The following is a 55,673-nucleotide window of genomic DNA, read 5'->3' on the forward strand; positions in this document are numbered from 1 at the left end:
CGGCAGCGCTCTGGCCTGCGTCGGGCGTGCCGGCACCCCTGCGGCAGCTGTTGGGCGCCCTGGTGCAGCAGCTCACCCAGGCGGGCTCTCCGCAGCGCGTCGTGGCCGCACAACCGTGGCAGGCCGGCATGCAGGGGGTGATCGACGGGACCGACCCCGGCCAGACGCTGCCGGCGCTGCAGACCTGGCTGGTGGGCCACGGCGCGGTGCGCACGGCCGAAGGCGAGCGCGGCCTGTCGCTGGCACTGCTGGTGCCTGCGGCCTGGGCCAAGGCCCTGCCGCCCGACGGTGCCGCGCCCGGGGCGCAGGGGCCATCAGCTGCCGCGCCTTTGTCCGCACCGTTCGGGGGCCGGCCCCAGGCGCTGGCGTCGGGCCTGTTCGCGCTGGTGCTGCAGCCGCGGGACCCGGCGGGCGCCCGCACCAGCGCGTTGCTGGCGCTGGACATGGCGCCGTGGGTGGGCTCCGCTGCCGCGGCAGCCTACGGCCGCGATCTGGCGCAGCTGCGCAATGACCCCTGGCTGCACATGACCCTGCAGCAGGCCAGCGGCCAGTGGCGCGAGGACGAGGAAGCGGCCCTGCGGCGCGGCGGCTCCGAACCCTGCCATACCGTCGGCTGCCCCTACGCTGGCCGCGCGCCTTGCGAGCAGCCCTTCTGCATGGCCTTGCGCACCCAGCCCTCGCAGGGGGCATCGGCCTCTTGAAGGCAACCCTGCGCGTGCCGCGCGATGCCGTGCGCGGTCGGGCCGGGCTGGCGCAGAATCGACCGGGGACGCACCCGCTTGCCGGTGGCAGAACCCTCGCACAGCCACGCAATGCAATGCAGTGCACGCAACAGGGCGCAGATCCTGTACTTCCCTTCACCCATGATTCCCCCGACCGGAGCCTCCGCATGGCCGTCAGCGTTTTCGACCTGTTCAAGATCGGCATCGGGCCGTCCAGCTCCCACACCGTGGGGCCCATGCGCGCCGCGCGGCTGTTCGTGCAGCGGCTGGCGCGTGATGGCCACCTGCCTGCGGTGGCGCGCGTGCGCAGCGCGCTCTACGGCTCGCTCGGCGCCACAGGGCGCGGGCATGCCAGCGACATCGCCGTGCTGCTGGGGCTGGCCGGCCATGCGCCCGACACGGTGGACGTGAACGCCGTGCCCGCCATCCTGCAGGACATCCGCAGCCGCCAGCGCCTGCCGCTGGCCGGCGGGCCCGCCGTGCCCTTCGACGAAACGGCGGACCTGCTGCTGGTGCCCGGCACCACGCTGCCGCTGCACGCCAACGGCATGCGCTTCGAGGCCTTCGATGCGAGCGGCGCGCTGCTGGACGCGCAGGTGTACTACTCGGTCGGCGGCGGCTTCATCGTGAGCGAGGAGGCGGCCGCCGACGCAGCGCGCCAGCAGGCCATCGCGCCGGACACCACCGTGCTGCCGCTGCCTTTCCATAGCGGCGAGCAGCTGCTGGCGCAGGCGCATGCCATCGGCGGGCCGGCCGCTGGAGCGCTGGCCCGGGTGATGCGCACCAACGAGCGGCACTGGCGCACCGATGCCGAGATCGATGCCGGCCTGCTCGCCATCTGGCGCGCCATGCAGGACTGCGTGGCGCGGGGCTGCGAAACGGGTGGCGTTCTGCCGGGCGGCTTCAAGGTGCGCCGCCGTGCGCCGGCCCTGCACCAGGCGCTGCTGGCGGGCCCCGACACGTCGGCGGACCCGCTGCAGGTGATCGACTGGGTGAACCTGTTCGCCCTGGCGGTGAACGAGGAGAACGCGGCCGGTGGACGCGTGGTGACGGCGCCCACCAACGGCGCTGCGGGCATCGTGCCGGCCGTGCTGCACTACTACTGGCGCTTCATCGCCGGAGCGAACGAGGCCGGCGTGGTCGACTTCCTGCTCAGCGCAGGCGCCATCGGCATCCTCTATAAGGAGAACGCGTCCATCTCCGGCGCCGAGGTCGGCTGCCAGGGGGAGGTGGGCGTGGCCTGCTCCATGGCCGCGGCCGGGCTGTGCGCCGTGCTGGGCGGCACGCCCGAACAGGTGGAGAACGCGGCCGAGATCGGCATGGAGCACCACCTGGGCCTGACCTGTGACCCGGTGGGCGGGCTGGTGCAGATTCCGTGCATCGAACGCAACGCGCTGGCCGCGGTGAAGGCCATCAACGCCGCCCGCATGGCGCTGCGCGGTGACGGCACGCACCACGTGAGCCTGGACCAGGTCATCAAGACCATGCGCGAGACGGGCGCGGACATGATGACCAAATACAAGGAAACGTCCCAGGGCGGATTGGCCGTGAACATCGTGGAGTGTTAGTGACATCCCCCTGAGGCGCTGCGCGCCTTCCCCCTTCTCTCGGCTCGCTGCGCGATCCGGGAAGGGGGACGACGCCGGTGGCCGGGCTAAGCCCGTTCCACGGCGTCTGCTGGCATGACCTGCTCCGCGGCCTTCTGACTCATGTGTGGCTGAGAGCGCTGACGACTGTGACGCCCCCTGAAGGGCTGTTCGCCTTCCTTCGCTTCTAGCACGCGAGGTGCGATGACGCCGGTGGCCGGGCACAGCCGTGTTCCACGGCGTTGCCGGTGTCGTCGGTGAGGGAGATTCCGTTGCGCGCGGGACATCGCTTTAGCGCTGAATCCACCATGGAAAAAGCCACCGGGCCGGTAGCGGCGCGGTGGCTTTCGTTGGGGCGAAACGGCCGGGCCGGCGCGAGGCCGGCCAGGGCTTCAGGGGTACAGGCCGCGCATTTCGCGGGCGTGCAGGATGCGCTGGCAGGCCACGATGAAGGTGGCGGTGCGCAGCGTCACCTTGTGCTCCTGCGCCACATGCCAGATGCCGGCGAAGGCCTCTTGCATGATGCGCACCAGGCGGGCGTTGATCTCGTCCTCGCTCCAGAAGAAGCTGGAGAAGTCCTGCACCCATTCGAAGTAGCTCACCGTCACGCCGCCGGCGTTGGCGATCACGTCGGGCAGCACCAGCACGCCCTTGTCGGCCAGGATGTCGTCGGCCTCGGTGGTGGTGGGGCCGTTGGCGCCTTCGATCACCAGCTTGGCCTTGATCTGGCCGGCGTTGTCCTTGGTGATCTGGCCTTCCAGCGCAGCGGGGATGAGGATCTCGCAATCCACGCCCCAGAAGTCGTCCTTGGCCATGGCCTCGGCGCCGGTGAAGCCGCCCACGCCGCCGGTCTTCTTCACGTGCTCCAGCAGCGCGGGCACGTCCAGGCCGCCCGTGTTCAGGATGGTGCCGGTGTGGTCCTGCACGGCCACCACCTTGGCGCCCGCCTCGGCGAACAGCTTGCCGGCGATGCCGCCCACGTTGCCGAAGCCCTGCACGGCCACGCGCGCACCTTCCAGCGGCAGGCCGGTCAGCTTGGCGGCTTCCACGCCCACGGTGAACACGCCGCGGCCCGTGGCCTCGACGCGGCCCAGCGAGCCGCCCAGGTCCACTGGCTTGCCGGTGACGACGCCGGTGGCGGTGGCGCCCACGTTCATGGAGTACGTGTCCATCATCCAGGCCATGACCTGGCCGTTGGTGTTCACGTCAGGCGCGGGAATGTCCTTGGAGGGGCCGATCAGCAGGCCGATCTCGCTGGTGTAGCGGCGCGTCAGGCGCTCCAGCTCACCGCGCGACAGCTTCTTGGGATCCACGCGGATGCCGCCCTTGGCACCGCCGTAGGGCACGTTCACGGCAGCGTTCTTCACCGACATCCAGGCCGACAGGGCCATCACTTCGGACAGCGTGACGTCCTGGTGGAAGCGCACGCCGCCCTTGCCGGGGCCGCGGCTCAGGTTGTGCTGCACGCGGTAGCCCTCGTAGTGGGCGATGGTGCCGTTGTCCAGTTCGATGGGCACATCCACGACCAGGATGCGCTTGGGGCGCTTGAGCGTTTCCACCCAGCGCGCGAGGCTGCCGAGGTACGGCGTGACGCGGTCCACCTGCTGCAGGTAGTTGCCCCAGGGGCCGAGGTGGTCGGCTTGCAGATAGGACGGGACGGCGTGCTGAACGAGGGTGTCGTTGGTGTTCGACATGCGATGTTTCCTTGGAGGAAGAGGAGGTCTGATCAGGCTGCAAACTGTATGCCTGCCGTTCCTGCCCGTCCAAGGCCGGAGTGTTACAGGGTTATGCGTTTGGTGCATAACCAGGGCTGGGCGCCCTGCACACCGTAGTGACGCCCTGCGCCGCTGCTATTCGACCGTGAAGCGCTCCAGTGCCGGGTCACCCGGCGGGTAGCGCAGGTCCAGGCGCTGCAGCACGGCGCGCAGCACCGTGGCCACCATCAGGTTGCGGTGGGTCTTGGAGTCGGCGGGCACGATGGTCCACGGCGCCCAGGCGGTGTGCGTGGCGGGCAGCAGGGCCTCGTAGGCGCGCTGGTAGTCGTCCCACTGCTTGCGCGCGGCGATGTCGCTCAGGTCGAACTTCCAATGCTTGGCCGGGTCGTCCAGCCGCTCCTGCAAGCGCTTGCGCTGCTCGTCCTTGCTGATGTGCAGCATGAACTTCACGATCACCGTGCCGGTCTCGGTGAGCATGCGTTCGAAGTCGTTGATGTGCGCCAGGCGCTGCCGGTGGTCTTCCGGTGTGATCCAGCCGTTGACGACAGGCACCAGCACGTCCTCGTAATGGCTGCGGTTGAACACCGCCACTTCGCCCGCCGCTGGCACCTGTTGGTGGATGCGCCACAGGTAGTCGTGCGCGCGCTCGGTCTCGGACGGCGCGCGCCAGCCCACCACGCGCACGCCCAGTGCGCTCATGCGCCCGAACACCCCGCGCACCGTGCCGTCCTTGCCGGAGGTATCCATGCCTTGCAGGATCACCAGCAGCTTGTAGCGCTTGTCGGCGTAGAACAGGTTCTGCAACGCGTCGAGTTCGCCCGCCAGCACGTCGACGGCCGCCTTGGACGCCGCCTTGTCGCCCACCGAAAAAGGCTTGGCGGCCGGGTCGAAGTCCCGCAGCGAGAACGCCTTCGACCCGCCGCCCTTGCCCGGCGATGCCGGTGGTTGCCAGGGCCTCAGCGCAGCCGCCAGGGCCGGGTCGTCGGGATACGAGGGGGCATGGGAGGGAGCATTGCGGGCCATGGCGCCTTTCCGTCAGAAGGGGAAGACGCCATTGTGGCCGAGCCCGATCGTGCAGCCCGGCGCGCCGCGGAAACGCCATTTGCTATTGAATCAATAGCTGCATGCGCTTGATGAGCAAGCGCTGCAGGCCATTTTGACTCAAATGCCGGCCGTCAGAACGCCACCTGCACGCCAGCCGTCACCTGGCGGCCCAGGCCGGGCAGCACGGTCAACCCGCCCCACGACGCCACGTAGTAGGTCTTGTCGAACAGGTTGTTCACGTCCAGTGTCAGGCGCGTGCGCTTGTCCAGCTGCCAGTAGCCCGTGAGGCGGGCGGTGGTATAGGCCGGCAGGCGGTAGGTATCGGTGGCGGTGCCCGTGCGCTCGCCCACATGCACCAGGCCGCCGCCCACACCGTAGCGGCTGCCGTTGGCCAGCACGTCTTCGCGGATGGCGAACAGGCCGGCGCTCACGCGCGGAATACCCTGCAGGCGCTTGCCCACCAGCGCGGGGGTGTTGTCGCGCGTGACTTCCGTGTCGGTGAAGGCGAAGTTGGCCGACAGGCGCCAGTGCGCGTCCAGCTGGCCGGCAACGTCCGCTTCCAGGCCGCGGCTGCGCACTTCGCCGGCAGCTACATTGAAGTTGGCATTGGTCGGGCTGGGCGTGAGCACGTTGGTCTTGCGGATGTCGAACACCGCCGCGGAGGCCGTCAGGCGCTGGTTCTCCGATTGCCACTTGGCGCCCAGCTCCACGGCCTGGCCCTTGGTGGGGTCGAACGCGGTGCCGGCCTCGTCGGCCCCGGTGTTGGGGCGGAAGGAGCGGCTGTACGACACGTAGACCGAGCTGTGCGGCGTGACCATGTAGGTCAGGCCCATGCGCGGCGAGGCGGCCGTATGGGATTGCACCGTGCGGGTTGAGGCGACCACGTCCGTGAAGTCCTGGTGGACCCGGTCGATGCGCAGGCCGGCCAGCAGCTTCCAGCGCTCGGTCAGATCGACCTGGTCCTGCACGAACAGGCCGGTGGCGCGCTGGTAGTCCTGGCTGTCGAAGTACGGCGTCCTCGGCGCCGTGCGGGGCAGGTTGTAGGTGGGCTGGTAGATATCGGTGGCGTACTGGCTGGAGCCACGGGCCGAGGCCTCGCCGTACTGGCCCACGAACAGGCGCGAGGACTCCAGGCCCAGCAGCAGCGTGTGGCGCAGGCTGCCGGTGGTGACCTTGCCCTCCACCTCCGCCTGCACCGAGGCGTCGCGCGAGGGCAGGCTGCGCCAGGTGTCGCTGCGGGACAGCGTGCGGCCGTCGGCTTGCAGCAGGCCCAGCCGTGGGTTGCCGAAGTCCATGGCGTCGCCGTAGTAGGCCGTCTCGCGGTACGACGCGCCCACGCGGGTGCGCCAGCCACGCCCCAGGTCGTGGTCCAGCGTGAGCTGGTGCGTGTCGCCGTTCACGTGCAGGTTGTCGCGCGCGGGCTCGCCCAGGTAGCGGTCGCGCGGCAGCACGCCGGGATTGCCGTTGATCTGCACGAGGCCGCGGTCCAGCGGCGTGCGGATGCGGATGAACTCGGCCTCGTACTGCAGCACCGTGTCGGCGCTGAGGTTCCAGGTGATCGCGGGGGCGACCACGTACTTCTTGTTGTCCACCAGGCCGGTGCGGCTGGCGCCGTCCTCGGCTGCCACGTTCAGGCGGTAGGCGATGTCCTGGGTGAGCGGGCCCGTGGTGTCGAGCGTGGCACGGCGCATGCCGCGCGTGCCCACCTGCAGACCGGCGGTGTGAGCGGGCGTGAACTGGGGCTTCTTGGTCACCACGTTCAGCGTGCCGCCGGGTTCGCCGCTGCCGTACAGCGCCGCCGCGGGGCCCTTGAGGAATTCCACGCGCTCGACCGAGGCCACGTCGCGCTGCGGGCCGTAGCCCCGGCCGGAGGCGAAGCCGTTGAGCAGCGAGCCGCCGTCGGTGTTGCTGAAGCCGCGGATGGCGTAGTTGTCCCAGGTGCCGCCGAAGTCGTTCAGGCGCGAGATGCCGCTCACGAAGTCCACGGTGTCCGACAGGCGCGTGGCACCCAGGTCGTCGATGAACTGGCGGGGCACCACGCGCACGGCCTGGGCGGTTTCGATCAGCGGCGTGTCGGTGCGGGTGGCGGCGGTGTTGCGCTGTGCGCCCTGGTAGCCGGTGGCATCGGTGGCCTCCTGCACGCGCACCTCCTGCAGCGTGGCGGTGGGCGCCGCGGTCTGGGCGTGGAGGGCGGGGGCAAGAAGGCAGGCGCAGGCGGCACACGCGGCCAGGGCGAGCGGGGACCGGCGCGCGGTCAGAAGGCGGGAAGGCATGGAAGGCGAAAGAGCAAAAAGGGAGTTGGACGGAACGAACACCGTCCCCTGGCGGTGGCGCGGGGGCCGAAGACGCATGCCCGCATGCGGGGTACGCCTGCGGGTGGGGGCGGATGATAGGTCAAATGCGATGCATTCGCATTTAACAGCAATCACGCTGTGGCAAGACCGCCACGCCGCCGGCCCCGTATCGGCACCGATTCCGCCGGTCGGCCGCGCTGCGGGCCCGGCGCCGGCCGCGCCCCTGCGTCAGCCGCCCTGGTTCTGCCGCACCATCAGTTCCACGAAGCGCCGCGCCCCCAGGCCCAGGGGCCGCTCCTTGGACCACACCAGGTCCACCCACAGCGCCGCGCCGTTGCTGAGGTTCTGGAAGTCCATCTCCACCAGCGTGCCCGCCTGGATGCGCGGCTCCACCAGGGCGCGCGGCTGCCAGCCCCAGCCCAGGCCGGCCTCGATCAGGCCCAGGGCGGCCAGGTGGTTGTCGGTGCGCCAGTGGTGCCGCGCGAAGACGAAGCGGGGGTCGGTCTGTGCCCAGTCGCGGCTGGCCACCACGATCTGGCGGGTGGTGGTCAGGTGCACTTCGCTCAGCCGGGGCGCGCTGCGCAGCACCGGGTGGCCGGGGGCGATCACCGCCACCAGGGTCTCGCTGCCCACTTCCTCGAAGCCCTCGCGGCCGTCGATGCTGGGGCGCTCGAACACCATCGCCAGCTGGGCGCGCCCGGCGTGCAGCATGGCCACCGCGTCGGCCTGCGGGGCGGCCAGTACCTCCACCTGCAGCAGCGGATGCTCGTCGGCCAGGGCGGCCAGCGGGCCGCTCCAGTGCGCGGCCAGCAGCTCGGGTGCGATGGCAATGGTCAGCCGCTCCTCCAGCCCCTGGGTGAGCGACAGCGCATGGGCATTGAGCTGGCGCAGCTGCAGCGCCAGCAGGCGCGCCTGCGGCTCCAGCGCGCGGGCCGCCGGGGTGGGGCGCGGCTCGCGGCCCGAGCGGTCGAACAGCTGCACGTCCAGCTCGGCCTCCAGGTGGGCGATGGTCATGCTGATGGCGGAGGGCACGCGCGACAGGGCCCGTGCCGCGGCCGAGAACGACCCGTGATCGAGCGCGGCGAGGAACACCTGCACGCTGTCGGAAGAAAAAGCCATGGGGCGGTAGCGGGAAGCGAGTGGAACGTGAATTATCAGAAAAACTGAAACAAGCTGACTTTTTATATCAGCGCAACTTACATAAAGTGCCTCCATGTCTTCTCAGCACCCCTCTCCGCGCGGCCTCCAGGGCGTCAAGCGCCGCGTGATCTACGTGACCCTGTATGAACTCATCGCCATCGCCGTGGCGACTGTCGGGCTGGCTTTCTTCACCGGCCAGAGCGCCGGCCATTCGAGCGTGGTGGCCGTGGCCGCCTCGGGCATCGCCATCGTCTGGAACATCGTCTTCAACTGGGCGTTCGAGCGCTGGGAGGCCCGCCAGCCCACCCGGGGGCGCAGCGTGGGCCGGCGCGTGGCGCACGCCATCGGCTTCGAGGGCGGCCTGATCTTCACCCTGGTGCCGCTGTTCGCGTGGTGGTTCGGCGTCAGCCTGTGGCAGGCCTTCGTGATGGACCTGGGGCTGGTGGTCTTCTTCCTCTGCTACACCTTCGTCTTCAACTGGGTGTTCGACCATTTCTTCGGCCTGCCGGCCTCGGCCCAGGTCCCCGCGGGCGCCGGCCTGCAGGGCTGACCCGGCGACAGCGGCGGGCGCGCCCGGCCGCCGCACGCGGCGAATCCACGCCACCCCCCCAAGTCCACCAGCCGCCCACCGGGTGGCTTTTTTTTGATGGTGCGCCCCGCTCAGGGCCGGGCTGGCGCGGCCGGTACGGGCGGGAGGGCGGGCGTCTGCGTCACCAGCCAGATGCCCCAGCACACCAGCACCAGGGCCACGGCGTTGCGCCATTCCAGAATGCTCTCGTGCAGGAACAGCGCCGACAGCAGCGTGCCGAAGACCGGCACCATGAAGTTGAACGCGGTCACCAGGCTCACCCGGTTGTGCTTGAGCAGCAGGCTCCAGATCGAGATGGCCAGCGCCGACAGTGCGATCAGGTAGCCCAGCAGCGCGCCCGACGCGGCCGTGAGCTCACCCAGGTGCCCGCCCAGCCCATAGCCCGCCGCCAGCAGCACTGCGCCGCCCACGGCCAGTTGCCAGCCGGTCATGACGATCGGGTCCGTGTGCTGGGAGATGCGCTTGCCGTAGATGCCGCCCACGGCCAGCACCAGGGCGGCGATCACGACGAAGCCCTCGCCCAGCAGCGTGAACTCCAGCCCGGGCACCGCGCCCGCCGCACCGCCGCCCAGGTTCACCACCATCACGCCGGCAAAACCCACGCAGCAGCCCAGCGCCTTGCGGTAGCTGAGCCGGTCGTTGTGGTAGATCCAGTGCGCCAGCAGCACGCTGAAGAAGGTGCCCGTGGCGTTCATGATCGAGCCCTTCACGCCGGTGGTGTGCGCCACGCCGATGTAGAAGAACACGTACTGCAGCGTGGTCTGCACCAGCCCCAGCACCGCCAGCTGGCCCCACACGCGCGGCGGCCAGCCTGCCAGCCGCTTGCCGGTGGCCGCGGCGTAGGCGAGCAGCGCCACGCCCGCCAGCGCGAAGCGCCAGCCCGCAAAGACCAGCTTGGACGGGATGTCCGCCGCAGCGATGCCCAGCAGCGCGTAGCCGCTCTTGATCGCCGGGTACGAACTGCCCCACAGCAGACAGCACAGCAGGGCCAACAGGAAGACGGTGCTGCGCTGGGTCAGCGGATGGGAAGGGGCCGGGGCGGCAGAGGGGGGCACGGCGGAAGCTCTCCAAGCACGGGGAGCGCCGGCGGCGCCCCAAAACGGTGCATTCTAGGAGGTTGTCTGACAACTTGCAGAGCCTGGATCGGCTTGCCGCAGTGCGCGGCGCGGGCGCCTGCCTCTCGCTGATTTGCGCTGTTAGTGCTATTAACAATATAGCTGTATGCGCTTGCCCCATAAGCGCTGGAAGCCAATTAAAGCCTATCCGCTTTTGGGGCCACGCCGCACCACCCGCCCTGTTACGCGCAGACACGGTGGCGTTGCCGGCCGTGTTTAGACTGGATTCCTTCTAACGAGGAGAAATCATGGACCGAAACCAAGATAAACAATCGGCCGCAGATACGCAGGGCCGGGGCGGCTTCTGGTACCACCTGTTCCGGGCCGAGATGCTCATGCAGATCGTGTGGGCCATCGTGATCGGTGCGGTGGCCATCACGGCGATCATCGTGTTCGGCACGCGCTAGCCCGCGGCCGCCCCGTTCCCCGCACGCCTTCCGCCCGCCGCGGGCCTCACGGCCCCAAGGGGGCTCGGAGCGCCGTGCAGGGCCACAGAGAAAAGACAAAGGGCCCGTCGGGCCCTTTGTCGTTGGCGGGTGCTCCCCGGCGCGGGCCGCCACCCGCAGCTGGCTCCCCACGGCTCAGCGCAGCGCCAGCCCGGCCGTCTTGATCGCCTGCGCGTAGCGCGGCTGTTCCGCCCGCAGGCTGGCCGCCAGGTCGCCAGGCGAGCCGCCCGCCACCTTGAAGCCCTGTGCCTCCAGCTGGGCACGCACCTCGGGTGCCTGCAGCACGGTCTGGATGTCGCGGTTGATCTTGGCCACGATGGCCGGCGGCGTGCCCGCCGGGGCGAAGTAGCCCTGCCAGCTTTCCACCGAGAAGCCCGCCGGGCCGCCCGCCTCGGCCACGGTGGGCACGTCCGGCAGGGCGGGGGACCGGTAGCTGGTGGTGACGGCCAGTGCGCGCAGCTTGCCGGCGCGCACGTAGTCGGTCACGGCCGCCAGGGTGATCAGCGTGGCGTTGGTGTGGCCGGCCAGCACGTCCACCGTGGCGGGGCCGCCGCCAGGGTAGGGGATGTAGTTGACCTTGGCGCCCGTCTCCTGCGACAGGATCTCGTGTGCCACATGGGCGATGCCGCCGTTGCCGGGCAGGCCCAGGCTGATGCTCTCGGGCTGCGCCCTGGCGCGGGCTACGTAGTCGCCGAGCGTCTGGATGCCCGTGCCGGGATGCACCACCAGGATCTGCGGATTCACCACCGCCTTGATGACGGGCACGAAGCTCTTTTGCGTGTCGTACGGCAGTTCGCGGAAGAGGATGCCGTTGAGCGTGATGCCCTCGCCCTGCTGCAGCAGCGTATAGCCGTCGGGCGCGGCCTTGGCCACGCGCCCCGCGCCGATGGTGCCGCTGGCCCCGGCGATGTTCTCCACGATCACGCTCTGGCCCCACAGCGCCCCCAGCTTGTCGGCCAGCGTGCGTGTGAGCTTGTCGGCGCTGCCGCCGGGCGCCACCGGCACCACGATGCGCACGGGCTTGGTGGGGAACTGCGCGGCCGCGTCCGGCGCGGCATGCACGCTGGCGGTGTGGAGCGTGGCGGCGGCCAAGGCCGTCAGGGCGAGGGCGGCCGTGGTGGCCTGGAGCAGGGTGCGGCGTGGCAGGGGCATGGTGTCGGTTCGCTCGCCCGGAGAGTGGGCGCGGGAGAAGAGGAGAAAAAGACGCTCCAAGCCTAGGCAGCGCCCTCTGCCGCGTGAACGAAGGAATGCGGATATCCATAGGCGGATTGCGCACGAGGGGCGGGTGCCGCCGGGCATATGCATAGCCGGTTTCCTTCGTTGCCGCCGCTGCGTTCGCTGCGTACGGTGGTCCCTGCTTTCCGGAGACCACCCCATGACCCAGACCCACCTTTCCCTCGACTTCAGCGGCAGCGACATCGCCAGCCGCCGCACCGCCGCCGTCACCGGCTTCCTCGCCACGGCCCGCCGCCTGGTGCCGGATCCCGAGCACTCCACCCCTGAACAACTGCGCGCCGTGGCCGCGGCGCTGGAGCAGCTGGGCCTGCAGCGCGCGCTGTTTCCGAATGCCCACTTCGCTGTGTCTGCCGACAACCCCGCGCAGGTCTATCGGCTGAGCGAAGACCCGGGCGGCCGCTATGCGCTCTACGTGTCGGCCGGCTCGCCGGGCAAGGCCCAGCCGCCGCACGACCACACCACGTGGGCGATGATCGCCGGCGTGGCGGGCAACGAGCGCAACGTGTTCTACCGCCGTGACACGACGGCCGACGCCGCGCGCGACGCGCTGACCGCGGAGCGCACGGTGGACGTGGTGGCCGGCGTGTCGGTGGTGCTCTCGCCCACCGATGTGCACACCATCGAGCTGGTGGGCGACGAGCCCGGCCTGCACCTGCACTTCTACGGCCGTGGGCTGGACCGCATGCCCGAGCGCGTGGTGTTCGAAAGCAAGGCCGGCGGCACCTACCGCACCTTCGCCCCGCCCAAATCCATCCGCCACCCGCTGGTCACGCCGCAGGACCTGAAGGCCGCGCTGCACGACGGCGAGGAGATCGCCGTGCTGGACGTGCGCGAGACCGGCGTGTTCGCCCACCGCCACATCCTGTTCGCGGCATCGGCCCCGCTGTGGCGGCTGGAGCTGCTCATCGACCGCCTGGTGCCCCGGCGCAGCACGCGCATCGTGCTGGTCGATGGCGACGAGACGCTGTCGCACGAGGCGGCCGCCAAGCTGGTGCGCCTGGGCTGGCGCAACGTCTCGGTGCTGGCCGGCGGCACCGACGGCTGGGCCGCCGCCGGGCTGGAGGTTTTCGAAGGCACCAACGTGCCGAGCAAGGCCTTCGGCGAGGTCATCGAGCATGAAAAGCACACGCCCTGGATCACGTCGGACGAGCTGCAGGCGCGCGTGGAGCGCGGCGACAACATCGTGGTGGTGGACAGCCGCACGCCCGAGGAGTTCGCCGCGTTCAGCCTGCCGTTCGCGCACAGCCTGCCAGGGGCCGAGCTGGTCTACCGCATCGGCGAGCTGGCGCCCGACCCCGAGACCTTCGTGGTGGTGAACTGCGCGGGCCGCACACGCAGCATCGTGGGCGCGCAGACGCTCATCGACGCCGGCATTCCCAACCGCGTGGCCTCCTTGCGCAACGGCACCATGGACTGGCTGCTCACCGGCCGCACGCTGTCCCACGGCCGGGGCACGGCGCTGCCCGAGCCGGCCCCCGCCACGCTGGCCGCTGCGCGGGCGCGCGCCGCCGCCGTGGCCGAGCGTGCCGGTGTGCAGCGCATCGACGCCGCTGAGCTGGCCCGGTTCGAGTCCGAGGCGCAGGAGCGCACGCTGTACCGCTTCGACGTGCGCACCCGCGAGGAATACGAGGCCGGCCACCTGGAAGGCTGGCGCTGGGCGCCCGGCGGCCAGCTGGTGCAGGCCACCGACGAATACGCGGCCGCCCGCGGCGCCCGCATCGTGCTGGCCGACTGGGACGGCGTGCGCGCCCTGACCACCGGCGCCTGGCTCGCGCAGCTGGGCGGCTACGAGGTCTTCCTGTACGCCCCGCCCGCGCTGCCTGCGCTGGCCACCGGGCCCGAGCCCGTGCGCGTGCTGGCGTCTCACGCGCCGGCACCGCTGGTGTCGCCGCAGCAGGCCGATGCGCTGGTGCGCGCCGGCAGCGCCGTGGTGTTTGACGTGGACCGCCGCGCTGCGTTCGAGAAGCAGCACATCCACGGCGCGCGCTTCGCCGTGCCCGACCGGCTGGCGACCTTCGTGGCCGACCTGCCCGCCGGCCACTCCATCGTGCTGACCTCGCCCGACGGGGTGCTGGCCCGCACGGCTGCGGCCGAGCTGGCCGCGCGCACCGGCCGCGACGTGCGCGCCCTCTCCGGCGGCACGTCCGCCTGGGTGGCGGCAGGCCTGCCCGTGGCGCAGGGCGATGCCGGCGTGCTGACGGGCGACGACGACCACTGGTACAGCCCCTATGCCCACCGCGATCTGCAGTTGCGCGACGCGGGCTTCCACGATTACCTGGACTGGGAGCTGGGCCTGGTGGCGCAGCTGGAGCGCGAAGGCACCACCGGCATCCGCCTGCTGCCTGCCGCAGCTGCCGCCGCTGGCGCTGCCGCATGAGCGGCGTGAACGCAATGCCTCTGGCGCTGCGCTCGGTGGACGCGTCGCGCCGCAACGCGCTGCGCACGGGCCTGGCCCTGGCGGCGCTGGCCGGCACCGCCACCGCCCGTGCCGCGCTCGGCCCGGCGCCGGACGCCCGCACCGTGCGCCTGGTGCTGCCGCTGGCGCCCGGCGGCGCCATGGACGTGCTGGGCCGCGGCCTGGCCGCCGAGCTGGGCCAGCGCCTGGACACCAGCGTCGTCGTGGAGAACCGCGCCGGCGCGGGCGGCAACCTGGCACACGAGCTGGTCGCCGGCGAGCGGCCCGACGGCCACACCCTGCTGCTGACCAGCAACGCGCTGGTGGCCAACGTCACGCTCTTCGAGGGCCGCGTGCGCTACGACCCGCAGCGCAGCTTCGTGCCCGTGAGCATCGTTGCCAGCTCGCCCACCGTGGTCGTGGTGCGCAGCGATGCCCCGGCGCGCACCATGGGCGCCCTGGCCGCACAGGCGCGCCGCAGCGCCGGCATCAGCGTGGGCACGCCGGGCTTCGGCAACGGCAACCACCTGGCGCTGGTCAAGCTGCACCGCTCACAGGGCGGCGACTGGCGGCACATTCCGTACAAGGGCGCCGGCCCCGCGCTGGTGGGGCTGCTGGGCGGCGAGACCGATGCGGCCATCGTCGCGCTGCCCGCCGCGCAGGCGCACCTCCAGGCCGGCCGCCTGCGCGCGCTGGCCGTGGTGCAGGAGCGGCGTAGCAGCCTGGCCCCCGAGGTGCCCACGCTGGCCGAGGCGGGCATCACCATCGCGCTGGACAGCGGCTGGTTCGGCCTGCTGGCTCCCGCGGGCACGCCGCAGGCCGTGGTGGAGCGCGTGCACGGCGCCGTCACCGCTGCGCTGGCCGACGAGGGCTTTCGCACGCAGCTGGCACGCCAGGGCTTCGAGCCCGTGGGCAGCACATCGCAGGCGTTCGCGCAGCAACTGGCGCGCGACGTGGCCGCCTTTCCGCCGCTGCTGCAGAGCATCGGCGCGCGCGTGGAGTAGTCGCCATGCCCACCCTGCCACTCGGCGCGCAGATCCACTACGAAACCTACGGCCCCGGCCCGGAGGCCCCGCCGCGCCTGCCCGTGCTGCTGCTGGCGCCGGGCGGCCTGCGCTCGCGCATCGGCCTGTGGCGGCACACGCACGACGGCCGGGCGCGCGACTGGCCCGACCCGACGGTGGAGCTGGCCCGCGCGCGCCGCGTGGTGGCCGTGGACCAGCGCAACGCAGGCCAGTCGTTCGCGCCCGTGGGCCCGCACGACGGCTGGGACAGCTTCGCCGCCGACCACCTGGGCGTGCTCGACGCGCTGGGCATCGGGCGCTTCCATGTGCTGGGCGCGTGCATCGGCGCCTCGTTCGCGCTGCGCCTGGCCGAGCTGGCCCCGCACCGCGTGGCCTCGGCCGTGCTGCAGCAGCCCATCGGCTGGACGCCGCGCAACGCGCCGCTGCGCAAGGAGAACTTCCAGGTCTGGGTGGACAGTGCCAAGGACCGGCTGGCGGCCGTACCGCCCACGCACCTGCAGGCGCTGGAGCACAACCTCTTCGGCGGCGAGGACTTCGTCTTCAGCGTGTCGCGCGAGTTCGTGCGGCGCAGCGCCACCCCGCTGCTCATCCTGGCGGGCGACGATGTGCACCACCCGCTGGAGACCTCGCGCGAACTGGCGGCGCTGGCACCCCGCGCACAGCTCATCGAGGCCTGGCGCGGCGAGGCGCACCGCGGCACCTACCTGCGCAGCGTGCTCGGCTTTCTGGACGGGGCGGAGCAGTCGCCCCAGGTGGGTGGCTGACGGCCGGAACGCACGGCGATGTCGGTGTGTTTTGCTATATAAATAATAGCTATAGACGCATATGGATAAAGCGCTGTGGGCGGATTGGATTCACAACCCAACCGGCGGCTGCGGCGCCGCCTGCACGGCCTGGAACGCCCGCTTGAAGTCGCAGCACGACTGCGCCAGCATGATGACCGAGGCCACCAGCGCGCTGCGGTGGCTGCCCTGCACCATCGCCACGTAGGGCACGGGCGGCAGGGGCGGCTGCACGTCGATCTCGGCCAGCTGCCCGGTGGCGACCAGGGGCGCCAGGCACTGGCGCGGCAAATAGCTCACGCCCAGGCCCGAGATGGTCAGGCCGATGAGGGCCACTAGGTTGCTCACCACCAGGGAATCGGCCGGCTCCACGCCGCGTTCGCGCAGCCAGGCGTCGTACAGGCGGCCGGTGCCCGATGCGTTGCCCTGCACCAGCAGACGCTGGCCGGCCAGTTCGTGCAGGCGCACGCTGCCGGCGGGCAGGGTGCCGGGGCGGCACATCCAGGCGCTGTCCACCTGGCCGACCACGGTGGCCGGCAGGCGGGTGTCGGCAAAGGCGTCGGGCACGATGATCAGGTCCAGCCCGTCGGCCAGCAGCTTGTCGCGCAGGGGCAGGCTGCCGTCCACGTCGGGCTCCAGCGTCACCTTGGGGTAGTGCTCGCGCACCAGGGCCACCAGGCGCGGCAGCCAGGTCATGGCGGTGAGCTCGGTCACGCCGATGCGCAGGCGCCGCTCGATCACCTCGGGCTTGCCGAACTGCTCCACGGCGGCATCGCGCTCGCGCAGGAGCTTGCGCGCCAGCATGAACATCTCCTCGCCCTTTTCCGTGAGGCGGGCGGTGCGCTGTGTGCGGTCGAACAGGGGCGTGTCGAAGAGCTGCTCCAGCTCATGCACGCGCTTGGACACCGCCGACTGCGAGGTGTGCAGCTTGCGCGCCGCCTGCGCGAAGCCGCCCAGCTGGCCGATCCAGTACAGCGCTTCCAGTTGCTTGAAGGTCATCATCGCCCGCGGTCCATTCATCACTTTTGTTCATTCGATTCGAGCACAAAAAATCGCTTTTTGAAACGTAACGCGACTTTCACAATGGCCTGCATCCCCGTGCGATCCCTGTGGCGCACGGCCCGCACCTTTGAAAGGACCGCCCGCCATGACCTCTCGCCGCCTGTCGCTGAACACCCTCGCCGCCGCCTTAATGGGCGCCTGCCTGCTCGGGCCCGCCGCCGCGCAGGCGCAGGAGATCGACACGCTCGCCCGCATCAAGCAGACCGGCGTGATCCACATCGGCAGCCGGGACAGCTCGATCCCCTTCTCCTACACCCCCAAGGGCAGCGGCGACCCGGTGGGCTTTTCCAATGACATCTGCCTGAAGATCGTCGATGCGGTGAAGGCCAGGCTCGGCCTGCCCGCGCTGCGGGTGCAGTACACGCTGCTCACCTCGCTCAACCGCATTCCGCTGATGCAGAACGGCACGGTCGATCTGGACTGCGCCACCACCACCAATTCGGTGGTGCGCCAGCAGCAGGTGGCGTTTGCGCCCAGCCATTTCGTGGCGGGCATCACCGTGGCGGTGAAGAAGGACTCGGGCATCAACTCCCTGGCCGACCTGAAGGGCAAGACCGTGGCCACGGTGGCCGGCAGCACCTCGGTGCAGCTGCTGCGCACCTACAAGCGCGCCGAGGCCGTGGACGTGCGCGAGATCTCCGGCAAGGACACGGCGGACGCCTTCCTGCTGATGGCCAGTGGCCGCGCCGACGCCTACGTGCTCGACGACGTGCAGCTGGCCGGCCTGATCGCCACGTCGCCCAACCCGGGCGACTACCGCATGCTGCGCGACGTGGTGCTGCGCGAGGAGCCCTACGGCATCATGTTCCGCAAGAACGACGCGGCCTTCGAGGCCCTGGTGGACGAGACCGTCACGGGGCTGATGAAGAGCGGCGAGATCGAGCGGCTGTACGCCCGCTGGTTCACCCAGCCGATCCCGCCCAGCAATGTGAACCTGAACTTCCCCATGACGGACGCCGTGCGCGAGGCCTACCGCAACCCCAGCAAGAAGGGCGTGTGATGCGGGACGACACCGATCTGCTTGCCGCCCGCTATCCGCAGGGCCTGCTGTTTCCCGAGGCGCTGATGCACGAGGTGCGGGGCCGTTTCCTGCAGGTGGACCACGACCACGCGGGCCGCCCGCGCCTGTACTTCGACAACGCGGGGGGCTCCTTCCGTCTCAAGGCCGCGGTGGAACGCTTCGCGCAGATCGACGCCGTGCCCGACAACACCGAGCGCATCCACGCCGTGGCGCGTGAACTGCAGGACATCCAGGCCGCCGGCGTGGCCGACGTGCGCATGGCGCTGAACGCGCAGGGCGGCAGCGTCTATGCCGCGCTCACCGCATCGGGCGCCATGTTCGAGATGGTGCGCGCCGTGGCGCAGAACGTGCCGGGCACCAACCTGGTCACCACCGTGCTGGAGCACCCCTCGTCCTTCGACGCGATGGAGCGCTATGCCCGCGAGACCGGCCGCGCACTGCGCGTGGCGCCCAGCAACCCGGTGACGGGCGGCGTGGACGTGGACGCCATCGTGCGCCTGGTGGATGCCGACACCGTGCTGCTCAACGTGATCTACGCGAGCAACATCTCGGGCGCCAAGCTGGACCTGGAACGCATCGTGGCGGAGGCCCGGGCGATCAAGCCCGACCTGTACATCCTCGTGGACGCCGTGCAGCACGCGCCGCACGGCCTGATCGACCTGCAGAAGACGCCGGTGGACGGCATCAACCTGGCGCCCTACAAGTTCTTCGGCTGCCGCGGCTCGGGCCTGGCCTGGCTGTCGGACCGCGCGGCCGTGCTGCCGCACCACAAGCTGTCGGGCAAGAAGGCCGACTTCTGGGACCTGGGCAGCTCCGCGCCCTGGCAGTTCGCGGTGTTCACCGAGATCGCCGACTACGTGTGCTGGCTGGGTGCGCAGGCGCTCGGGGAAGGGCTGCTGCCCGACGCTGCCCCGCCGCCGGCGGACCGCCGCGCCCTGTTTGCCGCCGGCATCGGCCGCATCGCCCTGCACGAGCGAGCGCTGCTGGCGCGGCTGCTGCAGGGCAGCGCGGCCCAGCCCGGCCTGCGCAGCCTGCCGGGCGTGCAGGTCTATCTGGACCACGACGACCTGGCGCGGCGCGACCTGATCATCGCCATCGGCATCGACGGGCTGGACTGCACCCAGGCCGTGCACGAGTACGGCCTGCGCGGCGTGACGGTGTACGAGCGCAGCGTGGCCAGCATCTACTCGCGCCGCATGCTGGAATCGTTCGGCCTGCAGGGCGCTGTGCGCGTCTCACCGCTGCACTGCCACACGGCCGGGGATGTGGACCAGTTCCTGCGCGTCACGCACGAGCTGGCCCAGGCGCATGCGCCGGGGGCCGCCGTGCCCGCGTAAATGAAACGATTTTGGACCCTGAAGGCCGTCCGGCTTTGCCGGATAAGCGCAATGCGCTCTTCCATTGGTAGCACAAGAGGGGCCTGCCTGTCCCGACTTGCCAAGGCACTTCTTCGTCGCTACACATGCCAGGGCGGGACTCGCTCACCGGTGAACGCCGTCGTGCGTGGAGATCGCCTCCTCGGCGCTACTTCCCTAGCAACAGCTTTGCGCCGAAGAAAGATAGCAACCCACCCGTCACCCGGTCGATCACTGGTTTGGCGGCACCATACCGTCGCTGTGCCATGCCTGCCGAGAATACGCTCGCAATGAGCACGTTCAAGGTGAGCGAGATGGCCGCAACCGCCAGCACGGCTGCAGCCTTGGCCCACAGGGCCAGATCCGGTGTGAACAAGGTCGCAAAAGCGCTGCTGAAGAAGACCAGCGTCTTGGGGTTCGTGACGTTGGTCGCTAGGCCGTAGCGGTAGGCCTGCCATCGGGTTCGCACGGGGAGCTCCTGCCCACGCCGTACCACGGTACGATCCGCCGCAAGAAACGTCCTGATGCCGATGTAGATCAGGTAGACGCCGCCCACTACCCGCAAAATCTGCTGGGCCCATTGATACTGTCCGACCAACACGCCTAGGCCAAGCGCCGCCAAGCTGGCCCACAACACGCTCGCGGTTGAAACACCGAGACCGACGTAGACCGCATGGAGGCGCGACTGGCTGATCGCGGTCGCAGTGATCACCAGAAAGTTGGGACCGGGACTGATTGCCAGCATCAGATAAAGGCTTGCAATGCTCCCTAGGAAGATGAGTTCACTGCTCACCGTTAAGGTCCTCAAGTTGTACGCCGCATATTGATGGGCTGAGTTTCAGGATGGGCTGCATTCGGGGCTGAGTCATTGGTGGTGTGGACCCGGTCCTTTCCGCTGCTGGTCGCTGCCTCGTCAACGACGGCACGTCCATGCATGTTGCCAGATGATGTCCCCGGGGGGCGCCACCGGAGCAAGATGGCACGCCCAAGCCGGCGACCACGGCGGCCTCAATCCCTGCGCATTCCGTACTGCCTTATCTGAGGCCTGACATTGTTCAGCGGCCCGGCGTGCAGACCTCGCGCAGCGCCTGCGCAAACATCGCGTCGGCCTCTCGCAGCGATTCCTCCGCGCGCCGGAACAGCGTGATAGGTGGCAGCGTCCAGCCAAAGCGATGGGCCACCACGCCCACCCCGGTGAGGCGTGCCAATTCGTCGGCAATGTCTGCGGGCACGATGGACACCGCCCTTTCGTTGGCGGCGATCAGCTCTCCGATCACCTTGGCCGATAGGCTCTCCACGAAGGGCGCGGGCGGGGCGACGCCGGCGCGCAGGAAGAAGTCGGTGATCTGCTCGCGCATGGGCGTGTTGCGCTGGCCGAGCACCCAGTCCAGCTGCGCCAGTTCGGGCCACGACAGCGGCTTGCGGCCCAGGCGCGCCGCTAGGCGCCGGTGCGCGATCAGGCGCGGCTCCTGCTCATAGAGCACTTCATGCACCAGGCCCTCCATCGCCAGCACGGCAGAGGTGCGCCCGATGACGCAGTCCAGTTCATGGCGGCGTAGCCGCGCCAGCAGGTGGTCGCTCGTGCCTTCGTGGATCGTCACGGTAAGGCCCCGGTCCTGCGGCCGCGTGCGGCCGATGGCGGTGGCCAGCAGCCGGCCCGGTATGAACGGGATGACCCCCACCTGCAGGTGGGCCGCACGGCCGGCGCCGGCCGCCTGCATGTCCCGCACCCAGTGCCCCAGGTCCTGCAGCATGGCCCGGGCGCGCTTCAGGGCCACCTCGCCCATGGCGGTGGGCGCCATGCCGCGCGCCGAGCGGGTGAACAACGGCGCGCCGAACATCGCCTCCAGCTCCGCCAGCGCATGCGTCACCGCCGGCTGGCTGGTCGCCATGTGTTCCGCCACCCGCGTGAGCGAGCCGTGCTGCGCAATCAGGCACAGCAGCGACAGGTGGCGCATCTTCAGGCGGGAGGCCAGGCGCCTCTCCAGCGCATGGTCCGTCATCACGGCAGGCATAAGTAGATCGTCATGCTCCTATGCTAAATCCGAATGTTCTGCTTATGTCTGGTCTTCACAATCCGGAGAACAAAGGGCAAGAACCATGGATTCCATCTATTTCGTCGTGGCACTGGGCGCGGTGGTCGCGGGCTTCGTACAGGGCCTGTCCGGCTTCGCATTCGGGCTGGTCGCCATGTCGCTGTGGGCCTGGACGCTGGAACCCCGCTTGGCTGCCGTGCTGGCGGTGTTCGGGGCGCTGACGGGCCAGATCATCGCCGCCGTCACGGTGCGGCGCGGCTTCGATGCCCGGCGGCTGTGGCCCTTCGTGCTGGGTGGCCTGCTGGGCGTTCCATTGGGCGTGCTGCTGCTGCCGCGCCTGGATGTGGAAGGGTTCAAAGGGGTGCTGGGCACCTTGCTGGTGCTGTGGTGCCCCGCGATGCTGATGGCCAAGAACCTGCCGCGCATCACCCGCGGCGGCCGGCTGGCGGACGGCGTCGTAGGCCTGGCCGGTGGCGTGATGGGCGGGATGGGCGGCTTCACCGGCACGCTGCCCACGCTGTGGTGCACCTTGCGCGGCTTCGACAAGGATGTGCAGCGCGCGGTGATCCAAAACTTCAATCTGTCGATGCTGGCGGTGACGATGGGGACCTATGTCGCCACCGGACTCGTTACGCGGGAGATGCTGCCGTTGTTCGCCCTCGTAGCGCCCGCGATGCTCGTGCCCGTCTTGCTCGGCGCCAGGCTCTACACCGGTATCAGCGAGGCTCGGTTCCGGCAGATCGTGCTCGGGCTTCTGACGGTTTCCGGCATCGTGCTGTTGGCGTCTTCCTTGCCGCAGCTGGCCGCCCGATGGGCTTGATCGGGATCGCGCGATAACTGTGCGCTGTGCCCGAGATGGTTGGGTCGCGGCCCAGCAGCCACCGGTGCGGCGATCAGGAGGATGCCAACATCGCACGCCTTTGAGCGGACCGACAAGCGCAGCGCGGGAGGCCTTACGCTTTACCTCGGGGGATCGGAGCGAAATGGGGCGCAAACGCTTTGCCAGCAGGCGTTTACTGCTCTAAATTCGGGAGCCATGCTGCCGGGGTCAGACTCGTCCAGCGCGCCGCCGCACCTGCCAGCGCCGCAGCCCCGCGCCCGCCACCAGCGCCGGCACCAGCCACAGCGCCTCTGCGCTGCCCTGGCCCACCGACGCCAGCGCTGGCCCGGGGCAGTAGCCGGCGATGCCCCAGCCGATGCCGAACAGCACGGCGCCGGCCAGCAGGCGCCGGTCGGGCCGCTGGGTGATGGGCGGCGGGTGCTGGAAGGCATCGGCCCACACCGGCTGCCGGCGCCGCAGCGCCCAGCGCCAGCCCACCGCCGTCACCGCCACGGCGCCGCCCAGCACGAAGAGCAGGCTGGCGTCCCACGCGCCGGCAACGTCCAGAAACGCCAGCACCTTGCGCGGGTCGGTCATCTGCGCCACGGACAGGCCCACGCCGAAGACGGCACCGGACAGCAGGGCGGCGGCGATGCGTAGCCGGTGAAAATGGGTGGATTCAGCAGGTGTCGCCATGGCTTCGATCCTGCTCACGCTGCGTGCAGGACCTGCCGCACGACGAACGTGGTCGCCACGGCCACGGCCAGGAAGGTGCCCGTCGCCGCGAGGGAGCGGCGCGAGCCGCGTGCCACGCCGCACACGCCGTGGCCGCTGGTGCAGCCCTGGCCCAGCGTGGTGCCGTAGCCCACCAGCAGGCCCGCCAGCACCAGCAGCGCCACCGGGAAGCCGGTGCGCGGTGCGGGCAGCGGCGTGCCGTTCCACGCCCTGAAGGCCGCCCAAGCGGCCGCGCCCAGCACCAGCCCGGCGACGAAGGCGATGCGCCACGCCCGGTCGCCGCGCTGGCCGAACCACAGGCCGCCCGCCACGCCGCTGACGCCGGCCACGCGGCCGATCAGCCACCACAGCAGCACGACGGCGGTGCCGATGAGCGCGCCACCGGCCAGCGCGGAATACGGGGTGAAGGTCAAGGCGTTCATGCCGCGCAGTATCGGCCACCGGGCGCGCGGGTGCGGATCACAGCGCCCAGCCGAACGACACGCCGAGGATGGTTTCCTTCAGCCGCACATCGGCATTGCCGCCGCCGAAGCCGCCGGGCGGACTGCCGGGTGGAATGGAGCCGCTGCCGCGCACGGTCTTGCCGAAGGCGTGGGCGGCGTAGCCCGTCACTTCCACGCCGCCGGCGGTCTTCCAGGTGGCGCCCAGCGTCAGGTGGTTTTGCACCACGCCCGGTGCCAGCGTGTTCAGAAAGGTCTGGCCGGCCGGCACCGGCTGCTGCGTGTGGCTGATGCCGCCGCGCACCGTGAGCGTGGGCGAGACCTGGTAGGCCGCCGCCAGCTTGATGACGCTGATGTCGCGCCAGCCGAAGCCCGGTCCGCCGGCCGCGCCCAGCGGCACACCACGCAGCAGCGGCGACAGCGGGTTGCCCACCGCACCGATCTGCCCGTAGCGGATGCGCTGCAGGTCGGCGCCCAGCGTCCATGCGCTGTTAGAACCTGTTCAAAGTCTTTTCGGGGTCGCGCAAGCCCCTTGCCGGGAGTGGATGCAAGGCGCGGTGCGCAGTCCATAGCCCCGCTATGGACCAGCGCCGCAACGCCGCAGACGGGCCGGCAAGGCGCTTGCCCGAAGGGTTGGAGTGCAATCGGGCGATTGAACGCCCCGGCTGCTTGCATGGGCACGAGCCCATGCGGCGCACCCGGAGCATCCACTCCTCCCGATTGCACCCAACGCGATCCCCGAAAAGACTTTGAACAGGTTCTTAGGGCGCCAGGCGATGCCCACGCCGTAGTTCTCGGGCACATCGAATCTGCCGCCGTCCGCGAACAGGCCGCGGTAGTCGTCGAATTGGCCGCGCACCTTGGACGCCCACGTGGCCCCCAGCGTCACGCCCGGTGCCACGGTGCCCGTCCAGCCCACGCGCACGCCAGCGCCCAGGCTGCCGTCGGTGCCGCGGTCGCTGAGGCGTTGCGGGTCGGCCGAAAAGCCGGCGAACGCGCCGATGCCCTGGGCGGAAAAGCGCTGGTAGGCCACGTTCAGGCCGACGCTGAAGCTGTGTGCCTCGGTCGGCTTCCACGCCACCGAGGGCGTGATGAAGAGCTGTTCCAGATCGACCCCCGCCGTGCCGGTGGCACCGAAGCGGGCGTACGGGTTGCGGCGGTATTCGGTGTTCATGCCGCCGTTGCCGTAGGCGGCCAGGCCCACGCCCCATTGCTCGGACAGTTGGCGGGTGATGCCGAATTCGGGAATGAAGAAGGTCTTCTTGCCGTCACCGGAGTAGCGCTCGTCCGGGCCAAAGGCGTTGCTGGTGATGTCGGCACTGCGGCGCGGCGCGAACCAGGTGACGCCCGCATCCACCCGGTTACCGACCAGGCCGGTGTTGGCGGGGTTGCTGGCGGCCGCCAGCGCGTCCTGCCCCCAGGCGATGCCCACACCCGCCTGGCCCAGGCCCTTGGCGCCGTAGCCGTGGGAGAAATAGCCGTTGGTGGCGTGGGCGGCCAGCGGCCACAGTGCGGGGCTGGCAACGGCGAGGACGAGGGCGGCGGCACGCAGTGGAGTCGGCATGATGATGAAGTGGTGCGGTGGCTGTGGAGACGCCATGCTGGCCACCGCCGCCGCGCGCGGCCACGAAGAAAGTCGCATATGCATAGTCGCCGGCGCTGGACGTCGGCAGCTGGAAAACTTCAAGCGAAACAGGCCTCTAGCGCTTTATCTATAAGCGCCAGCAGCTATTAAATAAATAGCTACTATGCGGCCAGCCGGGTGCGTGCAGCCACCTGCGCGAATGCCTGGTGCAGGTCGGCGATCAAATCCGCCGGGTCTTCCAGTCCGACATGCAGGCGCACCACGGGCTGCGTGTCCTGCCACGCGCTGTGCTCGCGCAGGCGCTCGGGCTGGGCGACCAGGGCCAGGCTTTCGTAGCCGCCCCACGATGCGCCCAGGGCGAAGTGGTGCAGCGCATCGACGAAACCCTCGGCGCTGCGCGCGTCCACGCCGTTGGCGAAGGCGAAGGACACCAGTCCGTTGGCGCCGCTGAAGTCGCGCTTCCACAGCGCATGGCCGGGGTCGGACGGCAGCGCGGGGTAGAACACGCGGCTGACCTGGGGGTGCTGCAGCAGCCATTCGGCCACCTGCGTGGCATGGCGCTGGTGCTGCGCCAGCCGCACGGGCAGGGTGCGCAGGCCGCGCAGCGCCAGGTAGGCGTCGTCCGCGCCGATGGTCAGGCCCAGCGCTTCGTACGCCACGGCGATCTTCTGCGACAGCGCGGGCGAGTCGGTGACGACGATGCCCTGCATCACGTCGGAATGCCCGGCGATGTATTTAGTGGCCGCCTGGATGGACAGGTTCGCGCCCAGCGCCAGAGGTTGGTAGAACCAGCCGCCGCTCCAGGTGTTGTCGGCCGCCACGGCAATGCCGTGCTGGCGCGCGATGGCGGTGAGCGCGGGCAGGTCCAGCACTTCGTACAGCAGCGAGCTGGGTGATTCGACGTACAGCAGCTTGGTATTGGGGCGGATCAGCGCGGCCACGTCGTCCTGGCCGGGCGAGAAGTATTCGAGCGTGATGCCCAGGCGCTGCAGCAGGCTGTCGTCCACGCGGCGCACGGGCGAATACACGCTGTCGGCCACCAGGGCGTGGTCGCCGGGCGACAGCAGCGCCACCAGCACCAGCGCGATGGCCGACAGGCCCGAGGGCGTGAGGAACGCGCGGTGCCCGCCCTCCAGCGCGATGACGGCGTCTTCCAGCGCCCGGTGCGTGTCCAGCCCGTGGCGGCCGTACGACGCGACGCGCTCGCCCGCCACGCGGCGGTGGTGCAGATCCGCATAGGCGGCGCTGTCCTCGAAGCGCACGGTGCTGGTGCGCACCACGGGCACGTTGACGGGGCCGGAGCCGCCCTGCAGCGGCGGCGTGCCGGCGTGCAGCAGGCGCGTGGCGGCGCCGAGCGGGTGGTGGGGTGCGTTCTGCTGGCTCATGCCACGGCCTCGCTGGGGCGGAAGTACGCTGCGTTGTAGTTCTTCACGGTACCGGTGTCGGGGTCGATGGCGACGCGGCCGGTCAGCGTCTCCAGCGGCTGCCCGTACAGGTGAAAGTGCAGCGTGGGCTCGGTGCCCACCACGGCGATGCTGTGGACGTCGTCCCCCAGGAAGGCGATGGACGTGCCGGGCTGCACGGTGACCTCGCGGGCCAGGTGGATCTGTGCGCGCGTGGGGTCGCTGCGGTCGTCAGTGCGCTCGTAGAGCCGGTTCACCTCCTGGCCCTCCACGGCCACGATCACCGCCCACGTGGTGTGGTCGTGCGGGGCGGTGGTCTTGCCGGGGTTGATGGAGTTCAGGTACAGCGCCAGGCCCGCGTCGCCGTCGTCCGGGTTCAGCCGGTAGCGCGTGGAGGCGCCCACGCCGGCCGTCTGGGCGGGCGGCGGAAAGTCGGCGCGGCTGAACAGGGCCTTGTGGGCGGCCAGCGCCTCCAGCCGGGCGGTGATGGCGTCCAGCGCCGCACGGTCGGGCGTGCCGTGCGCGATGAGGCGACGCACGTCGTCCAGGGCGGCATCGACGGCCTGGCGGCGCTGGGTGGAAATCGTGGAGGGCGAGGTGGTCATGGGTGGTCTCCTGAGAACTTAGAGGGCAAAGCGCAGCTGGTTGAACGCCAGCGGCACGGCCGGCTGCGGTGGGCGCGCGCGCGCGCCGTCGCCCAGCGCACGCTGCAGGAACTCGCGCGTGCGCTCGCTGCGCGGGTTGCCGAAGATCTGCTGCGCGGGGCCGTGCTCGACGATGCGGCCGGCTTCGGTGAAGTACACGTGGTCGCTCACCTCTTCGGCAAAGCGCATCTCGTGCGTGACCAGCACGCAGGTCATGCCGCCTTCGACCAGATCCCGGATCACTGTCAACACCTCGCCCACCGTTTCCGGGTCCAGCGCGGACGTGACCTCGTCGAACAGGATCAGTTCGGGCCGCATGGCCAGCGCCCGGGCGATGGCCACGCGCTGCTGCTGGCCGCCCGACAGCTCGCCGGGGTAGGCGCCGGCCTTGTGGCCCAGCCGCACCTGGTCCAGCAGCGCGCGGGCCTCGCGCTCGGCCGTGGCCTTGTCGCGGCCCACCACACGGGTCGGGGCGATCACCAGGTTCTCCAGCACCGTGAGGTGCGGGAACAGGTTGTACTGCTGGAAGACGAAGCCCACGCGCTTGCGCAGTGCGATCAGCTCGGCCTCGGTCCTGAGCGTATCCACCCGGGTGCCGCCGACCGCGATTTCGCCACTTTGCGGGCGCAGCAGGCCGGTGATGCAGCGCAGGATGGTCGATTTGCCCGAGCCCGACGGGCCGATGATGCACACCGCCTTGCCGCGATGCACCTCGACCTCGATGCCCTTGAGCACCTGGTTGTCGCCGAAGGACAGGTGCACGTCTTTCAGATGAACGAGCGGGGCGGCGGAAGGCGCCATCAGATCGCTCAGGGAGGGGTCATCGCGTTTCATGTTGTCGCTCCAGGGCGCGCGTGGCGCGGGCAATCGGGTAGCAGTAGGCGAAGAACAGCACCAGCAACGCGACGTACACGAGGATGGTGAAGTCGGTGCGCGCCACGGTGTTGCTGGCGATCTGCGCGGTATCGACCACGTCGTGCACGCCCACCAGCGAGGCGAGCGACGTGCTCATGGTGATGCTGGCGTACAGGTTCATCCACGGCGGCAGCATGCGGCGCACGCACTGCGGCAGCACCACCAGCCGGAAGATCTGGCTGCGCCTGAAGGCCAGCGACTGCGCGGCCTCCCACTGCGCGCTGGGAATGGACTGGATCGCGCCGCGAAAGATCTCGGCCACGTTGGCGCTGGTGGGCAGCGCCAGGCCCAGAACCACCTTCACCCAGTCGGGGAAGGGGAAAGTCCACTGCACGATGCTCACCTCGAACGGGAACACGTAGGTGGTGAAGTAGATGAGCACCAGGATGGGCGCGTTGCGGAAGATCTGCACGTAGCAGCGCATGGCCACGCGCACCGCGGGCACGGGCGACAGCGACAGCGCGCCGATGACCAGCCCCACGGCGGTGCCGAGGGCCACGGCCAGCACGCTGATCTCGATGTTCACCCACAGGCCGCGCAGCAGGGCCGGGAGCCAGCGCCACAGGTGCGTGAAGGCGGCGGGCGTGGTGCCGGTGGCGTTCCACGCCAGCACTACCGCCAGGGCGGCCAGCGCGGCGATCAGCCAGGGTTTGCGCAGAGTGCGCAGCAGCACGGCGGCAGGCACGGGCGACGGGGCCGCTGCGCGCGCAAGGGTCGCTTCATTGGCCATAGCCCGGCATCCTCCAGTGGTGTTCCAGCCAGCGGCCTGCGCGGCTCACCAGCCACGTCAGCAGGCCGAACCAGAGCAGGATCAGCAGCAGCAGCTCCAGCACGTTGTCGCGCTGCGACCAGATCATGATGGACTCGTACGTCACGTCGCCCACGGCAATGGCGGACGCTACCGCCGTCATCTTCACCAGATCGACCAGGTTGTTGACCAGCGAGGGCAGGGCGAAGCGCACGGCCAGCGGCAGCTGCACGCGCGCCAGCAACTGGCGCTGCGAAAAGCCCAGCGAGCGCGCTGCCTCCAGCGTGGTGGCAGGCACGGCCTCGATGCCGGCGCGCAATGCTTCGGCATGGAAGACGCCCTTGTGCAGCGACACGACGATCACCACCCACACGAACGGCGTGAGCGGGTTGTTGCCCGCTCCAAAGTCGCGCAGCTGCTGCGTGATGAGCATGTTGAGCACGAGGAACGCGCAGTACAGCTGCACCAGCGTGGGCGTGTTGCGCGTCACCTCGACGAAGGCGCGCGCCGGGCCGGCCAGCCAGGCGCGGCCCGAGGTCATGAACGCGGCCAGCACCACGCCGGCCGCCAGGCTGCCGGGAATGGTCAGCAGCGCGAGCTGTACCGTCACGAACATGCCGCGCACGAAGGCCTGGCGCTCGCTGGCGTCGAGCACGAAGGCGTAGTTCAGGCCCACGCCCTTGAGGGCTTCCACGCCCTGCGCGAGCAGGCTGGCGTCGCTCATGCGGCGGCCTCGGCCAGCACCCGCGCACCCGCGACCTGCGGTGCGCGCAGGGCGCCCACGGCGCGCGCGATGCGAGCGGTCGCATCCTGCAGCACCGCGTCGCTGGCGGCGGTGGAGATGCGGAAGTACGGCGACAGCCCATACGAAGAGCCGTCCACTGCCGCCACGCCTTCGGCGTCGAGCAGCCATTCGGTCAGGTCGGCATCGGTGCGGACCACCTGTCCGTCGGGCCGCACCTGGCCCAGCAGCGCGCCACAGTGGATGAAGGCGAAGAACGATCCGCCGGGCGGCAGCAGCGACAGGCCGGGCACGGCGTTGATGGCCTGGGTGACGTTTCGCGCGCGGCGCGCGTAGGCGCTGCGGGCCTCGCCCACGAAGGACTGGTCGGGCGATTCCAGCGCTGCGGCCACGGCCGCTTGCGCCACCGCGTTGGGGCCGGACGATGCCTGCGACTGGATCACCACCATGGCCTGCACCAGCGCGGCGGGGCCTGCGCCCCAACCGATGCGCCAGCCGGTCATGGCGTAGGTCTTGGAGGCGCCGTTGACCAGCAGGGTGCGGTCCTTCAAGTCCGGCGCCACGTGCAGCCAGTGCGCGGGTGCCTCTGGCGTGAACCAGATGTGCTCGTACAGCTCGTCCAGCAGCACCAGCACGTGGGGGTGGCGGCGCAGCACGGCGGCCAGCGCGGCCAGCTCCGACGCGTCATACAGCGCACCCGACGGGTTGCCCGGCGTGTTCAGCACCAGCCAGCGGGTGCGCGGCGTGATGGCGGCCTCCAGCTGGGCGGGGGTGAGCTTGAAGCCTGCACCGATGTCGCAAGGAACGATGACGGGCGTGCCGTCGTTCACCAGTACCATGTCGGGAAAGGACGGCCAGTACGGCGCGGGAATGATCACCTCGCTGCCCGCATCCAGCGTGGCGGCGAAGGCGTTGTAGATCACCTGCTTGCCGCCGTTGCTCACGATGATCTGCGCGGCCGGGTAATCCAGCGCGTTCTCACGCGTGTATTTGGCACTGATGGCCTTGCGCAGCGCCGCCGTACCGGGCGTGGGGGTGTACTTGGTCTCGCCACGCGCCAGGGCCGCGATGGCGGCCTGCTTGATGGGCTCGGGCGTGTCGAAGTCCGGCTCACCCGTGGTGAGCGCGATCACGTCGCGCCCCTGCGCGGCCAGGGCGGCGGCGCGGGCGCTGGCCGCGGCGTTGGGCGACAGCTTGACGCGCTGCACGCGCTGCGAGAGCGGGAAGGTCGGGTTCATGGATGGGGGCTTTCTTCGTGCAGGCGCAGGCTGGCGGGCGCCAGCACCTTGCCGGGGTTGAGCAGGCCGAGCGGGTCGAATGCGGCCTTCAGGCGGCGCATCAGGTCCAGCTCCACCGCACTTTTGTAGCGGGGCAGCACGTCGCGCTTGGTCTGGCCGATGCCGTGCTCTGCGCTGATGGAGCCGCCATGGGGGTGCACGCTGTCGTGCACCAACTCGTGGATGGCGTCTTCGTGGGCGAACAGGTCGGCTGGCGTGCCGCCGAGCGGGTGCGACACGTTGTAGTGCAGGTTGCCGTCGCCCAGGTGGCCGAACGCCACGGGCCGCACGCCCGGAAAGCGCGCCTGCAGCGCGGCGTCGGTGGCGGCTAGAAAGTCGGGAATGCGCGAGATCGGCACGGACACGTCGTGCTTGATGTTGCGGCCGTCGCGCCGCTGCGCCTCGCCCAGGGCCTCTTCGCGCAGGCGCCAGAGCGCGTCGCTCTGCTGCAGGCTCTCGGCGATGGCGGCGTCGCTCACCAGGCCGTCCTCGAATGCCCGGCCCACGACGGCTTCGAAGCGATCGCGGGCATGCTGCTCGCCTTCGCTGTCCGACAGCTCGATCAGTGCGTACCAGGGCGCCTCCAGCGCCAGCGGAAGCGGCTGCTCGGGCACGTGCTGCGCGATCAGGCCCAGGACCGTATCGGACATCAGCTCGAAGGCCGTCAGGCCGGCGCCGAAGCCCGCCCGCGCCACGCCGAGGAAGGCGATGGCATCGTGGATGCAGCCGAAAGCCAGCAGCGCCGTGTGCTGCGCCTGCGGCAGCGGGTAGAGCTTGAGCGTGGCGGCGGTGATGATGCCCAGCGTGCCCTCGCTGCCCACGTACAGGTCCCGCAGCGCGTAGCCGGTGTTGTCCTTGCGCAGGCCCCGCAGGCCGTGCCAGACCTCGCCCTCGGCCGTGACCACCTCCAGGCCCAGCACCAGCTCGCGCGCATTGCCGTAGCGCAGCACCTGCGTGCCGCCGGCATTGGTGGCCAGGTTGCCGCCGATGGTGCAGCTGCCTTCCGAACCCAGGCTCAGCGGAAAGAGCCGGCCCGCCTCGCGCGCGGCCTGCTGCACGGCGGCCAGCACGGCGCCGGCCTCCACGGTCAGCGTGTCGTTGTCGGTATCGATGGCCCGCACCCGGTTCAGCCGTGCCAGCGACAGCACCACGGCGCGGCCGCTGTCGTCCGGCGTGGCGGCGCCCATCAGCCCGGTGTTGCCGCCCTGCGGCACGATGGGCGTGCGGTGCTGGCGGCACAGGCGCACCACCTGGGCCACCTGGGCGGTGTCGGCCGGGCGCAGCACGGCCAAGGCGCGGCCGGTGAGGCGGCGGTGCTGGTCGGTCAGGTAGCCATCGGCACCGCTGCCAGTCAGCACCTGGGCGGCGCCCAGGGCGGCGCGCAGTTCATCCAGCAGCGCGGCGCTCATGCGGCGGCTCCGGCCGGGGCGTCGCCCAGCACGTCCGGCGCCCCGGCGCGGGCCGCGATCTCGCGTATCTGGCGCAGCAGCGGGGCCGGCAGCGGAATGCCCAGGCATTTGCGCTCGGCCTGCTGGGCGGCCTCGGGGTCGCCGGGCACCAGCACGGGCCGGGCCGGCTCGGCCGGGCGCGTGGCGTGAAGCACGTCGAGGATGGCGTCCACGTCCTGCGCGAACGCGCCGGGCGCGCCGAAGAAGGCGGGGTCGATGGCGATGAAGCTGTGGCCCACGTTGGCGGGCTCTCCGGCGCCGTGCGTCTGGCGGTGCAGCGGGGCGAAAGCGCCGCCGTTGAGCGTGCCGCCCAGCACCTGCGCCAGCAACGCCAGGCCGTAGCCCTTGTGGCTGCCGCCGTCGCTGCTGCCGCCCAGCGGCGTCAGCCCGCCGTCCGGGGCATCGAAGACCTGGGCGCGCGCGGCCTGCGGCGCGGTCACCGGCTCGCCCCGGCCGTCCACCACCCAGCCCGCGGGGACCGGCTGGTCGCGCAGGGCTTTCACCTTCACGCGGTTGGCCGCCGCCGTGGTGGTGGCCATGTCCAGCACGAAGGCCGCATTGCGCGAGCCCTCGGGCACGGGCGCGGCGAAGGCGATGGGATTGGTGCCCAGCACCGGCTCGGCCGCGCGCGTGGGAACCAGCAGAATGCCCTGGGCCGAGCTGGTCACCAGGCCGATCAGGCCCTGGCGCTGCGCGATGCGGGCGTACACGCCGGCCGCGCCGAAGTGGTGAGAGTTGCGCACGCCCACCAGCGCAATGCCGAGGGCGCGGGCCTTGTCCACGGCCAGCTGCATGGCCTGTGCCGACACGGCATGGCCCAGGCCGGCATCGCCGTCCAGCAGGGCGGTGGCCGGCCCGTCGCGCAGCACGCGGGGTGTGGCCGCAAGGTGCAGCCGGCCGCTGGCGTGCATGGCCTCGTACTGCGGCAGCATCGACACGCCGTGCGATTCCACGCCCAGCAGGTCGGTCTCCACCATCAGCGCGGCCGTGGTGCGCGCCGGAGCTTCCGGCATGCCCCAGGCCTGCAGGATGGCGGCCGTCTGCGTGCGCAGGCTATCGGCGCTGAAGCGGCTCTCTGCGCTCATGCGGGCGTCTTCTTGAACTTCTCGTGCAGCTGATACAGCAGCGGTGTAGGCGTCATGCCGTTCTTCTTCTCCACCTCGATCAGCCAGCCGGTGCGGTGCCAGTCCTGCACGATGCGGTCGATGGCGGCCTGCGTGTCGGCTTCGCCCTTGCGCAGCCAGATCACGGACGGCGACGGAATGAGGTCGGAGGGCGAGACGATCTCGTAGTCCTTCCAGTCGGGGTTATCGGCCACCAGCTCGCGCAGCGTGGGGCTGACATGCACGGCGGCCGTGCAGTTGCCGCCGCGCAGCGCCAGCAGCGATTCAGGCTGTCCCCGAAAGGCCTTGATCTGCGCGCCATGCTGATCGGCCAGGGGCTTGGTGAAGTTGCTGCCCTGCGAAACGCACACGGGCTTGCCGCGCAGGTCGTCCCAGGCCTTGATGCCGGTGCCCTTCTTGGCGATGGCGGCGCCGCCCACTTCCTCGAACGGCGTGGGTACGAAGCCGAGGATCTCGCTGCGCTCCTGCGTCCATTGCATGTTGGCGATGAGGATGTCCACCTTGCCCTGCTGAAGGAACTGCACGCGGTTGGAGGGCTGCACCTGCACGGTCTCCACCGCCACGCCCAGGCCCTTGGCCACGCCTTCGGAGAGCTGCACGTTGTAGCCCACGTGCTTGTGCGTTACGGGGTCGATGGTGCCGAACGGCGGGCCGGACAGGATCACGCCCACGACGAGCTTGCCGCGCTGCTGGATCTTGTCGAGCGTGGCGTCGGCATGGGCGGGCAGGGCGGCGGCCAGGCACAGCGCGGCCAGGGCCGAGGCGGCGGTGCGGAGAATCAGGGTATGGCTCATGGCTTCTTGCCTTCCGTGGCTGCTGCTGCGGCGGCGGCCTGGGCTTCGGCGTACACGGCGAAGTCGTACGGTGCGCGGTCGAACTGGCCCTTGAGCGCGCGCTGGTGGCGCTCGGCGATCCAGGTGTCGGGCACGCCGTTCTGGCGTGCGGTCTTCAGCAGGAAGCCGGAGCGGTGCCAGTCCTGGATGGCCTTGTCCACGAAGGCCTGCGTGTCGGCCTCGCCCCGGCGCGTCCACACCACGGTGGGCGACGGGATCAGCTGGTCCTGCGTGCCGAGCTCGAAGTCCTTCCACTCGGCGGCGTTGGGACCGGTGAGCTTTTCGTACAGCGCCGGCTGGATGTGCACCGAGGCGGCGCAGGTGCCGCCCTTCAGGGCCAGCAGCGACTCGGGAATGCCGCGCAGGCCCTTGACCACCGCGCCGTAGGTCTCCGCCAGCGGCTTGGCGAAGTTGCTGCCCTGCGACACGCAGGCCACCTTGCCGCGCAGGTCTTCCCAGCGCCTGATGCCGCTGGCCTTGGCGACCAGGGCACCGCCGCCGATCAGGTCGTACGGCGTGGGCGCGAACGAGAGGATCTCGCTGCGCTCCTGCGTCCACTGGATGTTCGCGATCAGCAGGTCCACCTTGCCGCTCTGCAGGAACTGCACGCGCGTGTTGGCGGTAACGGGAACGGTCTCCAGCGTTACGCCCAGGCGCTTGGCCAGGTCGGTGGCCAGCTCGGTCTGGTAGCCGCCGGTCTTGCCGGTAGCCGGGTCGAGCACGCCGAACGGGGGGCTGGCGCCGTCGATGCCGACGGCGAGCTTGCCGCGCTGCTTGATCTTGTCGAGCGTGGCGTCGGCGTGGGCACCTGAGGCGCCCAAGGCCAGTGCCAGGGCGGCGGTGAGGGGTGCGAGGAAGCGGGTCATGCGAAATCCGGTCGAATCCGTTCGGAAAGGGCCCAGCCGGCCCGGTGCGGGCCTGCTGGACGGAGGGCGGGGCACGTCGGCGCCGTCAGGTCACTGCGTAGCGGCCTTGAACCGGGCCTGCAGCTCGGGCAGCAGCGGGTTGGCCGGCTCGATGCCGACACGCTTTTCGGTGGCGATCAGCCAGCCGGTGCGGTGCCAGTCCTGCACCACCTTGTCCACGGCGGCGATGGTGTCGGCCTCGCCCTTGCGGGTCCACACCACGGAAGGTGCGGGCAGCAGTTCGGTCGCGATGGGCGCGGCGTACTGGCTCCACTCGGCGTTGGTGCGCAGCAGCGGGTGGATCAGGGTGCTGTCGTGCACGGCGGCCACGCAGTTGCCGCCCTTGAGCGCCAGCAGCGAATCGGACGAGCTCTTGAAGCCCTGCACCGTGGCGCCGTAGTCGTTCGCCAGGGGCTTGGCATAGCTGCTGCCCTGCGACACGCACACGGGCTTGCCGCGCAGGTCTTCCCACTTCGTGATGCCGCTGTCCTTGCGCACGGCGGCCGTGCCGCCCACGCGGTAGAACGGCGTGGGCGCGTAGCCCAGGATCTCGGCGCGGTCGGGGTTCAGCTCCATCGAGGCGATCAGCAGATCCACCTTGCCGGCCTGCAGGAACTGCACGCGCGTGGCCGTCTGCACCTGCACCAGGTCGGCCTCCACACCCAGGCCCTTGGCCACGGCGCGGGCCAGCTCGGGGTTCCAGCCCACCAACTGCTGGTTGGCGGGGTCGATGGAACCGAACGGCCCGCCATTGACCAGCACGCCGATGCTGACCTTGCCGCGCTGCTTGATCTTGTCGAGCGTGGCGTCGGCGTGGGCGGTGCCCGCCATCAGGGACAGCGCGGCCACCAGGCCGGCCAGCGGCAGGGCGGAGAAACGGAGGGAGGCGGGGGCGTGGCGCATGGCGTGGAGCTGCACGGGGCAGAGAGAGGGAAGGCGAATGAAGGAAACGGGTGCGAACAGGCCCTGATCTTCTGCCCCGCCTTGACATGCGACAACAAACGTTTCCGATGATCGTTATGCGGCCAGCGCGCCAACCTGTCCCGCTCGGTACGGGGCCGGCCGCGGTTCAGGTGCCGGGCGAGGGCCCCGCCGGCAGGCGGAAGCCCGCCAGCTCGTCGGGCGCGCACTGGGCGATGAGGCCCGTCTCCCAGGCCAGGTAGCGGCGCGCGGCGTCCAGGTTGCCGTCGTGGCGGTCGTGCACGAAGAACAGGTAGTCGATGGCGTCCGCATCGGACGGCTGGCCGGGGGAGCTCTGCACGGGCAGGCCGGCCGCAGCCCAGTCGGCCGCCAGGGCCCACTGCACGCTGGCCACGGCGCCGGGCAGGATCTCGCTGGCGGCCGCCGCGGCGCTGGCGGCATCGGCGGCCAAGATGAGCAGCGGCGGGCGCGTGCCCGGTGCGGCGGCGCGCAGATCGGCCGCCACGCGCGGCCGCACCGACCAACGCGCGCCCTGGGCGTGCTGGCGGCGGTAGGCCAGCGAGGGCTGCACATCCAGCAGCAGCGGTGGCGTCGCCTGGGAGGACCACCAGCCGGGCAGATCCTGCCGGTCCACCTGCACGGGCGCAGAAGGAGGATGCGCCCACTCCGTGCCGGGCAGGGTGAGCGCCGCATGGATGCCGCCCTCCACCGTGGCGGTCTCATAGCCCAGCCGTGCCAGCCAGGCTGCGACCACGGGCGCGCGCACGCCGTCGTCGTCCAGCAGCAGCACGCGGCTGCGGCGCACGCCGATGGTCTGGTCCGTGGCCTGCAGCAGCTGGCCGCCTGGCGCGTGCCGGGCACCCGCCAGCGTTCCGGCGGCGTACTCGTCGGCGGTGCGCACGTCGAGCACGTAGGTGGTGCGGTCCGGGTCGTCGATCCAGGCCTGCGCCTGTGCGGCCGTCAGCCGGGCCGCGCCTGCGTCGGCGGCCACGCGGGCTGCGCGGGCCTGGTCCGCAGGCTGTGCGGGGTGCAGGGCGGGAGGCCGGCGCGGGCTCCCATGTTCGAGGGCCAGACCGGACAGCGCCCAGCCCTGGGTGCCGTTCTCCAGCGCCAGCACGGGATTGGGAACGCCCAGGCTGCGCAGGATCTGCGCGCCGATGATGCTGCGCGTACGTCCTGCGCAGTGGACGACGATGGGCGTGGCCGGGTCGGGCGCCAAGGCGCTCCAGTGCCGCGCCAGCTCGCCGTTGGGCACGGGCGTGGCGCCGGGAATGGTCATCTTGCGGTGCTCTTCCAGCGTGCGGCCGTCCAGCAGCACCAGCGGCTCGCCCGCCTGCTGGCGGCGCTGCAGCTCCGCCGCGCTCACGTGCGGCGTGCCGAAGGCGTGTTCCACCAGTTCGCCGAAGGTCTTCGACGGCAGGTTCACGCCCTGGAACAGCGTGTAGCCGGCGGCGGCCCAGGCCGGGGCGCCGCCCTCCAGCACATGCAACTGCGCATAGCCCAGCGCGGCGAGGCGCTGCGCCGCGCGCGCGGCCACGCCGTCGCCGGCGTCGAGCATCACGGTGCGCGTGCTGCGGCGGGGCACCAGGCGGGGCACGTCCCATTCCAGGCGGCTGTAGGCGGCCGGTATGGCGAAGAACGGATGGCCTTCGCCGAACTGGCCGGCCTCGCGCACGTCGAGCAGGGCGATTTCGGCGCCGTCGTTGAGCCAGCCGCGCACGGTGGCGGCGCTGACGGAGGAGGGCAGGGCGGAGGCGGACTGGGGCAGGGCAGACATGGCGGGGCGGACCGGGGGCGGCGGGACGGCAGGGAAAACCGCCACCTTAGGCCCGCCGCCGCGTACCGGCCGGTGCGGCGATGGAAGCATTTCGCCTATGCATAGTCGCTTTCCGCATCACGCGCCGGCGCGGCCCGCGCTGTGCCCATAATGCGGCGCACATGCCAATGCCCACGCCAAGGACTCAGACACTTCCCCGCCGCATCGCGCTGCTGCGCTGGGGCGGCGCGCTGGCCGCCGCCGCGCTGGCCGGCTGCAGCGCGCCCGCACCCACGCCCCGGGGCGAGGTAAAGGGGGCGTCGGCCAGCACCGGGGAAATCGCCCAGTCCGACGTGAACCGCATGGCCACGCTGGCCATGCGCGCCAACCTGGACGCGCTGTTCCTGCTCATGGACAAGCTCTACCGCCGCAACCCGGCGGAATGGCGCAAGGGCGGCGCGGCCGGGCGCGAGGCGGCAGGCGAGCAGGTGCGCAAGGCCGTGGCGCAGCGCCAGCCGTGGCCCGCGCTGCAGGGCACGCGCGACATCGACGCCCTGGCCCTGGCGCTGAGCCCCGACTTCCCCGGCGACCGCGTCGCCGCCTTCACCTGCGCGATGGCCGACATGGTCATCACCGCGCACGGCGGGCGGGTGGAGTTCTTCCTCATCGACAGCCTGGATGCGCAGCACCTGTACAACGCCGCGCGCAACGTGGAGGTGGCCGCCTGGATGCTGTCCCAGCGGCGCGGAGCGACCGGCCAGCCCCTGCTGCTGGCCGACGAGATCACGGCCACCGAGCGCAACCTGAGCTTCGAGCGCGAGTTCGGCAAGATCATCGCCCGGCTCGACCTGCTGGCCTCCGTGCTTACCGAGAAGTACCGGCGTGCGGCCATCGGCTACGTGCAGGGCTTGTTCGGCGGCAGCTTCCTGCAGTTCCTGCCGGTGCGCTGAGGAATGTGCCCGGTGCGTGGCCGCCTTTTCGGCGCCGGCCCGGTGCGGCGCCGCATGAATCAGTAAAATCCGGCCTCCCCGAGGAGCGTTGCAGCGCCCGCCGGTCCCTTGTGCAGGGCGGCGGCGTCAGGCTCGGGGCGCATGGCTTCGGGTTGCCGCCCTCCAACGACGCTCACCTGTTTCATCCCCCAACCGATTGCACAGGTGAGCCTGATGTCCGCTGTTTCCCTCCCTCCCATGAAGCTGTCCGGCCTGGAGCCGGTGACCATCGGCGAGGGCCAGCTCTTCGTGAACATCGGCGAGCGCACCAACGTCACGGGCTCCAAGGCGTTCGCCCGCATGATCCTCAACGGCCAGTACGAAGAAGCCCTGGCCGTGGCGCGCCAGCAGGTGGAGAACGGCGCGCAGGTCATCGACATCAACATGGACGAGGCCATGCTGGACAGCAAGGCCGCCATGGTGCGCTTCCTGCAGCTCATCGCCTCCGAGCCCGACATCGCGCGCGTGCCGATCATGGTCGACAGCTCCAAGTGGGAGGTGATCGAGGCCGGGCTGCGCTGCATCCAGGGCAAGGGCATCGTCAACTCCATCAGCATGAAGGAGGGGGTGGAGAAGTTCAAGCACGAAGCCCGCCTGGTCAAGCGCTACGGCGCCGCCGCCGTGGTGATGGCCTTCGACGAGCAGGGCCAGGCCGACACCTTCGCGCGCAAGATCGAGATCTGCGAGCGGGCCTACCGCGTGCTGGTGGACGAGGTGGGCTTTGCGCCCGAGGACATCATCTTCGACCCCAACATCTTCGCGGTGGCCACGGGCATCGAGGAGCACAACAACTACGCGGTCGATTTCATCGAGGCGGTGCGCTGGATCAAGCAGCACCTGCCGGGCGCCAAGGTGTCGGGCGGCGTGTCCAACGTGTCCTTCAGCTTCCGCGGCAACGACCCGGTGCGCGAAGCCATCCACACCGTGTTCCTGTACCACGCCATCCAGGCGGGCATGGACATGGGCATCGTCAACGCCGGCATGGTCGGCGTGTACGACGACCTGGAACCCCAGCTGCGTGAGCGCGTGGAGGACGTGGTGCTCAACCGCCGGCCCGATGCCGGCGAGCGCCTGGTGGAGATCGCCGAGACCGCCAAGAGCGGCGCCAAGGACGAGAGCAAGAAGCTCGAATGGCGCGGCACGCCCGAGGCGCCCCGCACGGTGGGCGAGCGACTGTCCCACGCGCTGGTGCACGGCATCACCGACTTCATCGTCGAGGACACCGAAGAGGCCTACCAGGAGATCCTGGCGAAGGGCGGGCGCCCGCTGCACGTGATCGAAGGCCCGCTCATGGACGGCATGAACGTGGTGGGCGACCTGTTCGGTGCCGGCAAGATGTTCCTGCCCCAAGTGGTGAAGAGCGCGCGCGTGATGAAGTCCGCCGTGGCCCACCTGATCCCTTACATCGAGGAAGAGAAGCGCCAGGACGAGCTGGCCGGCCGCGACGTGCGCAGCAAGGGCAAGATCGTCATCGCCACCGTCAAGGGCGACGTGCACGACATCGGCAAGAACATCGTCACCGTCGTGCTCCAGTGCAACAACTTCGAGGTGGTGAACATGGGCGTGATGGTGCCCTGCCACGAGATTCTGGCGCGCGCCAAGGTCGAGGGCGCGGACATCGTGGGCCTGAGCGGCCTGATCACGCCCAGCCTGGAAGAGATGCAGTACGTGGCCGGCGAGATGCAGAAGGACGAGCACTTCCGCATCAAGAAGATCCCGCTGCTGATCGGCGGCGCCACGTGTTCGCGCGTGCACACGGCCGTCAAGATCGCGCCGCACTACGAGGGCCCGGTGGTCTACGTGCCCGATGCCTCGCGCAGCGTGAGCGTGGCGCAGAGCCTGCTGGGCGACGGCGCGCAAAGCTACCTGCAGGAGCTGAACGCCGACTACGACAAGGTGCGCCAGCAGCATGCCAACAAGAAGCAGGTGCCGCTGTGGCCCCTGGCCAAGGCCCGCGCCAACCGCACGCCGGTCAACTTCAGCACCTACGTGCCGCCCACGCCGCGCCTGCTGGGCCGCCGCGTGTTCAAGAACTTCGACCTGAACGAGCTGGCCAGGTACATCGACTGGGGCCCGTTCTTCCAGACCTGGGACCTGGCCGGCCCCTACCCCGCCATCCTCACCGACGAAGTGGTGGGCGTGGAAGCCACGCGCGTCTTCGCCGACGGCCAGGCCATGCTCAAGAAGCTCATCGAAGGCCGCTGGCTCAGTGCCAGTGGTGTGCTGGCGCTGTACCCCGCCAACAGCGTGGGCGACGACATCGAGTTCTACACCGACGAAACCCGCACCGAGGTCGCCATGACCTGGTACGGCCTGCGCCAGCAGACCGAAAAGCACGTGATCGACGGCGTGACGCGCCCCAGCCGCTGCCTGGCCGACTTCGTCGCGCCCAAGGACAGCGGCATCGCCGACTACGCCGGCCTGTTCGCCGTGACGGCCGGCCTGGGCGTGGAGAAGAAGGAAAAAGCCTTCGTCGATGCGCTGGACGATTACTCGGCCATCATGCTCAAGAGCCTGGCCGACCGCCTGGCCGAGGCCTTTGCCGAGTGCCTGCACCAGCGCGTGCGCACCGACCTGTGGGGCTACGCAGCGGGCGAGGCGCTGTCCAACGAGGAAATGATCGGCGAGCAATACGCCGGCATCCGCCCCGCGCCGGGCTACCCGGCCTGCCCGGACCACAGCGCCAAGCAGGACCTGTTCCGCGTGCTGCAGTGCGAAGAGATCGGCATGGGCCTGACGGAAAGCCTGGCCATGACGCCGGCCGCCAGCGTGAGCGGCTTCTACATCGGCCACCCCGAGAGCACCTACTTCAACGTGGGCAAGATCGGCGAGGACCAACTGCACGACATGGCCGAGCGGCGCGGCATGGACGAAGCCGTGCTGGCGCGCCTGCTGGCCCCGAACCTCTGACGCCATCGCCCCTGGTTGCTTCTAAAAGAGTAGCTGCTTGCGCTTGTTGTTCAAGGGATTGAGAGACTTTTCGATCTGAAAGCCTTGTGTAGCAAGTGCATGATGCTCCTTTTACCGGAGCAAAACCGCTGCACGGCAGGCCTTCGCGACGGGGCCTGTGCTGCCGCGCCGGCCGCGTGCAGGCCGCCGGCGCGTGCCCGCGCGCCGCGCGAGTACCACGCACCGGGCCCATTTCCTTGATTTGAGGCAAAGCGCGACCAAAACGCACGGGTAAACCCGCAGGTCCTGCAGAGGTCGTACAACCTCCCGACAATGCGCCGCAGGAACTGAAAAAGGCCTGCGGGCGCAGCTTTGCTGCGTGCGCAGGCCAAAACACAACAACAAAAGGTCTGGTCACGATGCGCATTTGCAGGTCAAGTGCGGGCTTCTCCCTGTCCGGGAAAGCCTGCGGGTGGGTTTTTTCTTTGCTGGCCGTCCTCGGCGCGGCCCCTGCGCAAGCCTCCGGTGACGCCGGCACCGCGGCCCCTGTGCCCCCGCCGCAGGCGCAGCAAGCCGCTTTTGCGCAGCAGTCGGCCACCACCGATGCGGTGCTGGTCGAAAAGGGCCGCAAGCTGGCGGTCGCGGCGGACTGCGCCGCCTGCCACACCACGCCCAAGGGCGGCGCACCGTTCGCCGGCGGCTACCCCATCGGCTCGCCGCTGGGCACCATCTACGCGACCAACATCACGCCCTCCCAGACCCACGGCATCGGCCGCTACACGCTGGAAGATTTCAGACGCGCCCTGCGCCAGGGCGTGCGCCAGGACGGCGCCCACCTCTACCCGGCGATGCCGTACACGGCCTATACGCAGATCAGCGACGACGACACGGCCGCGCTCTACGCCTACTTCATGCACGGCGTGAAGCCGGTGGACCAGGCGGCTCCGCAGACCGCGCTGCCGTTCCCGTTCAACCTCCGCTTCTCGATGGCGGTGTGGAACGCGCTGTACCTGAAGGACCAGCGCTTCGTGCCCGACACCACCAAGGCGCCCGGGTGGAACCACGGTGCCTACCTGGTGAACGCGCTGGCCCACTGCAGCACCTGCCACACGCCGCGCAACGCGCTCATGGCCGAAGACAGCGGCCGCTTCCTGGCGGGCGGCTCGCTCGGCGCCTGGTACGCGCCCAACATCACGTCCGACGCCACCAACGGCATCGGCGGCTGGAGCGAGGCCGAACTGGTGCAGTACCTCCAGACCGGCCGCGTGGCCGGCAAGGCCCAGGCCGCCGGCCCCATGGCCGAAGCGGTGGAGCACAGCCTGCAGCACCTGCCCGAGTCCGACCTGAAGGCCATCGCCACGTACCTCATGCAGACGGCGCCGCAAGGCGGCGACGAGGCCAAGCCCCGCTACAGCCACGGCAGCGCGGCGGTCGCGCAGGAGGCCACGCAGCGCGGCCTGGCGAAGGGCGTGGACGCCGGCTGGCGTGTCTTCAGCGGCAGCTGCGCACACTGCCACCAGGCCACGGGCGGCGGCACGGGCCATGGCGAATATCCCTCGCTGTTCCACAACAGCGCCACGGGCGCCAGCCGGCCCGACAACCTGGTCGCCACCATCCTGCACGGCGTGGACCGCACGGTGGACGGTCGCGCGCACTTCATGCCGGCCTTCGGCGATGCGGCCTCGTACACCGACCGCCTGAGCGACCAGGAGATCGCCGACGTGAGCAACTTCGTGCTCACGCAGTACGGCAACCCGGCGGTGCAGGTCAGCGCGGCCGACGTGGCCACGCTGCGCGCCTGCGGCAAGCCGCCCTTGATCGCGCAGATGCGTCCCCTGGTCCTGCCGGCCCTCGTGGTCGTTCTGGTGGCGCTGGTCGCTTTCATCGCAGTGCGGGTGCGCCGCAAGAAGAACACGGCCGCCTGACGCGGCCCGGAGATGGATGACCATGACGTCGAATCACCCTACCCATTCCCTCTCTGCCCTGTCGTCAGCCGTGGCCTCCACGGCGGCAACGGCCGGCATCTCGCGTCGCACGCTGATCGGCGGCGCCGCCGTGGCCGGCGTGGCCCTGGCCTTCGGCGGCCCGGCCCTGCTGGGCACCAGCAACGCCTTCGCAGCCGCCGCGGCGTCGCAAGACTTTCTGCGCCTGTCGGAGTTTCTGACCGGCGGCCAGCCGCTCACCGCCGCGCTGGCCGCGCGCTACCAGGAGGCGCTGGGGCGGCATGACCCGCAGTTCGCCGCCGCCGCCGCCCGGTTGCAGCGCCATGTGGCAGACGGCCGGTTCACGCATGTGGACGAGCTGCTGGCCGCGCCCGGCCTCGACCCCGCCCTGCGCGCCACGGCCACGCAGATCGTCTCGGCCTGGTACCTGGGCATCGTGGGCGAAGACGCCGATGCGGAGCTGATCAGCTACGCCAACGCCCTCATGTACCGCCCCACGGCCGGCATCCTCGACGTTCCCACCTACGGCAGCGGCCCCGATTCATGGGGGCACAAGCCCCCGGTCTCCACGGTGCCCAACGCCACCGGAGGCGACGCGCAACACCCCACCAAGAAGAGCCCGTAAGCGATGAGCAGCAGCACCCACCACAGCACGCAGTACGACGCGGACCTGATCGTCATCGGCTCCGGCGTCATGGGCGGCCTCATCGGCGCCAAGCTGGCCCAGGCCGGCAAGTCCGTGATCATTCTGGAAGCCGGCCCGCGCGTGCGCCGCGCCGACATCGTCGAGAACTTCCGCAACGCGCCGGTCAAGCTCTCGCTGGCCAACATGAAGCTGCAGGGCGCGGGCTCGCCCTTCCCGAACCCGCCGCACATTCCGTCCACCTACGGCGACTACCTGCAGCAGACCGGCCCGGTGAAGTACCCCACCAAGTACCTGCGCGTGGTGGGCGGCACGACCTGGCACTTCGGCTCGGCGCTGTGGCGCATGATCCCCAACGACTTCAAGATCCAGACGCTCTATGGCCGCGGCCGTGACTGGCCCATCGGCTACGACGAGCTGGAGCCCTACTACTGCGAAGCCGAGGCCGAGCTGGGCGTGACCGGCTACGACGGCCAGGACGAAAGCGGCCACGGGGGCGAGGCGCACCCGCCGCGTTCCAAGCCCTTCCCCATGAAGGGCTTCAACGTGCCGTACTTCATGCAGCGCATGGACGAGATGCTCAAGCCCGGCGGCTACCACCCGGTGCTGGAGCCGCACGGCCGCGCCAGCCGGCCCTACGGCAACCGCCCCGTCTGCGCGGGCAACAACAACTGCAACCCGGTCTGCCCGATCGGCGCGAAGTACGACGGCTCCATGCACATCGACGTGGCCGAGCGCGCGGGCGCCCAGCTGCTCGACAACGCGGTGGTCTACAGGATCGAAGCGGGTGACGACGGCAAGATCACGGCCGTGCACTACAAGAAGCCCGACGGCAGTTCGCACCGCCTCACGGCGCGCCACTTCGTGCTGGCGGCGTACGGCATCGAGAGCCCCAAGCTGCTGCTGATGTCGACATCCGAGAAGTACCCGAACGGCATCGCCAATTCGTCCGACCAGGTGGGCCGCAACCTGATGGGCCACACCGGCATCAGCATGAACATCATGATGAACGAGGACGTGTGGCCGGGCCAGGGCCCGACCGAGCTGCTGGTCTACCTGAACTACCGCGACGGCGCCTTCCGCAAGGACATCCCCAGCTACAAGACCAAGTTCCGCAACACGGTGACCACGTCGCAGATCGCCTCCAGCCTCATCGCCAAGGGCGTGCTGGGCAGCCAGCTGGACGCCGAGATCCGCCGCCAGTCGGCGCGCTCGCTGAACGTGGCCGTGGACTTCGAGACCGAGGCGCAGCCGCAGAACCGCGTGGTGCCCAGCACGACCAAGAAGGACGCCATCGGCATCCCCGTGCCCGAGATCTACTACAGCGTGAACGACTACTGGAACGCCGGCCGCGACTTCGCGGTGACCGACCTGCAGCGCATGGCCGGCCTGCTGAACGCCGACATCCTGAAGATGGACACCAACCACCAGGACCGCCAGCACATCATGGGCACGACCATCATGGGCGACGACCCGAAGAACTCGGTGGTGGACCGCGACTGCCGCACGCACGACCATCCCAACCTGTTCATCGCCGGCACCAGCGTCATGCCCTCGGCCTCGTGCATGAACCCCACGCTGACCGGCGCGGCGTTGAGCCTGCGCATCGCGCACCAGCTGCTGCGGGAGGTGTGAGCGCGCCAGGCCGGGCGCTTGGGTGCTATTGAATCAAGAGCTGCTTGCGCTCGTGGATATTGGGATTCAGTGCCATTTGTGCCTGAAGTCCTTGCATATCAGGCGCAGGCTGCTCTCATTTTCATTGCGGCGCCGGCGTGCCCTCGGCCGTGGCGGCTGCGGGTGCGGGCGCCATCTCCAGCTGCATGAGGATCATGTTAACCAGCGTGTGCACGGTGGGCCGGCCGGTCTCGATCACGAACTGCGCCGCCTCGCGGTACAGCGGGTCGCGCTGGGCGTAGAGCTCGCGCAGCCGCTCCAGCGGGTTGGCCACCTGCAGCAGCGGCCGCGCCTGGTCGTGGCGCACGCGCTTGTAGATGTCGTCGGGCGAGGCGCGCAGATACAGCACGTGGCCGCACTGGCGCAGCGCCGTGCGGTTCTCCGGGCGCAGCACGATGCCGCCGCCGGTGGACAGCACCATCGGACCGGGCTGGGCCGCCATGTCGGCCAGCAGACGGCTTTCCTCGTCGCGGAAGGCGGCTTCGCCGTGCTGCTCGAAGTAAGCCCGGATGCTGGTGCCCAGCGCCTGCTCCAGCCGGTGGTCCATGTCCACGAACGGCACGCCCAGGCGGCGCGCCAACTGGCGCCCCACCGTCGATTTGCCGGAGCCCGGCATGCCAACCAATGCGCAGCGCGTCTGCATCTTCCTGTCCTGTGGTCCGTGGTTTGGGGGGGGGAGCGAGAGGGCAGCAGTGTAAGGGCCGGGGCGGCCTGCGATGCCGCCCGTGCTGTCGGCTTGCGCTGACACGGCCCCGTGTGGGCGCGGACCACAATGCGGCATGCCTCCTGTCCTGGAACGCCTGACCGAACACGCGAAGCGCCTGGTCCAACCCGTGATGCCGCTGGTGCGCGCCGTCAACCTGTGGCTGGACGCGGACGGCCTGCGCATGAGCGCGGCCATGTCGTTCTACGGCATGCTGAGCCTGGCGCCGCTGCTGCTGCTGGTGGTGGGCGTGCTGGGCTGGTGGATCGACAAGTCCTATCTCGAATCGAACCTCATTTCCCAGGTGCAGGCCGTCGTGGGCGAACGCGGCGCCGACGCCGTGCGCCTCGCATTGGCCAGCGCGCAGGAGCCGTCGGAGGGGCGCATCGCCTCCATCGTCGGCTTCGTGCTGCTGCTGTCCGGCGCCACCGGCGTGTTCGTCGAGCTGCAGTCCGCCCTGGAGCGCCTGTGGTCGCGCGGCCAGCCGGCGCCCGAGAGCAAAGCCTGGTGGCGCATGGCCTCCCTGCGATTGCGCGGGCTGGCTTATGTGCTGGCCATCGGCTTCCTGCTGCTGGTGTCGCTGGTGGTCTCCACCGCCGTGAAGGTGGTGTCCACCTGGGCCAGCGCCAGCCTGCCTTCGGCCTCGGGGCCGCTGCTGCAGCTGCTCAACGAGATGGTGGCTTTCGGCATCGCCGTGGCCCTGTTCGTCGGGCTGATGCGCATCGGCAGCGGGCCGAAGCCGCCCATGCGCTGCCTGGTCTTCGGCGCTGTAGTGGGCGCCATCCTGTTCACCGTGGGCAAGCAGGCCCTGGCCTTCTACCTGTCCACCGCGGCCGTGGTTTCGGCCTATGGCGCAGCCGGCTCGCTGGTGGTGCTGCTGATGTGGATCTTCTTCTCGTCCGCCGTGCTCTTGTTCTCGGCCAGCTGCGCGCTGGCGCTGCAGGAGACGCGCGAGGAGTTCAGCCAGCGCCTGTCCGAACGGGAGCGCGAACGCGCCCGTGCCGCGAAGGCAGACGGCGGTGACAGCGCCGACGCCGGAACGGCCGCGCCCGCGCCCCGCTGAGGCACGGCACCCTCAGCGCGTGATCTGCAGCTGCGTGCCCAGGCCCAGCTGCTCGGCCAGGCGCAGGGCGTTGAGCGGCGCGTGGATCTTCATGGTGTTGTCGAAGAAGCAGAACACGTTGCGGGCGCTGCGTTGCGGCGCGGGCTTTTCCGAAAGCCGTCCGATGCCCGGCGCGTCGCCTCCCGCGGCCCAGGCACGGATGCGGTCAGCCCAGTGCGCGAGCTGCGCGTCGCTGTAGCCGCTGGCATAGAGCTGCTGGGCACCGTGCAGCCGCAGGTAGAGGAAGTCGGCCGTCACATCGCCCACCTCGGGCCAGCGCCCGCCGGTATCGGCCACCACCAGGGCGACGCGGTGCCGGCGCAGGAGGTCTACGAACTCCGGGTGGCAATAGCTGTCATGCCGTACCTCCAGCGCATGCCGCAGGCGCCAGGCCGGCTGCGGCGGGGTGAGCAGTTCCTTGCCCCGCATGCGCGGCTCGCGCTCCTGCGCCAGCGCCGCAGCGGCTTCGGTGTCGTGGGGAAGCTGTGCCAGGAAGGTGTCGAGCAGCTCGGCATCGAAGGCCAGGCTGGGCGGCAGCTGCCACAGGACCGGCCCGAGCTTGGGGCCCAGCGCGAACAGGCCGGAGGCGAAGAAGTTGGCCACGGCTGCCCGGGCGTCGCGCAGCCGCAGGATGTGCGTGATGTAGCGCGGCGCCTTCACGGTGAAGACAAAGCCCTCGGGCGTGTCGGCGGCCCACTGGACATAGCTGTTCGGACGCTGCAGCGCATAGAAGGAGCCATTGAGCTCAATGGCGGGGAGCTGCCGCGAGGCGTATGCCAGTTCCTGCGCCTGGACCAGGCCCTTCGGGTAGAAGCCGCCGCGCCAGGGCGCATAGCGCCAGCCCGAGATGCCGATGCGGATTTGTGCCGTCATGCAGGCAGTGTGTGCGTCGCAACGGCCTGCCCTGTCCGCACGCGGCGCGCCCCGGTGTAGGCCGTCTGCCACAGGGAGGGCGGCCCCTCTTCGATCGCCTCAAGGGGCGTCAACAGGTGCTTACCAGCTTTACAGAGCCTTAGGAGATGTTCGACCCCTGCGCTTGTAACCTGCCGGCCAGAACTCTAAAAAGGAATTCATCATGAGTCTGATCGTTCGTTCCAATTCCGTGGCGGGCACCTCTTCGGCGATGCCGGCCGGCGCCTCCACCAAGTGGCTCTGGGCCGCCGTAGGCGCCCTGGGTGTGAGCGTGCTGGCGCTCGGCGCCACCCTCGTCATGCAGAACCGTGGCAACGGCCCCACTGCGGCCGATGCGGCGGCTGCGCCCACCGCGCAGCAGCTCGCGGCAGCGCCGCAGGGGCAGGCGCAGAGCCTGGCACCGGCCGCGGCGGTCACGCCGCGCAACCCGGCACCGTCGCGGGCGCCCAGCCAGGCCTCGTATGGCGAGCCCGTGGCGCCTTACGGCCAGTCGCAGCAGGTCGTTTCGCAGGCCCCGGTCTGCTCCACCTGCGGGCGTGTCGAATCGGTCCAGGCCGTGCAGCAGGCCGCCCCCGCCACGGGCGTGGGCGCCGTGGCTGGCGGCGTGATCGGCGGCCTGCTGGGCAACCAGGTGGGCAAGGGCTCCGGCCGCACGGTCGCCACGGTGGCCGGCGCCGTGGGCGGGGGCTACCTGGGCCACACCGTGGAGCAGCGCACCCGCACCAACACGGTCTACCAGATGCGCGTGCGCATGGATGACGGCTCGGTGCGCACGTTCACGCGGGCCCAGCCGGTGGCCGAAGGCACGCCGATGCGCGTGGAGGGCCGCAACTTCCGCGTGGACACCGGCGGTGGTGCCCGCAGCAATGCACCCCAGCCGGTGCGCGTGGCCGATACGGGCTACTGACCGCCGCCTGCAGCGCGGGGCTCTGCAGCCGTCACCTTGAAAGAAAAAAAAGGGGTGGAGCCTTCGAAGGCTCCACCCCTTTTTCGTGGGCGTGCGCAGGGCGCATGCCCACGCCACCTGCGCTGCGTTTACTTCTCGACGAAGGCGCGTTCCACGACGAAGTCGCCGGGCGTGCTGGTGTTGCCTTCGTTGAAGCCGCGCTTCTCCAGCATCTCCTTCAGGTCGGCCAGCATGGCGGGGCTGCCGCAGAGCATCACGCGGTCGTTGGCCGGGTCCAGCGGGGGCAGGCCGATGTTGGCGGGGAAGGTGCCGTTCTCGACCAGGTCGGTGATGCGGCCCTGGTTGCGGAAGGGCTCGCGCGTCACCGTGGGGTAGTAGATCAGCTTGTCCTTGACGATGTCGCCCAGGAATTCATGGCCGGGCAGTTCCTTTTCGAACAGCTCCTGGTAGGCCAGTTCTTCCACCTGGCGCACGCCGTGCACCACCACCACCTTGTCGAAGCGCTCGTACGTTTCGGGGTCGCGCGCCACGGCCAGCCAGGGGGCCAGGCCGGTGCCGGTGCCGATCAGGTACAGGTTCTTGCCGGGAAGCAGGTAGTCGATCAGCAGCGTGCCGGTGGGCTTCTTGCCGACGATGATGGTGTCGCCGACCTGGATGTTCTGCAGCTTGGACGTCAGCGGGCCGTCGGGCACCTTGATCGACAGGAACTCCAGGTGCTCTTCGTAGTTGGGGCTGGCGATGGAGTACGCGCGCAGCAGGGGCTTGCCGTTCACCTTCAGGCCGATCATCGTGAAGTGGCCGTTGGAGAAGCGCAGGGCCGGGTCCCGCGTGGTGGTGAAGGAGAAAAGCCGGTCGGTCCAGTGGTGAACGGTCAGGACGCGTTCTTCGAGAAAAGCGCTCATGGATGGGTGCCAGAAGAGAAGATGAACAAACGGAGGAAGCCGTCAGGGGCAGGGCCGGTGGCGCCAGTGTCGCGGCATTGATATGCGCCACGGGAATAAGCTGGCAATCGCAGCCTGCGAGCGCAGTGGCTGCCGGCTGCCGTCCAGGTCCGTGGCGCGTCGTCGACGACACCGGTTCCCGCGCCGAGAGCGGGTGCTGGCTGCCCCCTGCCATGCGGGCAAACCCTGCGATTGTCGGGCAAACTGGCGGCGAAGGTACATTTCATCGCCGCAGATGCTTATGCGCGAGGACAAGAAACCATGCAATTGACCGCCCGACTCACCGTTGCCGCCCTGGCCCTGACCGCCGGATGGAGCCATGCCCAGGCCGTCTTCAAGATCGGCGAGATCAACAGCTACAAGGCGCAGCCCGCCTTCCTGGAGCCCTACAAGAAGGGCATGGAGCTGGCCGTGGAGCAGGTCAACGCGGCGGGCGGCGTGGCCGGCAGGAAGCTGCAACTGGTCACGCGCGACGACAACGGCAACCCCGGCGACGCGGTGCGCGCCGCCGAGGAACTGCTGGCGCGCGAGAAGATCGACGTGCTCACCGGCAGCTTCCTGTCGCACGTGGGCCTGGCGCTGACCGACTTCGCCAAGCAGAAGAAAGTGTTCTTCCTGGCCGCCGAGCCGCTCACCGACAAGATCGTGTGGGAAAACGGCAACCGCTACACCTTCCGCCTGCGCCCCTCCACCTACATGCAGGTGGCCATGCTGGTGCCCGAGGCCGCGGCGATGAAGAAGAAGCGTTGGGCCATCGTCTACCCCAACTACGAATACGGCCAGTCCGCCGTGGCGACCTTCAAGACGCTGCTGAAGGCCGCGCAGCCGGACGTGGAGTTCGTCGCCGAGCAGGCCACGCCCCTGGGCAAGGTGGACGCGGGCAGCGTGGTGCAGGCGCTGCAGGACGCCAAGCCGGAGGGCATCTTCAACGTGCTGTTCGCGGCCGACCTCGCCAAGTTCGTGCGCGAGGGCAACACGCGCGGCCTGTTCCAGGGCAAGGGCGTCGTGAGCCTGCTGTCGGGCGAGCCCGAGTACCTGGACACCCTCAAGGGCGAGACGCCGGACGGCTGGGTCGTCACCGGCTATCCCTGGTACGCCATCCAGACGCCCGAGCACCAGGCTTTCCTCGACGCCTACCGCAAGCGCTTCAACGACTACCCCCGCGCCGGCTCGGTGGTGGGCTACAACGCCATGCTGTCGGTGGCCGCGGGCCTGAAGAAAGCCGGCTCGGCCGACACCGAGAAGCTCATCGCCGCCTTCCGCGGCCTGCAGGTGGCAACGCCCTTCGGCCCCATCACCTACCGCGCGCAGGACCACCAGTCCACCATGGGCGCCTATGTAGGCCGCACGAAGAATGACGGCGGCAAGGGCGTGATGGTGGACTTCAAGTACCAGGACGGTGCCAGGTTCCAGCCGACCGACGCGCAGGTGAAGGCGCTGCGCAAAGACTCCTGACCTTGTCGTGCAACCCGCCCGGACCGCCCCGCAGCGGCGGCTGGTTGGACCTTCGCGGCCCTGCGGATACCGGCCCGCTGTGCGGCGCCGCGACCGCTGTGTGAAAGACTGACCCGATGGATTTCTCCGGCCTGCTGCTGCAGCTGCTGAACGGACTGGCCGGCGCCTCCACGCTGTTCCTGGTGGCTGTGGGGCTGTCGCTGATCTTCGGCGTGATGCGCATCGTCAACTTCGCGCACGGCTCGTTCTACATGCTCGGCATCTATGCGGCCTATGCGCTGGTCGAGGGCCTGGGCGGGGTGCTGGGGTTCTGGCCCGCGCTGCTGCTCGCACCGCTGGGGGTGGCCTCGCTGGGCGCGCTGGTGGAGGTGGCGCTGCTGCGCCGCATCTACCGCGCCCCCGAGCTGTTCCAGCTGCTGGCCACCTTCGCCCTGGTGCTGGTCATCAAGGACGCCGCGCTGTGGCTCTGGGGACCGGAGGAGCTGTTCGGCCCGCGCGCGCCGGGGCTGGAGGGTGCCGTGGAACTGCTGGGGCGGCGCTTCCCGGCCTACGACCTGTTCCTGATCGCCGTCGGCCCCGTGGTGCTGGCCCTGCTGTGGCTGCTGCTGCACCGCACGCGCTGGGGCACGCTGGTGCGCGCCGCCACACAGGACCGCGAGATGGTCGGCGCCCTGGGCGTGAACCAGGCCTGGCTGTTCACGGCGGTGTTCGCGCTGGGCGCGCTGCTGGCCGGCCTGGGCGGCGCCTTGCAGCTGCCGCGCGAGCCCGCCAGCTTGGAGCTGGACCTGAACACCATCGGCGCGGCCTTCGTCGTCGTCGTCGTGGGGGGCATGGGGTCGATCCCGGGGGCCTTCGTGGCGGCGCTGCTGATCGCCGAGCTGAAGGCCGTGTGCATCTGGCTGGGCGTGGTGGAGGTGGCGGGCTTCAGCATCGCGTTCCCGCGCCTCACGCTGGTGGTGGAGTTCCTGGTGATGGCGGCCGTGCTGGTCTGGCGGCCGTGGGGCCTGCTCGGGCGGCCGCAGGCGCCGGTGCGCGTGGCCACCGAGGCCGAGGCGCCGCTGCAGCCCTCGGGCCGCTGGGCACGCGGCGCCTGGGTGGCCGGCGTGGTCGTTCTGGCGCTGCTGCCCGTGGCGGCCGGCGCCTGGCCGTATGCCACGGTGCTGGTGCAGGACCTGCTGGTGGCCGCGCTGTTCGCCGCCAGCCTGCACGCCATCATGGGCCCGGGCGGCATGCACTCGTTCGGCCATGCGGCGTACTTCGGCGTGGGCGCGTATGCCGCGGCGCTGCTGGTGCGTGCGGCGGGCTGGCCGGTGGAGGTTGCGCTGCTGCTGGCGCCGCTGGTGGCGGGGGCGTTCGCGGTGCTCTACGGCTGGTTCTGCGTGCGGCTGTCGGGCGTGTACCTGGCCATGCTCACGCTGGCCTTCGCGCAGATCACCTGGGCCATCGCCTTCCAGTGGGATGCGTTCACGGGCGGCAGCAACGGCATCACCGGCGTGTGGCCGCAGGGCTGGCTGGCCGAGGGGCCGGCGTTCTACCTGCTCACGCTGGCGTGGGTGGCGGGGGGTGTGTTCGTGCTGCGGCGCCTGCTGCATGCGCCCTTCGGCATGGCGCTGCGCGCGGCGCGCGACTCGGCACTGCGGGCCGATGCCCTCGGCATCGACGTGCACCGGCTGCGCTGGGCGGCCTTCGTGGTGGCCGGGCTCTTCGCCGGGCTGGCGGGCGCGCTGTATGCGCTCTCCAAGGGCGGCGTGTCGCCCGAGGCGCTGTCCGTCGGCCGCTCGGTGGACGGCCTGGTGATGGTGCTCCTGGGCGGCGTGCAAGCGCTCTCCGGTCCGCTGGTGGGCGCGGCCACCTTCACCTGGCTGCACGACACCATCGCCCGCCACACCGACTACTGGCGCGCGCTGCTGGGCGCCACCATCCTGCTGCTGGTGCTGCTGTTTCCACAGGGAATTTCGGGGTTTGCGCAGATGGTGAAAGCGCATCTAGCTATCAAAAAAGTAGTAAAGCCGGAGGGCTCGCCATGAGCCTGCTGCAGGTCTCCGGCCTGTCCAAGGCCTTCGGCGGCGTGCGCGCGGTGGACGGCGTGGGCTTCAGCCTGGCGCCCGGCGAGCTGCTGGCGCTCATCGGCCCCAACGGCGCCGGCAAGTCCACCACCTTCAACATGGTGGGCGGGCAGCTCGCGCCGGACGCGGGCCGCATCCAGCTCGACGGGCAGGACATCGCCGGCCTGCCGCCGCGCGCTATCTGGCGGCGCGGCGTGGGTCGCACCTTCCAGATCGCCGAGACCTTCGCCTCGCTCACCGTGCTGCAGAACGTGCAGATGGCGCTGCAGTCGGCCGACCGCCGGGTATTCAGCTTCTGGCGCCCGGCCCACGCCCACCGCGTGGACGACGCGCTGGCGCTGCTGGAGCGGGTGGGCATGCGCGCGCAGGCGGCGCGGCCCTGCAGCGCGCTGGCCTACGGCGACGTCAAGCGCGTGGAACTGGCCATGGCGCTGGCGCACGCGCCGCGCCTGCTGCTGATGGACGAGCCCACCGCCGGCATGGCGCCCGCCGAGCGCCTGGCGCTGATGGCGCTCACGCGCGAGCTGGCGCAGGAGCGCCGCATGGGCGTGCTGTTCACCGAGCACAGCATGGATGTGGTCTTCCAGCATGCCGACCGCGTGCTGGTGCTGGTGCGCGGCCGCATCCTGGCCGAAGGCCCGCCCGCCGCCATCCAGGGCGACCCGCAGGTGCAGGCCGCCTACTTGGGCACCGGCCGCATCGGCGAACGCAAGCCCGTCGCGCAAGGAGCCATGCCATGAGTGTTGCCACCCCCGCGAACGGCGATGCGCCGCTGCTGCAGGTCGAAGGCCTGAACGCCTGGTACGGCGCGGCGCAGATCCTGTTCGGCGTCAGCCTGGAGGTAGGGCGCGGCGAGGTCGTGGCACTGATGGGCCGCAACGGCGCAGGCAAGTCCACCACCTTGAAAGGCATCGCGGCGCTGCTGCAGCGCCGCGAGGGCGCCGTGCGCTTCATGGGCCGCGGTGTGTCCCGCCTGGCGCCCCACCAGATCGCGCGCCTCGGTCTGGGCTACGTGCCGGAAGAGCGCCGCATCTTCACCGACCTGACCGTGCTGGAGAACCTGGAGGTGGGCCGCCAGCCCGCGCGCCGCTGGCCCGACGGCAGCGCCGCGCCGGTCTGGACGCCCGAGCGGCTCTTCGCCCTGTTTCCCAACCTGGGCGAGATGCCCCGCCGCCCCGGCGGGCGCATGAGCGGCGGCGAGCAGCAGATGCTCACCGTGGCCCGCACGCTGATGGGCCAGCCGCTGGCGGTGCTGCTGGACGAGCCTTCCGAGGGCGTGGCGCCGATCATCGTGGAGCAGATGGCGCAGACCATCCTGCAGCTGAAGAGCCAGGGCATTGGCATCCTGCTGTGCGAACAGAACCTGGCCCTGGCCGAGGCGGTGGCCGACCGCGCCTACGTGCTGGAAAAAGGCCAGATCGTGCACGCCGCGTCCATGGCCGACCTGGCGGCCGATGCCGTGGCGCGGCGCCTGTACCTGGGCGTGTGAGCGCCGCGGCGCGGGCCATCGGGCGAGGCGCCGCGCCGCTGGCTCACGTCCCTTCACTTCACTTCTTCAGGAAGTTCAGCAGGTCCTGGTTGAAGCGGTCC

The 55,673-nt window shown here is 70.3% G+C and carries 50 protein-coding genes and 1 riboswitch (2 of these 51 running past the window's edge); of the genes, 21 read left to right on the forward strand and 29 right to left on the reverse strand.

The genetic code is table 11. The features are described 5' to 3' along the window. Nucleotides 1-701, forward strand: the 3' portion of a protein-coding gene (locus QE399_RS07250) for a hypothetical protein (RefSeq protein WP_309827559.1). The gene continues 367 nt to the left of window position 1, outside the view; the window shows 701 of its 1,068 coding nt (coding positions 368-1,068); its start codon lies off the left edge, out of view; the stop codon is at nt 699-701. Between the two features lie 188 nt (nt 702-889). After that, a complete protein-coding gene (locus QE399_RS07255) occupies nt 890-2,290 on the forward strand; it encodes an L-serine ammonia-lyase (RefSeq protein WP_309827560.1) in 1,401 nt (466 codons plus the stop codon). A 410-nt stretch (nt 2,291-2,700) separates the two neighbouring features. On the opposite strand, the gene QE399_RS07260 is transcribed toward QE399_RS07255, so the two are convergent. The 4 genes from QE399_RS07260 to QE399_RS07275 all read right to left on the reverse strand — a co-directional run bounded on the left by QE399_RS07260 (nt 2,701) and on the right by QE399_RS07275 (nt 8,480). After that, complete coding sequence (locus QE399_RS07260) at nt 2,701-4,002, reverse strand: Glu/Leu/Phe/Val family dehydrogenase (RefSeq protein WP_309827561.1); 1,302 nt, start codon at nt 4,000-4,002, stop codon at nt 2,701-2,703. A gap of 156 nt (nt 4,003-4,158) precedes the next feature. Further along, nucleotides 4,159-5,046: a PPK2 family polyphosphate kinase gene (locus QE399_RS07265; RefSeq protein ID WP_309827563.1), complete on the reverse strand. Its 888-nt coding sequence runs from the start codon at nt 5,044-5,046 to the stop codon at nt 4,159-4,161. 152 nt (nt 5,047-5,198) lie between these two features. Beyond that, nucleotides 5,199-7,340 carry a TonB-dependent siderophore receptor gene (locus QE399_RS07270; protein ID WP_309827565.1) on the reverse strand — a complete coding sequence of 714 codons (2,142 nt, stop codon included), beginning with the start codon at nt 7,338-7,340 and terminating at the stop codon, nt 5,199-5,201. A 249-nt stretch (nt 7,341-7,589) separates the two neighbouring features. Further along, a complete protein-coding gene (locus QE399_RS07275) occupies nt 7,590-8,480 on the reverse strand; it encodes a LysR family transcriptional regulator (protein ID WP_309827567.1) in 891 nt (296 codons plus the stop codon). 94 nt (nt 8,481-8,574) lie between these two features. Between QE399_RS07275 and QE399_RS07280 the strand changes: the two genes are divergently transcribed. Then, the gene (locus QE399_RS07280; RefSeq protein WP_309827569.1) at nt 8,575-9,051 is read left to right on the forward strand and encodes a PACE efflux transporter; all 477 of its coding nucleotides are present in this window, start codon (nt 8,575-8,577) and stop codon (nt 9,049-9,051) included. A gap of 110 nt (nt 9,052-9,161) precedes the next feature. On the opposite strand, the gene QE399_RS07285 is transcribed toward QE399_RS07280, so the two are convergent. Beyond that, nucleotides 9,162-10,145, reverse strand: coding sequence for a DMT family transporter (locus QE399_RS07285; RefSeq protein WP_309827570.1), 984 nt, complete (start codon nt 10,143-10,145; stop codon nt 9,162-9,164). Between the two features lie 308 nt (nt 10,146-10,453). Between QE399_RS07285 and QE399_RS07290 the strand changes: the two genes are divergently transcribed. Continuing rightward, nucleotides 10,454-10,612: a hypothetical protein gene (locus tag QE399_RS07290; protein ID WP_309827572.1), complete on the forward strand. Its 159-nt coding sequence runs from the start codon at nt 10,454-10,456 to the stop codon at nt 10,610-10,612. A gap of 174 nt (nt 10,613-10,786) precedes the next feature. Here the strand turns inward: QE399_RS07290 and QE399_RS07295 are convergent, their stop codons facing one another. Then, the gene (locus tag QE399_RS07295; protein WP_309827573.1) at nt 10,787-11,803 is read right to left on the reverse strand and encodes a tripartite tricarboxylate transporter substrate binding protein; all 1,017 of its coding nucleotides are present in this window, start codon (nt 11,801-11,803) and stop codon (nt 10,787-10,789) included. 223 nt (nt 11,804-12,026) lie between these two features. Between QE399_RS07295 and QE399_RS07300 the strand changes: the two genes are divergently transcribed. From QE399_RS07300 to QE399_RS07310, 3 genes are read left to right on the forward strand one after another with little or no spacing between them, the layout of a single operon-like run. Continuing rightward, nucleotides 12,027-14,264, forward strand: a complete 2,238-nt coding sequence (locus QE399_RS07300) for a rhodanese-like domain-containing protein (RefSeq protein WP_309827575.1) — start codon at nt 12,027-12,029, stop codon at nt 14,262-14,264. 14 nt (nt 14,265-14,278) lie between these two features. Further along, nucleotides 14,279-15,286, forward strand: a complete 1,008-nt coding sequence (locus QE399_RS07305; RefSeq protein WP_309831960.1) for a tripartite tricarboxylate transporter substrate binding protein — start codon at nt 14,279-14,281, stop codon at nt 15,284-15,286. A gap of 5 nt (nt 15,287-15,291) precedes the next feature. After that, a complete protein-coding gene (locus QE399_RS07310) occupies nt 15,292-16,071 on the forward strand; it encodes an alpha/beta fold hydrolase (protein ID WP_309827577.1) in 780 nt (259 codons plus the stop codon). Between the two features lie 90 nt (nt 16,072-16,161). On the opposite strand, the gene QE399_RS07315 is transcribed toward QE399_RS07310, so the two are convergent. Then, nucleotides 16,162-17,091, reverse strand: a complete 930-nt coding sequence (locus tag QE399_RS07315; RefSeq protein WP_309827579.1) for a LysR family transcriptional regulator — start codon at nt 17,089-17,091, stop codon at nt 16,162-16,164. Between the two features lie 145 nt (nt 17,092-17,236). Between QE399_RS07315 and QE399_RS07320 the strand changes: the two genes are divergently transcribed. Together QE399_RS07320 and QE399_RS07325 are read left to right on the forward strand one after the other, a co-directional pair. Continuing rightward, the gene (locus QE399_RS07320) at nt 17,237-18,151 is read left to right on the forward strand and encodes an amino acid ABC transporter substrate-binding protein (protein ID WP_309827581.1); all 915 of its coding nucleotides are present in this window, start codon (nt 17,237-17,239) and stop codon (nt 18,149-18,151) included. Then, the gene (locus tag QE399_RS07325; RefSeq protein WP_309827583.1) at nt 18,151-19,509 is read left to right on the forward strand and encodes an aminotransferase class V-fold PLP-dependent enzyme; all 1,359 of its coding nucleotides are present in this window, start codon (nt 18,151-18,153) and stop codon (nt 19,507-19,509) included. The genes QE399_RS07320 and QE399_RS07325 overlap by 1 nt, the downstream gene beginning before the upstream one ends. 187 nt (nt 19,510-19,696) lie before the next feature. Here QE399_RS07325 and QE399_RS07330 read toward each other — a convergent pair whose 3' ends face one another. Together QE399_RS07330 and QE399_RS07335 are read right to left on the reverse strand one after the other, a co-directional pair. Further along, complete coding sequence (locus QE399_RS07330; protein WP_309827584.1) at nt 19,697-20,320, reverse strand: LysE family translocator; 624 nt, start codon at nt 20,318-20,320, stop codon at nt 19,697-19,699. 262 nt (nt 20,321-20,582) lie between these two features. Then, on the reverse strand, nt 20,583-21,542 hold the full coding sequence (locus QE399_RS07335) for a LysR substrate-binding domain-containing protein (RefSeq protein ID WP_309827586.1): 960 nt from the start codon (nt 21,540-21,542) through the stop codon (nt 20,583-20,585). Between the two features lie 85 nt (nt 21,543-21,627). Between QE399_RS07335 and QE399_RS07340 the strand changes: the two genes are divergently transcribed. Then, nucleotides 21,628-22,383, forward strand: coding sequence for a sulfite exporter TauE/SafE family protein (locus tag QE399_RS07340; RefSeq protein ID WP_309827589.1), 756 nt, complete (start codon nt 21,628-21,630; stop codon nt 22,381-22,383). A gap of 228 nt (nt 22,384-22,611) precedes the next feature. Here the strand turns inward: QE399_RS07340 and QE399_RS07345 are convergent, their stop codons facing one another. The 16 genes from QE399_RS07345 to QE399_RS07420 all read right to left on the reverse strand — a co-directional run bounded on the left by QE399_RS07345 (nt 22,612) and on the right by QE399_RS07420 (nt 37,880). Further along, on the reverse strand, nt 22,612-23,079 hold the full coding sequence (locus QE399_RS07345; protein WP_309827591.1) for a DUF6691 family protein: 468 nt from the start codon (nt 23,077-23,079) through the stop codon (nt 22,612-22,614). A 14-nt stretch (nt 23,080-23,093) separates the two neighbouring features. Beyond that, a complete protein-coding gene (locus QE399_RS07350; protein WP_309827592.1) occupies nt 23,094-23,540 on the reverse strand; it encodes a YeeE/YedE family protein in 447 nt (148 codons plus the stop codon). Nucleotides 23,541-23,577: 37 nt separating this feature from the next. Further along, nucleotides 23,578-23,991, reverse strand: a complete 414-nt coding sequence (locus tag QE399_RS07355) for a hypothetical protein (RefSeq protein ID WP_309827594.1) — start codon at nt 23,989-23,991, stop codon at nt 23,578-23,580. Between the two features lie 144 nt (nt 23,992-24,135). After that, nucleotides 24,136-25,122 (reverse strand): OmpP1/FadL family transporter, encoded by a 987-nt coding sequence (locus QE399_RS07360; protein WP_309827596.1) that lies wholly within the window; start codon nt 25,120-25,122, stop codon nt 24,136-24,138. 182 nt (nt 25,123-25,304) lie between these two features. Next, nucleotides 25,305-26,528 carry a cystathionine beta-lyase gene (gene metC / locus QE399_RS07365; protein WP_309827598.1) on the reverse strand — a complete coding sequence of 408 codons (1,224 nt, stop codon included), beginning with the start codon at nt 26,526-26,528 and terminating at the stop codon, nt 25,305-25,307. Beyond that, on the reverse strand, nt 26,525-27,151 hold the full coding sequence (locus QE399_RS07370; protein WP_309827600.1) for a cysteine dioxygenase family protein: 627 nt from the start codon (nt 27,149-27,151) through the stop codon (nt 26,525-26,527). Before QE399_RS07370 ends, metC begins: the two co-directional genes overlap by 4 nt. An 18-nt stretch (nt 27,152-27,169) precedes the next feature. Next, nucleotides 27,170-28,024: an amino acid ABC transporter ATP-binding protein gene (locus tag QE399_RS07375; protein ID WP_309827602.1), complete on the reverse strand. Its 855-nt coding sequence runs from the start codon at nt 28,022-28,024 to the stop codon at nt 27,170-27,172. After that, nucleotides 28,011-28,835 (reverse strand): amino acid ABC transporter permease, encoded by an 825-nt coding sequence (locus tag QE399_RS07380; protein WP_309827604.1) that lies wholly within the window; start codon nt 28,833-28,835, stop codon nt 28,011-28,013. The genes QE399_RS07375 and QE399_RS07380 overlap by 14 nt, the downstream gene beginning before the upstream one ends. Next, entirely contained in the window at nt 28,825-29,577 is a 753-nt protein-coding gene (locus QE399_RS07385; protein WP_309827605.1) for an amino acid ABC transporter permease, read from the reverse strand. The genes QE399_RS07380 and QE399_RS07385 overlap by 11 nt, the downstream gene beginning before the upstream one ends. Next, complete coding sequence (locus QE399_RS07390) at nt 29,574-30,833, reverse strand: aminotransferase class I/II-fold pyridoxal phosphate-dependent enzyme (protein ID WP_309827607.1); 1,260 nt, start codon at nt 30,831-30,833, stop codon at nt 29,574-29,576. The genes QE399_RS07385 and QE399_RS07390 overlap by 4 nt, the downstream gene beginning before the upstream one ends. Next, entirely contained in the window at nt 30,830-32,281 is a 1,452-nt protein-coding gene (locus QE399_RS07395) for an FAD-binding oxidoreductase (RefSeq protein WP_309827609.1), read from the reverse strand. The genes QE399_RS07390 and QE399_RS07395 overlap by 4 nt, the downstream gene beginning before the upstream one ends. Continuing rightward, nucleotides 32,278-33,405, reverse strand: a complete 1,128-nt coding sequence (locus tag QE399_RS07400) for an Ldh family oxidoreductase (protein ID WP_309827610.1) — start codon at nt 33,403-33,405, stop codon at nt 32,278-32,280. The genes QE399_RS07395 and QE399_RS07400 overlap by 4 nt, the downstream gene beginning before the upstream one ends. Beyond that, a complete protein-coding gene (locus QE399_RS07405) occupies nt 33,402-34,238 on the reverse strand; it encodes a transporter substrate-binding domain-containing protein (protein ID WP_309827612.1) in 837 nt (278 codons plus the stop codon). Before QE399_RS07405 ends, QE399_RS07400 begins: the two co-directional genes overlap by 4 nt. Beyond that, the gene (locus tag QE399_RS07410) at nt 34,235-35,143 is read right to left on the reverse strand and encodes a transporter substrate-binding domain-containing protein (protein ID WP_309827614.1); all 909 of its coding nucleotides are present in this window, start codon (nt 35,141-35,143) and stop codon (nt 34,235-34,237) included. The genes QE399_RS07405 and QE399_RS07410 overlap by 4 nt, the downstream gene beginning before the upstream one ends. A 90-nt stretch (nt 35,144-35,233) precedes the next feature. Beyond that, nucleotides 35,234-36,085 carry a transporter substrate-binding domain-containing protein gene (locus QE399_RS07415; protein ID WP_405043324.1) on the reverse strand — a complete coding sequence of 284 codons (852 nt, stop codon included), beginning with the start codon at nt 36,083-36,085 and terminating at the stop codon, nt 35,234-35,236. Between the two features lie 166 nt (nt 36,086-36,251). Then, entirely contained in the window at nt 36,252-37,880 is a 1,629-nt protein-coding gene (locus QE399_RS07420) for a rhodanese-like domain-containing protein (RefSeq protein ID WP_309827616.1), read from the reverse strand. 167 nt (nt 37,881-38,047) lie between these two features. On the opposite strand from QE399_RS07420, the gene QE399_RS07425 reads away from it, so the two are divergent. The 5 genes from QE399_RS07425 (at nt 38,048) to QE399_RS07445 (ending at nt 45,958) form a co-directional block, all read left to right on the forward strand. Then, nucleotides 38,048-38,809, forward strand: coding sequence for a hypothetical protein (locus tag QE399_RS07425; RefSeq protein ID WP_309831964.1), 762 nt, complete (start codon nt 38,048-38,050; stop codon nt 38,807-38,809). A 74-nt stretch (nt 38,810-38,883) separates the two neighbouring features. Beyond that, nucleotides 38,884-38,990, forward strand: a riboswitch (S-adenosyl-L-homocysteine riboswitch). A gap of 32 nt (nt 38,991-39,022) precedes the next feature. After that, the gene (gene metH, locus QE399_RS07430; protein ID WP_309827618.1) at nt 39,023-41,758 is read left to right on the forward strand and encodes a methionine synthase; all 2,736 of its coding nucleotides are present in this window, start codon (nt 39,023-39,025) and stop codon (nt 41,756-41,758) included. 404 nt (nt 41,759-42,162) lie between these two features. Then, on the forward strand, nt 42,163-43,662 hold the full coding sequence (locus tag QE399_RS07435; RefSeq protein WP_405044079.1) for a cytochrome c: 1,500 nt from the start codon (nt 42,163-42,165) through the stop codon (nt 43,660-43,662). Nucleotides 43,663-43,684: 22 nt separating this feature from the next. Continuing rightward, the gene (locus QE399_RS07440) at nt 43,685-44,305 is read left to right on the forward strand and encodes a sugar dehydrogenase complex small subunit (RefSeq protein WP_309827621.1); all 621 of its coding nucleotides are present in this window, start codon (nt 43,685-43,687) and stop codon (nt 44,303-44,305) included. 3 nt (nt 44,306-44,308) lie between these two features. Next, nucleotides 44,309-45,958 (forward strand): GMC family oxidoreductase, encoded by a 1,650-nt coding sequence (locus QE399_RS07445; protein WP_309827623.1) that lies wholly within the window; start codon nt 44,309-44,311, stop codon nt 45,956-45,958. Between the two features lie 121 nt (nt 45,959-46,079). On the opposite strand, the gene QE399_RS07450 is transcribed toward QE399_RS07445, so the two are convergent. Next, on the reverse strand, nt 46,080-46,640 hold the full coding sequence (locus tag QE399_RS07450; protein ID WP_309827625.1) for a shikimate kinase: 561 nt from the start codon (nt 46,638-46,640) through the stop codon (nt 46,080-46,082). Between the two features lie 136 nt (nt 46,641-46,776). Between QE399_RS07450 and QE399_RS07455 the strand changes: the two genes are divergently transcribed. Then, nucleotides 46,777-47,763, forward strand: a complete 987-nt coding sequence (locus tag QE399_RS07455; RefSeq protein WP_309827627.1) for a YihY/virulence factor BrkB family protein — start codon at nt 46,777-46,779, stop codon at nt 47,761-47,763. A gap of 12 nt (nt 47,764-47,775) precedes the next feature. Here the strand turns inward: QE399_RS07455 and QE399_RS07460 are convergent, their stop codons facing one another. Beyond that, entirely contained in the window at nt 47,776-48,675 is a 900-nt protein-coding gene (locus tag QE399_RS07460) for a DUF72 domain-containing protein (RefSeq protein ID WP_309827629.1), read from the reverse strand. A 202-nt stretch (nt 48,676-48,877) separates the two neighbouring features. On the opposite strand from QE399_RS07460, the gene QE399_RS07465 reads away from it, so the two are divergent. Next, nucleotides 48,878-49,621, forward strand: coding sequence for an outer membrane lipoprotein (locus QE399_RS07465; RefSeq protein ID WP_309827630.1), 744 nt, complete (start codon nt 48,878-48,880; stop codon nt 49,619-49,621). Nucleotides 49,622-49,749: 128 nt separating this feature from the next. Here the strand turns inward: QE399_RS07465 and QE399_RS07470 are convergent, their stop codons facing one another. After that, nucleotides 49,750-50,523: a ferredoxin--NADP reductase gene (locus QE399_RS07470; RefSeq protein WP_309827632.1), complete on the reverse strand. Its 774-nt coding sequence runs from the start codon at nt 50,521-50,523 to the stop codon at nt 49,750-49,752. 300 nt (nt 50,524-50,823) lie between these two features. Here QE399_RS07470 and QE399_RS07475 point away from each other — a divergent pair, with 300 nt between their 5' ends. The 4 genes from QE399_RS07475 (at nt 50,824) to QE399_RS07490 (ending at nt 55,572) form a co-directional block, all read left to right on the forward strand. Next, complete coding sequence (locus tag QE399_RS07475; protein ID WP_309827635.1) at nt 50,824-52,017, forward strand: ABC transporter substrate-binding protein; 1,194 nt, start codon at nt 50,824-50,826, stop codon at nt 52,015-52,017. Between the two features lie 116 nt (nt 52,018-52,133). Further along, a complete protein-coding gene (locus tag QE399_RS07480) occupies nt 52,134-54,044 on the forward strand; it encodes an ABC transporter permease (protein ID WP_309827637.1) in 1,911 nt (636 codons plus the stop codon). Further along, on the forward strand, nt 54,041-54,823 hold the full coding sequence (locus QE399_RS07485) for an ABC transporter ATP-binding protein (protein ID WP_309827640.1): 783 nt from the start codon (nt 54,041-54,043) through the stop codon (nt 54,821-54,823). The genes QE399_RS07480 and QE399_RS07485 overlap by 4 nt, the downstream gene beginning before the upstream one ends. Continuing rightward, nucleotides 54,820-55,572, forward strand: coding sequence for an ABC transporter ATP-binding protein (locus tag QE399_RS07490; protein ID WP_309827642.1), 753 nt, complete (start codon nt 54,820-54,822; stop codon nt 55,570-55,572). Before QE399_RS07485 ends, QE399_RS07490 begins: the two co-directional genes overlap by 4 nt. A 58-nt stretch (nt 55,573-55,630) precedes the next feature. Here the strand turns inward: QE399_RS07490 and QE399_RS07495 are convergent, their stop codons facing one another. Then, nucleotides 55,631-55,673 carry the end of an alpha/beta fold hydrolase gene (locus QE399_RS07495; RefSeq protein ID WP_309827644.1) on the reverse strand. It continues 920 nt past the right edge of the window, so 43 of the gene's 963 nt are visible here — the last part of the coding sequence; its start codon lies beyond the right edge, outside the window — the gene reads right to left on this strand; the stop codon is at nt 55,631-55,633.

This window comes from Paracidovorax wautersii (assembly GCF_031453675.1).
Lineage (GTDB): Bacteria > Pseudomonadota > Gammaproteobacteria > Burkholderiales > Burkholderiaceae_C > Paracidovorax.

Excerpts from the sequence above, each read along its gene's own strand:
- QE399_RS07255 (WP_309827560.1), top strand. The coding sequence starts at position 890 with ATGGCCGTCAGCGTTTTCGACCTGTTCAAGATCGGCATCGGGCCGTCC.
- QE399_RS07260 (WP_309827561.1), bottom strand. The coding sequence starts at position 4,002 with ATGTCGAACACCAACGACACCCTCGTTCAGCACGCCGTCCCGTCCTAT.
- QE399_RS07265 (WP_309827563.1), bottom strand. The coding sequence starts at position 5,046 with ATGGCCCGCAATGCTCCCTCCCATGCCCCCTCGTATCCCGACGACCCG.
- QE399_RS07270 (WP_309827565.1), bottom strand. The coding sequence starts at position 7,340 with ATGCCTTCCCGCCTTCTGACCGCGCGCCGGTCCCCGCTCGCCCTGGCC.
- QE399_RS07275 (WP_309827567.1), bottom strand. The coding sequence starts at position 8,480 with ATGGCTTTTTCTTCCGACAGCGTGCAGGTGTTCCTCGCCGCGCTCGAT.
- QE399_RS07280 (WP_309827569.1), top strand. The coding sequence starts at position 8,575 with ATGTCTTCTCAGCACCCCTCTCCGCGCGGCCTCCAGGGCGTCAAGCGC.
- QE399_RS07290 (WP_309827572.1), top strand. The coding sequence starts at position 10,454 with ATGGACCGAAACCAAGATAAACAATCGGCCGCAGATACGCAGGGCCGG.
- QE399_RS07295 (WP_309827573.1), bottom strand. The coding sequence starts at position 11,803 with ATGCCCCTGCCACGCCGCACCCTGCTCCAGGCCACCACGGCCGCCCTC.
- QE399_RS07300 (WP_309827575.1), top strand. The coding sequence starts at position 12,027 with ATGACCCAGACCCACCTTTCCCTCGACTTCAGCGGCAGCGACATCGCC.
- QE399_RS07305 (WP_309831960.1), top strand. The coding sequence starts at position 14,279 with ATGCCTCTGGCGCTGCGCTCGGTGGACGCGTCGCGCCGCAACGCGCTG.
- QE399_RS07310 (WP_309827577.1), top strand. The coding sequence starts at position 15,292 with ATGCCCACCCTGCCACTCGGCGCGCAGATCCACTACGAAACCTACGGC.
- QE399_RS07315 (WP_309827579.1), bottom strand. The coding sequence starts at position 17,091 with ATGATGACCTTCAAGCAACTGGAAGCGCTGTACTGGATCGGCCAGCTG.
- QE399_RS07320 (WP_309827581.1), top strand. The coding sequence starts at position 17,237 with ATGACCTCTCGCCGCCTGTCGCTGAACACCCTCGCCGCCGCCTTAATG.
- QE399_RS07325 (WP_309827583.1), top strand. The coding sequence starts at position 18,151 with ATGCGGGACGACACCGATCTGCTTGCCGCCCGCTATCCGCAGGGCCTG.
- QE399_RS07335 (WP_309827586.1), bottom strand. The coding sequence starts at position 21,542 with ATGCCTGCCGTGATGACGGACCATGCGCTGGAGAGGCGCCTGGCCTCC.
- QE399_RS07340 (WP_309827589.1), top strand. The coding sequence starts at position 21,628 with ATGGATTCCATCTATTTCGTCGTGGCACTGGGCGCGGTGGTCGCGGGC.
- QE399_RS07345 (WP_309827591.1), bottom strand. The coding sequence starts at position 23,079 with ATGGCGACACCTGCTGAATCCACCCATTTTCACCGGCTACGCATCGCC.
- QE399_RS07350 (WP_309827592.1), bottom strand. The coding sequence starts at position 23,540 with ATGAACGCCTTGACCTTCACCCCGTATTCCGCGCTGGCCGGTGGCGCG.
- QE399_RS07360 (WP_309827596.1), bottom strand. The coding sequence starts at position 25,122 with ATGCCGACTCCACTGCGTGCCGCCGCCCTCGTCCTCGCCGTTGCCAGC.
- metC (WP_309827598.1), bottom strand. The coding sequence starts at position 26,528 with ATGAGCCAGCAGAACGCACCCCACCACCCGCTCGGCGCCGCCACGCGC.
- QE399_RS07370 (WP_309827600.1), bottom strand. The coding sequence starts at position 27,151 with ATGACCACCTCGCCCTCCACGATTTCCACCCAGCGCCGCCAGGCCGTC.
- QE399_RS07375 (WP_309827602.1), bottom strand. The coding sequence starts at position 28,024 with ATGAAACGCGATGACCCCTCCCTGAGCGATCTGATGGCGCCTTCCGCC.
- QE399_RS07380 (WP_309827604.1), bottom strand. The coding sequence starts at position 28,835 with ATGGCCAATGAAGCGACCCTTGCGCGCGCAGCGGCCCCGTCGCCCGTG.
- QE399_RS07385 (WP_309827605.1), bottom strand. The coding sequence starts at position 29,577 with ATGAGCGACGCCAGCCTGCTCGCGCAGGGCGTGGAAGCCCTCAAGGGC.
- QE399_RS07390 (WP_309827607.1), bottom strand. The coding sequence starts at position 30,833 with ATGAACCCGACCTTCCCGCTCTCGCAGCGCGTGCAGCGCGTCAAGCTG.
- QE399_RS07395 (WP_309827609.1), bottom strand. The coding sequence starts at position 32,281 with ATGAGCGCCGCGCTGCTGGATGAACTGCGCGCCGCCCTGGGCGCCGCC.
- QE399_RS07400 (WP_309827610.1), bottom strand. The coding sequence starts at position 33,405 with ATGAGCGCAGAGAGCCGCTTCAGCGCCGATAGCCTGCGCACGCAGACG.
- QE399_RS07405 (WP_309827612.1), bottom strand. The coding sequence starts at position 34,238 with ATGAGCCATACCCTGATTCTCCGCACCGCCGCCTCGGCCCTGGCCGCG.
- QE399_RS07410 (WP_309827614.1), bottom strand. The coding sequence starts at position 35,143 with ATGACCCGCTTCCTCGCACCCCTCACCGCCGCCCTGGCACTGGCCTTG.
- QE399_RS07415 (WP_405043324.1), bottom strand. The coding sequence starts at position 36,085 with ATGCGCCACGCCCCCGCCTCCCTCCGTTTCTCCGCCCTGCCGCTGGCC.
- QE399_RS07420 (WP_309827616.1), bottom strand. The coding sequence starts at position 37,880 with ATGTCTGCCCTGCCCCAGTCCGCCTCCGCCCTGCCCTCCTCCGTCAGC.
- QE399_RS07425 (WP_309831964.1), top strand. The coding sequence starts at position 38,048 with ATGCCCACGCCAAGGACTCAGACACTTCCCCGCCGCATCGCGCTGCTG.
- metH (WP_309827618.1), top strand. The coding sequence starts at position 39,023 with ATGTCCGCTGTTTCCCTCCCTCCCATGAAGCTGTCCGGCCTGGAGCCG.
- QE399_RS07440 (WP_309827621.1), top strand. The coding sequence starts at position 43,685 with ATGACGTCGAATCACCCTACCCATTCCCTCTCTGCCCTGTCGTCAGCC.
- QE399_RS07445 (WP_309827623.1), top strand. The coding sequence starts at position 44,309 with ATGAGCAGCAGCACCCACCACAGCACGCAGTACGACGCGGACCTGATC.
- QE399_RS07450 (WP_309827625.1), bottom strand. The coding sequence starts at position 46,640 with ATGCAGACGCGCTGCGCATTGGTTGGCATGCCGGGCTCCGGCAAATCG.
- QE399_RS07455 (WP_309827627.1), top strand. The coding sequence starts at position 46,777 with ATGCCTCCTGTCCTGGAACGCCTGACCGAACACGCGAAGCGCCTGGTC.
- QE399_RS07460 (WP_309827629.1), bottom strand. The coding sequence starts at position 48,675 with ATGACGGCACAAATCCGCATCGGCATCTCGGGCTGGCGCTATGCGCCC.
- QE399_RS07465 (WP_309827630.1), top strand. The coding sequence starts at position 48,878 with ATGAGTCTGATCGTTCGTTCCAATTCCGTGGCGGGCACCTCTTCGGCG.
- QE399_RS07470 (WP_309827632.1), bottom strand. The coding sequence starts at position 50,523 with ATGAGCGCTTTTCTCGAAGAACGCGTCCTGACCGTTCACCACTGGACC.
- QE399_RS07475 (WP_309827635.1), top strand. The coding sequence starts at position 50,824 with ATGCAATTGACCGCCCGACTCACCGTTGCCGCCCTGGCCCTGACCGCC.
- QE399_RS07480 (WP_309827637.1), top strand. The coding sequence starts at position 52,134 with ATGGATTTCTCCGGCCTGCTGCTGCAGCTGCTGAACGGACTGGCCGGC.
- QE399_RS07485 (WP_309827640.1), top strand. The coding sequence starts at position 54,041 with ATGAGCCTGCTGCAGGTCTCCGGCCTGTCCAAGGCCTTCGGCGGCGTG.
- QE399_RS07490 (WP_309827642.1), top strand. The coding sequence starts at position 54,820 with ATGAGTGTTGCCACCCCCGCGAACGGCGATGCGCCGCTGCTGCAGGTC.